This window comes from Pseudomonas poae, from assembly GCF_001439785.1.
Classification (GTDB): Bacteria; Pseudomonadota; Gammaproteobacteria; order Pseudomonadales; family Pseudomonadaceae; genus Aquipseudomonas; species Aquipseudomonas poae.
Genome location: NZ_JYLI01000009.1, coordinates 1 through 56,254 on the forward strand (window position 1 = coordinate 1; position 56,254 = coordinate 56,254).

General features: G+C 62.4%; 54 protein-coding genes and 2 pseudogenes (1 of these 56 cut by a window edge). 27 read left to right on the top strand and 29 right to left on the bottom strand.

Annotated elements, in window-relative coordinates:
• Positions 1–269 (top strand): hypothetical protein (locus tag TU75_RS27870; protein WP_211267968.1); only part of this gene is annotated, 269 nt, incomplete at its 5' end.
• Here TU75_RS27870 and TU75_RS12260 read toward each other — a convergent pair.
• Positions 260–499, bottom strand: a pseudogene (locus TU75_RS12260) (LbetaH domain-containing protein); the annotation flags it as partial. The gene TU75_RS27870 and the pseudogene TU75_RS12260 sit on opposite strands and share 10 nt — an antisense overlap.
• A 438-nt stretch (positions 500–937) precedes the next feature.
• Complete coding sequence (locus TU75_RS12265) at positions 938–2,164, bottom strand: MFS transporter (protein WP_060549077.1); 1,227 nt, start codon at positions 2,162–2,164, stop codon at positions 938–940.
• A 261-nt stretch (positions 2,165–2,425) separates the two neighbouring features.
• Between TU75_RS12265 and TU75_RS28545 the strand changes: the two are divergent.
• Together TU75_RS28545 and TU75_RS28550 are read left to right on the top strand one after the other, a co-directional pair.
• Positions 2,426–3,196: pseudogene (locus TU75_RS28545) on the top strand (MCP four helix bundle domain-containing protein); the annotation flags it as partial.
• Positions 3,188–4,051, top strand: coding sequence for a methyl-accepting chemotaxis protein (locus tag TU75_RS28550; RefSeq protein WP_413469468.1), 864 nt, complete (start codon positions 3,188–3,190; stop codon positions 4,049–4,051). The pseudogene TU75_RS28545 and the gene TU75_RS28550, both read left to right, overlap by 9 nt.
• An 18-nt stretch (positions 4,052–4,069) precedes the next feature.
• On the opposite strand, the gene TU75_RS12275 is transcribed toward TU75_RS28550, so the two are convergent.
• Genes TU75_RS12275 through TU75_RS12300 form a run of 6 tightly spaced genes read right to left on the bottom strand, consistent with a single transcriptional unit; the run spans position 4,070 to position 9,456 of the window.
• Entirely contained in the window at positions 4,070–5,995 is a 1,926-nt protein-coding gene (locus TU75_RS12275; protein ID WP_060549079.1) for a response regulator, read from the bottom strand.
• A complete protein-coding gene (locus TU75_RS12280; protein WP_003233967.1) occupies positions 5,985–6,848 on the bottom strand; it encodes a sensor histidine kinase in 864 nt (287 codons plus the stop codon). The genes TU75_RS12275 and TU75_RS12280 overlap by 11 nt, the downstream gene beginning before the upstream one ends.
• Positions 6,841–7,848: an ATP-binding protein gene (locus tag TU75_RS12285; protein WP_082630382.1), complete on the bottom strand. Its 1,008-nt coding sequence runs from the start codon at positions 7,846–7,848 to the stop codon at positions 6,841–6,843. The genes TU75_RS12280 and TU75_RS12285 overlap by 8 nt, the downstream gene beginning before the upstream one ends.
• Entirely contained in the window at positions 7,839–8,243 is a 405-nt protein-coding gene (locus tag TU75_RS12290; protein WP_003233971.1) for an anti-sigma regulatory factor, read from the bottom strand. Before TU75_RS12290 ends, TU75_RS12285 begins: the two co-directional genes overlap by 10 nt.
• Positions 8,240–8,602: an STAS domain-containing protein gene (locus tag TU75_RS12295; protein WP_003233973.1), complete on the bottom strand. Its 363-nt coding sequence runs from the start codon at positions 8,600–8,602 to the stop codon at positions 8,240–8,242. The genes TU75_RS12290 and TU75_RS12295 overlap by 4 nt, the downstream gene beginning before the upstream one ends.
• A 2-nt stretch (positions 8,603–8,604) precedes the next feature.
• The gene (locus tag TU75_RS12300) at positions 8,605–9,456 is read right to left on the bottom strand and encodes an STAS domain-containing protein (protein WP_003233975.1); all 852 of its coding nucleotides are present in this window, start codon (positions 9,454–9,456) and stop codon (positions 8,605–8,607) included.
• A 167-nt stretch (positions 9,457–9,623) separates the two neighbouring features.
• Between TU75_RS12300 and TU75_RS12305 the strand changes: the two genes are divergently transcribed.
• The gene (locus TU75_RS12305; RefSeq protein WP_015371496.1) at positions 9,624–10,526 is read left to right on the top strand and encodes a LysR family transcriptional regulator; all 903 of its coding nucleotides are present in this window, start codon (positions 9,624–9,626) and stop codon (positions 10,524–10,526) included.
• Here the strand turns inward: TU75_RS12305 and TU75_RS12310 are convergent.
• Positions 10,518–11,276 carry a substrate-binding domain-containing protein gene (locus TU75_RS12310; RefSeq protein WP_015371497.1) on the bottom strand — a complete coding sequence of 253 codons (759 nt, stop codon included), beginning with the start codon at positions 11,274–11,276 and terminating at the stop codon, positions 10,518–10,520. The genes TU75_RS12305 and TU75_RS12310 overlap by 9 nt on opposite strands.
• Positions 11,276–12,580, bottom strand: a complete 1,305-nt coding sequence (tcuC, locus tag TU75_RS12315; protein ID WP_060549080.1) for an MFS transporter — start codon at positions 12,578–12,580, stop codon at positions 11,276–11,278. The genes TU75_RS12310 and tcuC overlap by 1 nt, the downstream gene beginning before the upstream one ends.
• A 341-nt stretch (positions 12,581–12,921) precedes the next feature.
• On the opposite strand from tcuC, the gene TU75_RS12320 reads away from it, so the two are divergent.
• Entirely contained in the window at positions 12,922–13,845 is a 924-nt protein-coding gene (locus TU75_RS12320; protein ID WP_003233981.1) for a LysR family transcriptional regulator, read from the top strand.
• On the opposite strand, the gene TU75_RS12325 is transcribed toward TU75_RS12320, so the two are convergent.
• The 4 genes from TU75_RS12325 to TU75_RS12340 form a co-directional block, all read right to left on the bottom strand.
• Positions 13,842–14,777: a LysR family transcriptional regulator gene (locus TU75_RS12325; RefSeq protein WP_041931432.1), complete on the bottom strand. Its 936-nt coding sequence runs from the start codon at positions 14,775–14,777 to the stop codon at positions 13,842–13,844. The genes TU75_RS12320 and TU75_RS12325 overlap by 4 nt on opposite strands.
• A 137-nt stretch (positions 14,778–14,914) precedes the next feature.
• Positions 14,915–16,102, bottom strand: coding sequence for a cyanate transporter (locus TU75_RS12330; RefSeq protein WP_060549081.1), 1,188 nt, complete (start codon positions 16,100–16,102; stop codon positions 14,915–14,917).
• 158 nt (positions 16,103–16,260) lie between these two features.
• Complete coding sequence (locus TU75_RS12335) at positions 16,261–16,875, bottom strand: NAD(P)-dependent oxidoreductase (RefSeq protein ID WP_060549082.1); 615 nt, start codon at positions 16,873–16,875, stop codon at positions 16,261–16,263.
• Between the two features lie 34 nt (positions 16,876–16,909).
• Positions 16,910–17,776 (bottom strand): MBL fold metallo-hydrolase, encoded by an 867-nt coding sequence (locus tag TU75_RS12340; RefSeq protein WP_060549083.1) that lies wholly within the window; start codon positions 17,774–17,776, stop codon positions 16,910–16,912.
• A gap of 105 nt (positions 17,777–17,881) precedes the next feature.
• On the opposite strand from TU75_RS12340, the gene TU75_RS12345 reads away from it, so the two are divergent.
• The gene (locus tag TU75_RS12345; protein ID WP_015371502.1) at positions 17,882–18,787 is read left to right on the top strand and encodes a LysR family transcriptional regulator; all 906 of its coding nucleotides are present in this window, start codon (positions 17,882–17,884) and stop codon (positions 18,785–18,787) included.
• 88 nt (positions 18,788–18,875) lie between these two features.
• Complete coding sequence (locus tag TU75_RS27645) at positions 18,876–19,052, top strand: hypothetical protein (RefSeq protein ID WP_003233987.1); 177 nt, start codon at positions 18,876–18,878, stop codon at positions 19,050–19,052.
• A 69-nt stretch (positions 19,053–19,121) separates the two neighbouring features.
• Here TU75_RS27645 and TU75_RS12350 read toward each other — a convergent pair whose 3' ends face one another.
• Complete coding sequence (locus tag TU75_RS12350) at positions 19,122–19,988, bottom strand: helix-turn-helix domain-containing protein (RefSeq protein ID WP_060549084.1); 867 nt, start codon at positions 19,986–19,988, stop codon at positions 19,122–19,124.
• 190 nt (positions 19,989–20,178) lie between these two features.
• Between TU75_RS12350 and pobA the strand changes: the two genes are divergently transcribed.
• On the top strand, positions 20,179–21,363 hold the full coding sequence (pobA, locus tag TU75_RS12355) for a 4-hydroxybenzoate 3-monooxygenase (RefSeq protein ID WP_173664763.1): 1,185 nt from the start codon (positions 20,179–20,181) through the stop codon (positions 21,361–21,363).
• Positions 21,364–21,428: 65 nt separating this feature from the next.
• Positions 21,429–22,946 (top strand): MDR family MFS transporter, encoded by a 1,518-nt coding sequence (locus TU75_RS12360; protein WP_173664748.1) that lies wholly within the window; start codon positions 21,429–21,431, stop codon positions 22,944–22,946.
• 44 nt (positions 22,947–22,990) lie between these two features.
• Here TU75_RS12360 and TU75_RS12365 read toward each other — a convergent pair whose 3' ends face one another.
• Positions 22,991–23,830 (bottom strand): cache domain-containing protein, encoded by an 840-nt coding sequence (locus TU75_RS12365; protein ID WP_060549086.1) that lies wholly within the window; start codon positions 23,828–23,830, stop codon positions 22,991–22,993.
• A gap of 50 nt (positions 23,831–23,880) precedes the next feature.
• Complete coding sequence (locus TU75_RS12370; protein ID WP_060549087.1) at positions 23,881–24,654, bottom strand: transporter substrate-binding domain-containing protein; 774 nt, start codon at positions 24,652–24,654, stop codon at positions 23,881–23,883.
• Positions 24,655–24,794: 140 nt separating this feature from the next.
• On the opposite strand from TU75_RS12370, the gene TU75_RS12375 reads away from it, so the two are divergent.
• The 6 genes from TU75_RS12375 to TU75_RS12400 all read left to right on the top strand — a co-directional run bounded on the left by TU75_RS12375 (position 24,795) and on the right by TU75_RS12400 (position 29,757).
• The gene (locus tag TU75_RS12375; protein ID WP_015371505.1) at positions 24,795–25,394 is read left to right on the top strand and encodes a class I SAM-dependent methyltransferase; all 600 of its coding nucleotides are present in this window, start codon (positions 24,795–24,797) and stop codon (positions 25,392–25,394) included.
• A 122-nt stretch (positions 25,395–25,516) separates the two neighbouring features.
• Positions 25,517–26,650, top strand: a complete 1,134-nt coding sequence (gene rnd / locus TU75_RS12380) for a ribonuclease D (RefSeq protein WP_003233994.1) — start codon at positions 25,517–25,519, stop codon at positions 26,648–26,650.
• Entirely contained in the window at positions 26,647–26,940 is a 294-nt protein-coding gene (locus TU75_RS12385) for a YcgL domain-containing protein (RefSeq protein ID WP_003233996.1), read from the top strand. The genes rnd and TU75_RS12385 overlap by 4 nt, the downstream gene beginning before the upstream one ends.
• A 108-nt stretch (positions 26,941–27,048) precedes the next feature.
• On the top strand, positions 27,049–27,981 hold the full coding sequence (locus tag TU75_RS12390; RefSeq protein WP_060549088.1) for a D-2-hydroxyacid dehydrogenase: 933 nt from the start codon (positions 27,049–27,051) through the stop codon (positions 27,979–27,981).
• A 92-nt stretch (positions 27,982–28,073) separates the two neighbouring features.
• A complete protein-coding gene (locus TU75_RS12395) occupies positions 28,074–28,523 on the top strand; it encodes a YcgN family cysteine cluster protein (RefSeq protein ID WP_003233999.1) in 450 nt (149 codons plus the stop codon).
• A gap of 13 nt (positions 28,524–28,536) precedes the next feature.
• Positions 28,537–29,757, top strand: a complete 1,221-nt coding sequence (locus TU75_RS12400) for a hypothetical protein (protein ID WP_060549089.1) — start codon at positions 28,537–28,539, stop codon at positions 29,755–29,757.
• A gap of 76 nt (positions 29,758–29,833) precedes the next feature.
• Here the strand turns inward: TU75_RS12400 and TU75_RS12405 are convergent, their stop codons facing one another.
• The 3 genes from TU75_RS12405 to TU75_RS12415 all read right to left on the bottom strand — a co-directional run bounded on the left by TU75_RS12405 (position 29,834) and on the right by TU75_RS12415 (position 31,255).
• A complete protein-coding gene (locus TU75_RS12405; protein ID WP_003234003.1) occupies positions 29,834–30,184 on the bottom strand; it encodes a YgaP family membrane protein in 351 nt (116 codons plus the stop codon).
• A 67-nt stretch (positions 30,185–30,251) separates the two neighbouring features.
• Positions 30,252–30,719 carry an RNA methyltransferase gene (locus TU75_RS12410; protein ID WP_003189607.1) on the bottom strand — a complete coding sequence of 156 codons (468 nt, stop codon included), beginning with the start codon at positions 30,717–30,719 and terminating at the stop codon, positions 30,252–30,254.
• Positions 30,720–30,880: 161 nt separating this feature from the next.
• On the bottom strand, positions 30,881–31,255 hold the full coding sequence (locus TU75_RS12415; protein WP_003172528.1) for a YajD family HNH nuclease: 375 nt from the start codon (positions 31,253–31,255) through the stop codon (positions 30,881–30,883).
• A 97-nt stretch (positions 31,256–31,352) separates the two neighbouring features.
• On the opposite strand from TU75_RS12415, the gene TU75_RS12420 reads away from it, so the two are divergent.
• Positions 31,353–32,267, top strand: coding sequence for a ParB/Srx family N-terminal domain-containing protein (locus tag TU75_RS12420; RefSeq protein WP_060549090.1), 915 nt, complete (start codon positions 31,353–31,355; stop codon positions 32,265–32,267).
• Between the two features lie 225 nt (positions 32,268–32,492).
• On the opposite strand, the gene TU75_RS12425 is transcribed toward TU75_RS12420, so the two are convergent.
• The gene (locus tag TU75_RS12425) at positions 32,493–33,179 is read right to left on the bottom strand and encodes a spermidine synthase (RefSeq protein WP_003234007.1); all 687 of its coding nucleotides are present in this window, start codon (positions 33,177–33,179) and stop codon (positions 32,493–32,495) included.
• Between the two features lie 78 nt (positions 33,180–33,257).
• On the opposite strand from TU75_RS12425, the gene TU75_RS12430 reads away from it, so the two are divergent.
• On the top strand, positions 33,258–33,542 hold the full coding sequence (locus TU75_RS12430) for a hypothetical protein (protein ID WP_015371508.1): 285 nt from the start codon (positions 33,258–33,260) through the stop codon (positions 33,540–33,542).
• Here the strand turns inward: TU75_RS12430 and TU75_RS12435 are convergent.
• A complete protein-coding gene (locus tag TU75_RS12435; RefSeq protein WP_060549091.1) occupies positions 33,539–35,584 on the bottom strand; it encodes a S9 family peptidase in 2,046 nt (681 codons plus the stop codon). The genes TU75_RS12430 and TU75_RS12435 overlap by 4 nt on opposite strands.
• 24 nt (positions 35,585–35,608) lie before the next feature.
• Here TU75_RS12435 and TU75_RS12440 point away from each other — a divergent pair, with 24 nt between their 5' ends.
• From TU75_RS12440 to TU75_RS12450, 3 genes are read left to right on the top strand one after another with little or no spacing between them, the layout of a single operon-like run.
• A complete protein-coding gene (locus TU75_RS12440; protein WP_015371510.1) occupies positions 35,609–36,139 on the top strand; it encodes a hypothetical protein in 531 nt (176 codons plus the stop codon).
• 21 nt (positions 36,140–36,160) lie between these two features.
• Entirely contained in the window at positions 36,161–36,937 is a 777-nt protein-coding gene (locus TU75_RS12445) for a class II glutamine amidotransferase (protein WP_003234016.1), read from the top strand.
• An 11-nt stretch (positions 36,938–36,948) separates the two neighbouring features.
• Positions 36,949–37,491, top strand: coding sequence for a DUF2937 family protein (locus TU75_RS12450; protein ID WP_060549092.1), 543 nt, complete (start codon positions 36,949–36,951; stop codon positions 37,489–37,491).
• Between the two features lie 555 nt (positions 37,492–38,046).
• On the opposite strand, the gene TU75_RS12455 is transcribed toward TU75_RS12450, so the two are convergent.
• The 3 genes from TU75_RS12455 to TU75_RS12465 all read right to left on the bottom strand — a co-directional run bounded on the left by TU75_RS12455 (position 38,047) and on the right by TU75_RS12465 (position 41,258).
• Complete coding sequence (locus TU75_RS12455; protein ID WP_015371511.1) at positions 38,047–39,225, bottom strand: vWA domain-containing protein; 1,179 nt, start codon at positions 39,223–39,225, stop codon at positions 38,047–38,049.
• Positions 39,225–40,070 carry an AAA family ATPase gene (locus TU75_RS12460; protein ID WP_003234019.1) on the bottom strand — a complete coding sequence of 282 codons (846 nt, stop codon included), beginning with the start codon at positions 40,068–40,070 and terminating at the stop codon, positions 39,225–39,227. Before TU75_RS12460 ends, TU75_RS12455 begins: the two co-directional genes overlap by 1 nt.
• 111 nt (positions 40,071–40,181) lie before the next feature.
• A complete protein-coding gene (locus TU75_RS12465; protein WP_003234020.1) occupies positions 40,182–41,258 on the bottom strand; it encodes a DUF748 domain-containing protein in 1,077 nt (358 codons plus the stop codon).
• 124 nt (positions 41,259–41,382) lie between these two features.
• On the opposite strand from TU75_RS12465, the gene cysK reads away from it, so the two are divergent.
• Both cysK and TU75_RS12475 read left to right on the top strand, forming a co-directional pair.
• Positions 41,383–42,357 carry a cysteine synthase A gene (cysK, locus tag TU75_RS12470; protein WP_003234021.1) on the top strand — a complete coding sequence of 325 codons (975 nt, stop codon included), beginning with the start codon at positions 41,383–41,385 and terminating at the stop codon, positions 42,355–42,357.
• Between the two features lie 140 nt (positions 42,358–42,497).
• Complete coding sequence (locus TU75_RS12475; protein WP_060549093.1) at positions 42,498–43,436, top strand: aspartyl/asparaginyl beta-hydroxylase domain-containing protein; 939 nt, start codon at positions 42,498–42,500, stop codon at positions 43,434–43,436.
• Between the two features lie 66 nt (positions 43,437–43,502).
• Here TU75_RS12475 and acnA read toward each other — a convergent pair whose 3' ends face one another.
• A complete protein-coding gene (gene acnA, locus TU75_RS12480; RefSeq protein WP_060549094.1) occupies positions 43,503–46,244 on the bottom strand; it encodes an aconitate hydratase AcnA in 2,742 nt (913 codons plus the stop codon).
• Positions 46,245–46,433: 189 nt separating this feature from the next.
• Between acnA and rlmM the strand changes: the two genes are divergently transcribed.
• Together rlmM and tusA are read left to right on the top strand one after the other, a co-directional pair.
• A complete protein-coding gene (gene rlmM, locus TU75_RS12485; RefSeq protein WP_060549095.1) occupies positions 46,434–47,510 on the top strand; it encodes a 23S rRNA (cytidine(2498)-2'-O)-methyltransferase RlmM in 1,077 nt (358 codons plus the stop codon).
• Positions 47,511–47,634: 124 nt separating this feature from the next.
• Complete coding sequence (gene tusA / locus TU75_RS12490) at positions 47,635–47,877, top strand: sulfurtransferase TusA (protein WP_003234025.1); 243 nt, start codon at positions 47,635–47,637, stop codon at positions 47,875–47,877.
• Here tusA and TU75_RS12495 read toward each other — a convergent pair.
• Positions 47,874–49,268, bottom strand: a complete 1,395-nt coding sequence (locus TU75_RS12495; RefSeq protein WP_060549096.1) for an MATE family efflux transporter — start codon at positions 49,266–49,268, stop codon at positions 47,874–47,876. The genes tusA and TU75_RS12495 overlap by 4 nt on opposite strands.
• Positions 49,269–49,451: 183 nt before the next feature.
• Here TU75_RS12495 and pdxB point away from each other — a divergent pair, with 183 nt between their 5' ends.
• A complete protein-coding gene (gene pdxB / locus TU75_RS12500) occupies positions 49,452–50,594 on the top strand; it encodes a 4-phosphoerythronate dehydrogenase PdxB (protein ID WP_060549097.1) in 1,143 nt (380 codons plus the stop codon).
• Positions 50,595–50,651: 57 nt separating this feature from the next.
• Here the strand turns inward: pdxB and TU75_RS27650 are convergent, their stop codons facing one another.
• Complete coding sequence (locus tag TU75_RS27650) at positions 50,652–50,819, bottom strand: PA1571 family protein (RefSeq protein WP_003234031.1); 168 nt, start codon at positions 50,817–50,819, stop codon at positions 50,652–50,654.
• A gap of 243 nt (positions 50,820–51,062) precedes the next feature.
• On the opposite strand from TU75_RS27650, the gene TU75_RS12510 reads away from it, so the two are divergent.
• Positions 51,063–52,820 (top strand): ABC transporter transmembrane domain-containing protein, encoded by a 1,758-nt coding sequence (locus TU75_RS12510; protein ID WP_060549098.1) that lies wholly within the window; start codon positions 51,063–51,065, stop codon positions 52,818–52,820.
• 86 nt (positions 52,821–52,906) lie between these two features.
• On the opposite strand, the gene TU75_RS12515 is transcribed toward TU75_RS12510, so the two are convergent.
• A complete protein-coding gene (locus TU75_RS12515; RefSeq protein WP_060549099.1) occupies positions 52,907–54,835 on the bottom strand; it encodes a transglycosylase SLT domain-containing protein in 1,929 nt (642 codons plus the stop codon).
• A gap of 213 nt (positions 54,836–55,048) precedes the next feature.
• On the opposite strand from TU75_RS12515, the gene TU75_RS12520 reads away from it, so the two are divergent.
• A protein-coding gene (locus tag TU75_RS12520) for an ATP-binding cassette domain-containing protein (RefSeq protein ID WP_003234038.1) crosses the window boundary here: on the top strand, positions 55,049–56,254 show its 5' portion. The gene runs 717 nt beyond the window's last position; the window shows 1,206 of its 1,923 coding nt (coding positions 1–1,206); it begins with the start codon at positions 55,049–55,051; the stop codon falls past the right edge of the window.

A 56,254-nucleotide genomic window follows, 5' to 3' on the forward strand; every position in this document is an offset into this window, starting at 1 on the left:
AGCACGAGGTCGGCAGCCTCGCGTTTGAATTCAGGAGTAAAGGAGCGGCGTTGTTTGGTCATCTGACACCTCGATCTGGCGAGCATTCTCGCCTAAATGGGTGTCCGGTTTCATTAGACCACTACACAATAGGGTTAGTGAAGAATGGGTCGGTGCTTTGTATTGGAGTTGCCTGTAAACAGCAAAAGCCCCTGAAATGGTTGAACACTTCAGGGGCTTTTTCGTTCCTGCCGTTTGAATATGACCAGTGCCGAGGCGTTCAATCGTAAGCGAACTGGTCAATCAATCCCAAGCGAGGCACATGAGTATCGGGCCGCAACAGCGCGCCAGGGGCAATGACGGCGTTTGCACCAATCTTGCAACCGTCTCCCACCAGGGCGCCGAATGTGCTCACTCCCGTCTCGATCACCTTATCCAGATAACGGATTTTGATTTGCGCCCCGTTCAGTTCGTTGCGGTAATTGGCAATGATCGCACCGGCCTCGATATTTACGGCCTCAGCGGGCATCAGGCCCGGGGTGGGTCATCGTTCGATGAATGCATTGATTTCAAACAGCGTCATGGCGTGTTATTCCGAAAAAGGTAACCGCAGATCTGCACGGCCCGAGCTAAAACGATAACGCTACTTTTTACCCTTCGATTTTGTCGACGGTTTTTTATCCGTTTCCCTCACCGTCTCCCTTGGCCTTTTCTTCGCCTCAGCTTCCGTCACGTATTCCCCTGTAACTGCATCACGATAGCGTGTTGGCATATAAAGCTCCCTGACAGTAGGTCGCCACAGCGGCGACAGGTTTGAGGCTAGCTCGCAGCCTTGCGCGCGCAAGTTTCAGGGCGGGCATTCTCTTTATCAGGTTTTTCCAGATCGAATACGTCTGCGGCCAAAACAAAAAAGGCCCGCCAAACTCATCGCCTGGCAGGCCTCTGCAAAAGCTAACGGTCAGGCTGGCTGCGCGACCAGTCGGTTACTGACATTCCTCCCCAGCACCAGCACCGTTACAAACCCGAAGCCCACCAGTACCGTGGCAAGACTCAACAACACCGAGTTGCCCATCTGATCAACGATCTGCCCGCCAAAGAAAGAGCCCAGCGCAATGATCACCTGAAACAGCGCGACAAACAGTGGCATGCCGCGCTCCACATCCTTGGGCGCCACCACGAACATCCAGATGCTGGAGCACGCCGGGAACGCGCCGAACGCGAAGCCCCACAGTGCGATCAGTAGCGCGGCGCCGGTCATGCCGGTGGCGAAGTGGGGGAACAGCGCGGTGCTGGTGCCGATCATCAGCGCGACCAGCAGCAGGGTATTGCGCACGCTGCGGTTGGCGGCGAAGCCAGCGAACACATTGCCCGCCACCCCGGCCACACCAAACAGCAGCAGCAACGAGCTGATGGTCTGCCCATCAAAGCCGGCACTGTATTTGAAAAACGGCGCGACATAAGTGTAGGCAGCAAAGTGCGCCAGCCCGATCAGCAGTACCGCAATCAGGCCCACCCGCGCCTGCGGGTTGTAAAACAACGCCGGCAGGTCACTGACACGAATCGCTTTTTCCGGATTGAGCCGTGGCAGCAGAAGCACCTGCGCCAGCAGCACCGGTACGCCCATCAGTGCGGTCACCAGAAAGGTCATGCGCCAGCCCATCAGGCCGCTGAGCCAGGTGCCCACCGGCACGCCCAGCACGGTGGCCAGGGTCACGCCCATCATGATGATCGACGTAGCCTTCGCCACGTCGACGCCCTTGGGCGCCAGGCGGCCACTGAGGGCGATGGCCGTGGCCCAGAAGCCGCCGATGCTTATGCCCAGTAATACACGCCCAAACAACAGCACGTTGAAATCACTGGCAAACGCCACGATGCCGTTGGCGATGATCATGATCAGCGTCAGGCTGATCAGCAGATAGCGACGGTCCATCGCGCCGATGCTCACTGACAGAAACGGCGCGGCAAGGGCAGCCATGATGCCGGGCAGGGTCACCATCAGCCCGGCGTGGCCGGCCGTGATGCCCAGGTCGCTGGCGACGTCGTTGAGCACGCCCACCGGGAGAAACTCACTGGTCACCAGGGCGAATGCGCCCACGGCAACCGACAGAATCGCCAGCCACTGCTGTTTGACGCTCTGTTGATTATGTTCGGGAAGGCCGCTGGAGGCCTGGCTGGCACTTGGCATGGTGTCGGATTCCAAGGATGAATGTCGCCTTTAGTCAGGCGGGGGGAGGGCTGCGGGAGGGGATTATAGAGATGACCGCCGACAAATCGGCAGGCGCTCGTTTCGATAGTCATCATCAGTGTGATCGATGTGATGCTTTGAGCACGAATTCTACCTTGGATATCAGGACTCTTTATTTCCGTTTTTTTCCCTCAAGTCCAAGCCTGTCAGGCCGAAACGCTGTCATACGATGTCGTATCCCTCCCCATGAGAGCCCTCAAAATGTCCCTTCGCAGCCTGTCCATCGCCCGCCGTGCCGGTCTGGGTTTTGCCTTGATTGCCTTGCTTGTGGCCCTGCTGGGCTTTTTCGCGCTGTCGAACATGGCGAGTATTCGCGCCCGGGCGGTGCAGGTGGAGAGTGGGCTGGTGCCGAAGATGCGGCTGGTGGCCGATATTCGCGAAATCATGCTGCGTATCCGCACGATTTCGTTGCGCATGGCGTTGGACACCAACCCGGCGAACCTTGCGATGTACCGCGGTCAGATGGACACCCGCAGCCAGGACCTGACCAAGAAGCTGGCCGAGCTCGACGCGTTGGTCGACACGCCTGAAGTGCGCGCGCTTTACGATCAGTTCCAGGTCTCGCTGCGCCAGTACCAGCAAGGGCTGTCGCAGTCGTTCGTGCTGGCCGACAAGCAGCAGGGCGCTGAACTCAACAAGTTGCTGCTGGTGGACATGAAAACCGTGGTCGATGGCTCCGGGGCCCAGCTCAACGCACTCGGCGACTATTACAACAGCCAGATCAACCAGCTGGGCCAGGCGGCAGAGGCGCAATACAGCCGCTCGCTCACCATGGTGTTCGGTTTTGTGATCCTGGCGGGGGTGAGCACGGTGGCCCTGGCCTGGTTGTTGACGCGCAGTATTGTCGGCCCATTGGGACAGGCCATGCGTGCTGCGGAAAACGTTGCACGCGGCGATCTGACCCAGACCGTCGAAGTCAGTGGCGACGACGAGGTGACCCGCTTGCTCGTCGCGTTGCAATCGATGCAAGGCAACCTGCGCGATACCTTGCAGCTGATTCGCCAGTCTGCGGTACAAGTGTCCGCCTCGGCCACCGACCTCAATGGCATCACCGACCAGAGCAGCCGCAGCCTGCAACAGCAAACGGCAGAGATCGAGCAGGCAGCCACGGCGGTCAACGAGATGACCTCGGCCGCCGACGAGGTGGCGCGCAACGCGGTTTCTACTTCCGAATCCACCAGGCTCTCCAATGAAACCGCGCGCGAAGGCCAGCACCGCGTCGGCGAAACAGTCAGCGCGATTCAGGCCCTGAGCAGCAACATCGGCGAAACCTCGAACCTGGTGCAGAACCTGGCCGAACAATCGCGGGACATCGGCAAGGTGCTCGACGTAATTCGCTCCATCGCCGAGCAGACCAACCTGCTGGCCCTTAACGCCGCTATCGAGGCGGCGCGTGCCGGCGAGTCAGGGCGTGGCTTCGCGGTGGTGGCCGATGAAGTGCGGGCGCTGGCCCATCGCACCCAGCAATCGACCCTGGAGATCGACCAGATGGTGACCGCCATGCGCACTGGCTCCAATGATGCGCTGGCGTCGATGCAGTCAAGCACCCAGCGCGCCACCGAGACCTTGAGCCTGGCCGAGGGCGCCGGTGGTGCCTTGAGTCGGATCACTGATTCGATCGATGAGATTCACCAGCGCAACCTGGTGATCGCCAGTGCGGCCGAGGAGCAGGCCCAGGTGGCTAAAGAAGTCGACCGCAACATCGTGAATATCCGTGACCTGTCGGCGCAGTCGTCCTCGGGCGCCGGGCAGGTCAGCGGTTCGAGCCAGGAGCTGGCACGCTTGGCGGTAGCGCTCAACGACGCCGTGGCGCGGTTTCGCCTGTAGTGCCTGGGGAGCGTCGGCCTAGACCCGACGCTCCATCCCCTGGCGAATTTTCTCCAGCAGCTCATCGATGTGAAACGGCTTGGTGATCAAGTCCATGCGTTCGCCCAGAAAGCTCTGACGATTGGCCGCATTTTCCGCATAGCCGGTCATGAGCAAAATCGGCAAGTCAGTGCGCAGCACGCGCGCATGGTCGGCCAGTTCACGGCCGGTCATATACGGCAGGCCGTAATCGGTCAGCAACAGGTCGATGCTCGGGTCGGCCTGCAGGATCACCATGGCCTCGTCGCCGTCGGCGGCCAGACTGCACTGGTAGCCGGCATCCACCAGCACTTCGGCGACGAAGCTGCGCACCGACGGCATGTCCTCCACGATCAGAATGTGCTCCCCCTTGCTCACCCCAGGTACCGCCACCAGCTTTGTGGCCAGCGTGGCCGGGCCTTCGGCGGCGGGCAGCATGATGGTGACTTCGGTGCCCTGGCGGGTGACGCTGCGGATCTGCGCATCGCCGCCGGACTGGCGTGCGAAACCGTAGATGGTCGACAGACCCAAGCCTGTGCCCTGGCCCACCGGCTTGGTGGTGAAGAAGGGGTCGAACACCTTGTCGATCACGCTGTGGTCGATACCCACGCCGTTGTCGCGTACCGACAGCGCAATATAGGGACCGTTTTCCAGCTTGAGGTTGCCATTGGAATACGCCGGGTAAGTGGTGACCCAGATGATGCCGCCCTGGGGCAGGGCATCGCGGGCATTGATCACCAGGTTGAGCACCGCGCTCTCCAGCTGGATCGGGTCCACCAGCGCCACCGCCGGGTTGCTGGTCAGCTCCAGCTTCAGGGCGATGTGTTCGCCAATGGTGCGCACCAGCAGCTCTTCGAGTGACCGGATGTGCGCATTGATATCGATAGGGCGCGTGTCCAACGGCTGCTGGCGGGCAAAGGCCAGCAGTCGATTGGTCAAGCCGGCCGCGCTGAGGGCCGAACTCAGCGCTGCATCGGCGTAGCCCAGGACCTTCTCGGTGCGCTGGCTCTCGATGCGTTTTTTGATCAGCTCCAGGCTGGTGATGATCCCGGTGAGCAGGTTGTTGAAGTCGTGGGCGATGCCCCCGGTGAGCTTGCCCAGGGCGTCCATCTTCTGCGCCTGCAACAGTTGCGCCTCGGTGCGCGCCAGTTGGCGCGCGGCATTGGCCAGTTCGGCCTGCTGATGGCGCTCGCGGTGGCGGTGCTCGGTCACGTCCTCCACGAACACCAGGCTCAGCTCGACACGGTTGTACGGCGAAATCTGCCACTCGGTCTCGCGCAATTCGCCATTCACGTTCAACTGCAGGGTGCCTTTCCAGCGCTCGCCGGCTGACAGGCGCTGGCACAGTTCGCCGATGACGGCACGCTGGCCGTCGGCAAAGCATTCGAGCAGGGCGTCGGGGTTGAGGTTGTCGTGAATCAACTGCGCAAAGGCGTGGTTGCATTCGTGGACTTTGAGCTGCGCATCCATTACTGCAATCGGCGCGCTGATATTGAAGAAAATCTCGCGAAAGCGCGCCTCGCTTTCGCGCAGCGCATATTCGGTGTCACGCACCCGCAGCAGGGTGCGCAGGGTCGCCAGCAGCACATCCGGGTCCACCGGGTGGATGAGGTAGGCATCGGCCCCCGCGTCCAGGCCGGTGATGATGTCGCCGGTCTCGATGGACGCCGCCGACACATGCACCACCGGCAGCAACGCGGTGGAGGGGTCGGCGCGCAGGCGGCGCACGATATCGAAGCCACTCATGTCCGGCAGGTTGACGTCCAGAATCAGCGCGTCGATTTTTTCGCGGGCGATAAGGTCCAGCCCGTCCTGGCCAGTGCCGGCTTCCAGCACCTGGCCATAGTGACGCTCCAGGCGGCGGCGCAGGGCATAGCGCGTGGCGGCGTTGTCGTCGACGATCAGTAATCGAATGTCACGCTTCATCGACAGTCTCGTTTTCGATGGACAGAGGAATGATCACGTAGAACAGCGAGCCCACGCCGGGCGTACTTTCCACGCCCACGCGTCCGCCCAGCAATTCAGCGAAACGCTTGCACAGCGACAGGCCCAGGCCGGTGCCGCGCAGGCGTTTTTGCAGCGGCGAGTCGATCTGCGAAAAGTCTTCGAACAGGTTGTTGTGCAGCTCGGCGGGAATGCCCAGGCCCGTGTCCAGCACCGCAAAGCGCATCTCGCGGTCGTTCTCCATGCGAGCCGACACCCGCACCTCGCCTTGCAGGGTGAATTTGAGCGCGTTGGAGATGAAGTTGCGCAGGATCTGCGCCAGCTTCTTGTCATCGGTATACAGCTTGGGCAAGCCGGCGGGCTCTTCAAAGATCAGGTCCACCGACGAGGCATCGACGATGGGCCGGAACATTCCGCGCAGCGCCGAGAACAGATCGAACATGTCGAACCAGGCCGGCGAGATGGAAATACGCCCGGCCTCGATCTTGGCCAGGTCCAGCAGGTCATCGACCATTTCCCGCAGCTCGCTGGCGGAGCTGCGAATGAACCCGACCTGAGTGTGTTGCTCAGGGCTCAGCGGGCCATCGAGTTCATCCACCAGCAGGCTGGTGATGCTCAGGATCGAACCCAGGGGTGTGCGAAATTCATGGCTCATATACGACAGGAAGCGGCTCTTGAGGTCCGATGCCTGGCGCAGTTGGTCGGCCTGCATGTCCAGCTCGGCATACAGCGCCAGCACGCCCTGGTTGGTCTCTTCCAGTTCGGCGCGCAGGGCGTCGCCTTCCAGGCGCAGGCGTTTGACTTCATCGGCGAGGGAGGCAGTGGTTTCAGCCATTGATGGCCTCCAGGGCAATCACGAACACGGTAACGTCATCCCGGCCGCGACAGAAATCACGGTGCAGAATGGCGGCGATCAGGGCCGGATGGCGGTGCACCAGGCCCGGGTAATCGGCAAGGTTCCAGCGTGACTGCAAGCCGTCGCTGTACAGAATCAGCAACTGTCCGGTCACTTGAGCGTAGTCGAAGGGCTGGGCCTTGCGAAATTGCACGCCGACGATCCCAGGGTGCGAGGCCAGCCCCCGAGGCTTGCCATGGCCGATCAGGCTGGCGCCGATGTTGCCGATGCCGGTGAAGCGCAGGGTGTCGGCCGAGGCATCGTATTGAGCAATCGCCATGGCGCCGCCGCGGGTGCCGCTCATGCCCACATGCAGGTCGTTCATCAGCACGGTCGGGTCGAGAAACGCATCCTGCGCGAACACCGCCTCACCGGCCTGCGAGGCGCGCTCGGCATCAATGCCATGGCCCAGGCCATCAGCCACCATCACGCTGAAGCGTCCCGGCTCGACCATCAGGTGCCAGGCATCGCCGCAATGCGGGTCGTCGTGCAACGAATGCTGGCTGACCCCGTAACGGATGTCGCGAGCCGTCGAGGCTCGCGGATACAGGCGCGCGAGCATCGCCGTGCCACGCGAATCGGCATGTACATCGAACACCTGGGCCAGGCGCGAAATCGCGCCCATGCCGATGCCCTGGGTGCCGCTGGTGGAAAAACCGTCCACCAGGCAGTTATCCAGGTCGAAGCCCTGACCGCGGTCCACGGCGATCATCTCCACGCCGCCGTTGCCGGTGGCGCGCAGGTGCAACTGGCCGTGATTGGCATGCTTGAGGATATTGCTGGCAAGCTCGGTGGCCACCAGCGCCACGCGCCCGGCGTCGGTTTCGTCAAAGCCCAGTTGCTCGGCCAGCAGCTGCGCCGTGCGGCGCGCGTAGCCCACCTGACTGACGTCCTCGACCCCTAGCACCTGGGTCAGTGCACTGTGGATATTCAGGACCATCGGGTGATCGTCACGCGGGTGCCTTTACCCGGCGCGGTCTCCAGTTCGAATTCATCCACCAGGCGCTTGGCACCGGTCAGCCCCAGGCCCAGACCGCCACCGGAGGTCCAGCCATCGGTCATCGCCAGCTTGAGGTCGGGAATGCCCGGGCCTTCGTCACGAAAGGTCAGCCGCACGCCGGGGCGCAGGTCTTTTTCCAGCACCTCCCAATCCATATAGCCGCCACCGCCGTACACCACGGTGTTACGCGCCAGCTCGCTGACGGCCGTGACCAGCTTGGTCAGATCGATCAGGCGCATGCCGCATTCCTGGGCCAGCTTGCGTACCAATTGTCGCGCCAGCACAACGTCCTGTTCGATCAGCACGGGATGCGTGCCGCTGCTGGCTTCGGTCATGAGTGTTCAACCCGGTCGCGCAGCAATTTCATGCCGCGCTCCACATTCAATGCGGTGGCCACGCCCGGCAGGTTCATGCCCAGTTCCACCAGGGTGATGGCCACGGCCGGCTGCATGCCCACCAGCACCGTCTGGGCGTCCATGATGCGCGACAGGCCCGAGATGGTGCCGATCATGCGGCCGATGAACGAGTCGACCATGTCCAGCGCCGAAATATCGATCAACACACCGCGCGCCGAGGTGCGGCTGATGCGTTCCGACAGGTCGTCCTGCAGGGTCAGCGCGAGTTGGTCGTGCATGTCCACCTGGATGGTCACGAGCAGAAACTCGCCCATCTGCAAAATAGGGATGCGTTCCATGCTCAGACTGCCTTGCTGATGTTGACGCCCAGACGCTTGAGGGCCAGCGCCAGAGCGTCGGCCAGGTTGGCCTTGGTGACGACGCCTTGCAGGTCGAGCCCCAGGTGCACGATGGTCTGGGCAATTTGCGGACGCACGCCGCTGATGATGCAGTCGGCGCCCATCAGGCGGATCGCGGTAACGGTCTTGAGCAGGTGCTGGGCCACCAGGGTGTCCACGGTCGGCACGCCAGTGATGTCGATAATGGCGATTTCCGAACCGGTGTCGACGATGCGCTGCAGCAGCGATTCCATCACCACCTGGGTGCGTTGCGAATCCAGGGTGCCGATCATCGGCAGGGCCAGCACGCCGTCCCACAACTTGACCACCGGAGTGGACAGCTCGAGCAGTTCTTCCTGCTGGCGCTTGATCACCGCCTCACGGGATTTCTGGAAGGTGCGGATGGTGTGCATGCCCAGGCCGTCGAGCAGTTCGGACACTTCCCATAATTGCTCGGCCAGTTGCGCGCCGTCGTTGGCGTATTCGCGCTGCAGCAGGGCGAACACCGGGCCCTTGAGGGCGAAAATGAAGCTGGCGGTCTGCTGGGAATCCTGGCCGACCAGTGCGCGGCTGTGGGACAGTTTCTCCAGGAACAGCCGGGTCTGTGCCCAGTTTTCGTGATTGATGTTTTGCGAGCCGCCGTTATGCAGGGCGTCGGCGAGCAGGTTGAGGAAGTCGCCCGTCTGTTGCTTGACGTCGTCCCCTTTGAGGTTGCGTGTGGCGCCCGTGGCCTCCAGGCTGTGCGTCCATTCGTTGAGCAGGTCAATGCGATTGTCTTGCAATGCCTGGACTGTTTTTGCCTGCAGAGTTGCCACGGGTAATCTCCTTTAAGCCATGAATAAAGTGATGGCAATTTATACTAAATTGCATCGCTCGGAACCTTTTTCAGCGAATCTGACAGCAACGCCCCGGCCGGGCTGACTGCGCGTGAACCGTGCCTGTAAGGTAGTATCGCGGTTCACTTTGAACCAGCAGCCGACCCGTGATCATCAACTTCGACCTCAACGACCTCCAAGCCTTCCGCGCCGTGGTGGACAAGGGCAGCTTTCGCGGCGCCGCCGAGGCCATCCGTATCTCGCAACCGGCCCTCAGCCGGCGCATCGAAAAACTCGAGTCGGCGCTGGCGGTCAAGCTGTTCGAGCGCACCACGCGCCGCGTCAGCCTGACCATGGTCGGTCGCGCGTTCCTGCCGCAGGTCGAGCGCATGCTCGACGACCTCGACATCGCGCTCATGGGCATCAGTAATGTGGCCTCCACCCGCATGGGCAACGTGACCATCGCCTGCGTGCCGTCCACGGCGTACTACTTCATGCCTCACGTGATCTCCGAATTCCACAAGCTGTACCCCAAGATTCGCCTGCGTGTGCTCGATGCCAGTGCCGGCGAGGTGTGCAATGCGGTGGAAAGCGGCGAGGCGGATTTTGGCGTGAGTTTCAGCGGCAGCCTGGCCGATGAGGTGGAGTTCGAGCTGTTGCTGCAGGAGCGCTATGTGCTGGCCTGCCGGCGTGATCACCCGTTGGCCGAGCGCGACAGCGTAAGCTGGGCCGAAGCCTACGAGCACGACTACATCACGGTGGACAAGACCTCGGGCAACCGCTTCCTGCTGGACCAGGCCCTGCGTGGAGTGCGGGTGAAAAAACCGAGCATCTGCGAGACCCACCACGTGACCACGATGATCGGGCTGGTGGAGGCGGGGTTGGGCGTTGCGATGGTGCCATCGATTGCGATGCCGGCGTGCGAGCACCCGATTCTGGTGAGCGTGCCGCTGGTGGAGCCGCAGGTGATGCGCAACGTGGGCTTGATAAAACGCCGCGGGCGGACATTGCCGCCAGCGGCGCTGGAGTTGGAACGGTTGGTGCGGGAGATGCCGTTTCGGTCAGCGTGACACCGAGTCCAGGCCGGTGGATTGCACCACCGGTTGCGCCTCGGGGGAGGCGAGGAATTTGAGCAGCGCCTTGGCCTCGTCCTTGTGTTCGGCGTTGACCGGAATGCCAGCGGCAAAGCGCGTGACCGACTGCACGTCTTCCGGCAGCTTGCCGACAAAGGTCACGCCCTTGACTGGCAACAATTCCGCCACCTGCTGCAAGCCCACTTCGTAATCACCCTTGGCCACCTGTTCAGCCACTGGCGCGCGTTCGATCATCGTGCCCTTGGCCGGCATGCCGAGTTTCTTGAACAGCTCTTTCTCGACATACACGCCGCTGGCGCTGTCCGAGTAGGCCACGGACTTGGCCTTGCTCAGCACGGCCTTCAGGTCTGCATCGGTGTTGATCACCGGCTTGGCCGCGCCTTCCTTGACCACCAGGCCGATGCGCGAGTCCGCCAGCTCCACGCGGGAGGCCGGGTCAACCTTGCCCTGTTTGATCAGCTCATCGAGCGCGTAGCCGACCATGATCACCACGTCGGCGTGTTCGCCACGGGCCAGGCGGTTGGGAATCGCTTCCGGCGCCTTGCCCATGGACGGGCCGAGGATGGTGTCGAGGGTGTCGCCGCTTTGCTTGGCGTATTGCGGGCCGAGCAATTTGTAGGCGGCGGTGAAGCCGCCGGAGGTCATCACCTTGAGTTGTTCGGCCTGGGCCGTCAGCGCCAGGGCACTGAGGGCCAGGGCGGTCAGGGTTTTAGAGAGAAACGTCATTACACCGCTCCCTGCATCACTTGCCCGCGGGCATTGGCGCGACGATAGAGCGCCAGGGTCGAGCACAGCGCACACAGCGCGGCAAACATCATCCAGTAGGCCGGCGAGGCCTTGTCACCAGTGATATGGATGAACCAGGTGGAAATCGCCGGGGTGAACCCGCCGAAGATCGCGGTCGCCAGGCTATAGGCCAGGGAGAAGCCCGCCACGCGCACTTCCACCGGCATGATTTCGGTCAGCGCCGGAATCATCGCGCCGTTGTACATGCCGTAGAGGAAGGAGAACCACAGCAGGGTTTCCAGCATGTGCGCAAAGCTCGGTGCGTTGACCACGTAGGACAGCGCCGGGTAAGCGGTAAGCACGGTCAACAACGTCATGGCCAGCAGCACCGGCTTGCGGCCGAAGCGGTCGCTCAAGGTGCCGCCGATCGGCAGCCAGATAAAGTTGGAGATCGCCACCAGCAAGGTCACCAGCAGGGCGTCCGAGGTGCTCAGTTGCAACACGGTCTTGCCGAACGTTGGCGCGTACACCGTGATCAGGTAGAACGCAGTGGTGGTCATGGCCACCATCAGCATGCCGCCGATAACCACGGTCCAGTTCTTCACCAGGGTCGCCATCACTTCACGCATGGTCGGACGATGCGTGCGGTTGGCGAACTCTTCGGTTTCCTGCAGGTTGCGACGCAGGATGAAGATGAACGGGATGATCACGCAGCCCACGGCGAACGGAATGCGCCAGCCCCAATCGGCCACCACTGCAGGTTCCATCCACACATTAAGGCCGTAACCCAATGCAGCGGCGACCACGATGGAGATCTGTTGGCTGCCCGACTGCCAGCTGGTGTAGAAACCCTTGCGGCCCGGCGTTGCCATTTCCGACAGGTAAACCGACACGCCGCCCAGTTCCGCACCGGCCGAAAAGCCTTGCAGCAGACGACCCAACAGCACCAGCAGCGGCGCCCACAGACCGATGGTCTGGTAACCCGGTACCAGCACGATCAACAGCGTGCCGCTGGCCATGATCGAGAGGGTCAGGATCAAGCCTTTGCGGCGACCCACATCATCGATATAAGCACCCAAAATAATCGCACCGAGCGGGCGCATCAGGAAGCCGGCGCCGAATACGGCGAAGGTCATCATTAATGAGGCGAACTCATTGGCGGAGGGGAAGAACGCGGCAGCGATGTAGGTGGCGTAGAAGCCGAACAGAAAGAAGTCGAACTGTTCGAGGAAGTTACCCGAAGTAACGCGAAAAACCGCGCCAACTTTCGAGGAGGCAGAGGCGGGCCGGGAAGGGCTTGTCATGGTTTTGTGTCTCCAGCGTTCTTTTTAAAGTGCTTGTTTCGCTTAAGACCCGAGATAGTGGCTGACACATTTAGAAATGATAAGTGACAAATTTGGATAGATTGATGTGTGCTTGCTATCAATCCGCAGCGCCATCCCATTACAACTATGAGAGCGAACGGGCCCGCTCCCCTATAAAGTTCGTTCCTGCCTTGGTGGGAGCTTTCGGCGCGTTCTACTTTGCCAACACCTCACCCTGATCATCGGCGACACTTGATCCGGGCTGAATGCGCCGCTTACATAGACGCCGGCCCCCGCGCTTTCTACACTGCGGCTTGTCGTGGGGAAGGGGGCAGGCGCCGATGAATCGCAATGAATTACGCAAGGCCGATATCAACCTGATGGTGGTCTTCGAAGCGTTGATGCTCGAACGCAACGTGACACGGGTGGCCGAGAAACTGTTTCTCGGCCAGCCGACCATCAGTTCGGCGCTCAACCGCTTGCGCACCTTGTTCAACGACCCACTGTTCATTCGCGTGGGCCACCGCATGGAGCCCACTGCCCGTGCCGAAGAAATCATCCAGCACCTTTCGCCAGCCCTGGATTCCTTGTCGTCGGCCTTGAGCCTGACCCACGATTTCGACCCGTCCATCAGCACCATGACCTTTCGCATCGGCCTGTCCGATGACGTCGAGTTCGGCCTGTTGCCGCCATTGCTGCGCAGCCTGCGCCAGGAGGCACCGCAGGTGGTGTTTGTGGTGCAGCACGTCGACTACTGGCGCATTCCCGACCTGCTCGCGTCCGGCGACATCACCGTCGGCATCACCCAGACCCGTGGCCTGCCGGCCAACGCCAAGCGCAAGCTGCTGCGCCATATCCACCCGCGCATCCTGCGTGCCGATGCCTCACAAACACCGCTGACCCTCGATGAATATTGCGCGCGTCCCCACGTGCTGGTGTCCCATACCGCCAACGTGGCCGGGTTTGCCGATGAGTGGCTGGCGGAAATCGGCCGCAAGCGCCAGGTGGTGTTGTCGGTACCGCAATACAGCGCACTGCCGGCGCTGCTGGCGGGCACCGACCTGATCGCCAGCCTGCCGGACTACACCGCAGAAGCCATGGCGGTGTCGGGCAAGTTGTTCTGCGAACCGTTTCCGTTCCAGACGCCAACCCTGGACCTGTCCATGGTCTGGCTCAGCCACGTGGACACCGATCCGGCCGAGCGTTGGGTGCGTTCGCGGCTGGAGGCGTTCATGAGCGATCGCGGGCTGGCCGCGCCGCTCTAGAGCAAGCCCTGATCGGCGCAGGCCTTGACCACTTGCTCGCGAAACCAACTGTTGGCGCTGTCCTGCGCGCCGGCTTCCTTCCATTGCATATCCAGGGTGAACCCCGGCAAACCGCTCGGCGCCTCGCAGTGGCCGAACACCGTGGCGGGAGCCAGCAGCTTCTGCACGCGGCGTGGCAGGGTGACGATGAAGTCGGTGCCGGTGATCATTTTCAACGCGGCGCTGTAACTGTTGGCGCGCGCGACCACCTGGCGCTTGTGGGCCTGGCGCGCGAGCCAGCCGTCGATCATGTTGGTGGCCGAGGTCCACGGCGTGGGGAACACGTGGCGCCGGGCCACGAAGGCGTGCAGGTTGAACACAGGCTCTGGCGGCGCCGCGCGTTTGTCGAAGACGCACACCAGGTCGTCTTCCAACAGCATTTGCGTTTTGAAGTCCTTGTGCGCGCGGTGAAAGTGCGGGCCGAAGCAGATCACCAGGTCCAGGCGCCCATCACGCAGGTCGTCGGCGGGGATGTCGGTTTCAAGCCGCTGTACGTTGACGATGACCGGCAGGTCGGCACGGTCGAAATTCTTGAGCAGGTGCGGCAGGATCAATTGCTCGAAGTATTCCGGGGCGCACACGTTGAACGTCACGGCCTTCTGCGCAGGGTCGAACGGCTGGTCGCCGGCGTGGCACAGGTTGATGCTTTCGAGGATCCTCTGCACATGGCCGTACATGGTCGTGGCCTTGGACGTAGGACGCATACCCGCGCGGGTGTTGATAAACAGCTCATCTTCAAAACTGGTGCGCAGTTTCTTCAGGCTGTAGCTCACGGTGGACTGGCTGACGAACAGCGTTTCAGACACGTCGGTAACGCTGCTCTGGTCGTAGACGGCGATAAACACCATCAGGTCCTGCATATCGAGTTTTCTGAGCAAGTTACTGTTTAGCATCGGTTCCGTCCGCAAACCTTCGGTACCGAACTCAGTACACGACAGTGCAAAAGCTTAACGGAACGGTCGTGCCAATAGAAAGTTCTGTAGGGCATTTCTATGTTTGTCGTGGGACAAATAATGTCCACAACACGACCTCAGCGAATATGCCGGGCGTAGTGCCGTGGATTGAAACGCGTGACTATCAGCAGCATCACCACCACCACTGCCGTCAGCGACCACCAGGCCCCTGTGAAGCTGCCCGAGCGTTCGCGGATCATCCCCGCGAGCAGCGGCGACAGGCCGGCGATCAGGTAGCCGATGCCCTGCACGAAGGCGGTGAGGCTGCCGGCACGACGCGGGTGGTCGAGGTGGTCCATGGCGAGGATCAGGCTCATCGGGAACAGTCCGCCGATGCCCAGACCGAGCAGGCAAGGCCATAACAGACTCAGGTGCTGGGGCGTGAGGGTCAGGCCGCAGAAACCGAGGAGGATCAGCACCAGCAACACGGCGACCACGCCACGTTTATCATTGCGACGATTGGCGATGGCCGGGGTGATCAGACCGGACACCACTTCCATGGCAGTCAGCCAACCCAGGATCAGCCCGGCGTGCTGTTCGCTCCAGCCCTGCTCGACGTAGTAAGGCGCGAGCCACGCCAGCACACAGGTGTAGGACGCGGTGCCGAGGCCGAAAAACAGCGCCAGCAGCCAGGCGCGGGCGTTGCCGAAAAAACCTCGCTGCGTGTCGGCACCTGCCTGGGGCAGTGCGGGTAATGTCGCGCGTTGTGTACACCAAGCCAGCACTGCCAGCAGCGCGAGAACCGCCCAGACTGCCAGGCCCGCGCGCCAGCTGCCGGTGTGCAGTTGCACGAAGGGCGAAAGCGACGCCGCCAGCGCCGCGCCGCCCATGATGGCGGTGACGTACAAGCCCATGAACAGCGAGACATTTGCGCTGAACTGCGACTTGATCAGCACCGGCATCAGCGCCTGGATCAGCGCAATCCCGATACCGGCGGCCATCGCACTCACAATCAGCTCCAGCGCCGAGTCGAGGACCAGCCGCGACAGCGTCGCCAGGCCAATCAGCAGCAACGACGCGATAACGCTGCGGTGCTCGCCAACGCGCCTGACCAGGCCCATGCCCACGAACATCGCCAGGCCCATGGTCATCACCGGCAGCAGGGTCAGTAGCGCCGCGCTGCTGAAGCCCAATGGCACATCGGCGCGAATCGACGCCAGCAACGGGCCCACGGCGGCCATCGACGGGCGCAGGTTGAGGGCGACCAGGACCACACTGATCATCAGCCATACGGCGCTTGAGGGTTTTGTCTGAGTGTTTTGCATGAGCCTGCCTTGAATGAACCAGGGCGAATCAGGCCACGCGCGGGGGAGGGCGGCAAATCAGAAAATCGCTGGAGCTATTGAAAAACTACGGCCTGACACACAGCCAATCACAGTGTGGGAGAGAGCAAGCCCCTCCCACATTTTTTGACGGTGGTGTATCAGTAGCCGACGGTGAAGCGTTGGCGCGAGTGCCTTGGGGTTTGCACTTCATCGAGCAAGGCGATGGCGTAGTCGGCGAAGCTGATCCAACTGCGCCCTTCGGCACTGACCAGCAACTCATCCTGACCCAGGCGGAATGTACCTGTGCGCTCGGTCTCGACGAATTCCGCCGACGGCGACAAAAAGGTCCAGTCCAGTTCCTTCTCCTGACGCAGCGCTTCCAGAAACTCAGCACCTGCGCTGGCTTCGGCGCGGTATTCGTCAGGGAAACCGGCGCTATCGATCACCCGGCCACCGCCTGGCAGCAGCAGCGATCCGGCGCCGCCGACCACCAGCAGGCGTTGCACCCCAGCCTGTTTCACCGGCCCGATCACGGCGCTGGCGGGCAGGGTGGCGAAGTGCGCGGCGCTGATCACCATGTCGCTGCCGCTGACGGCTTGTTGCAAGGCGTGCGCGTCGAGTGCGTCCACTTGCTTCACGGTGACGCCTGCCCGGGGGACGAGTTTCTCGGTGTTGCGCGCAATGGCCACCACGCTGTGCCCGCGCCGCAACGCCTCTTCCAGCAATTGACTGCCCGCACGGCCCGTGGCCCCGATGATTGCGATCTTGCTCATGATGTTCTCCAGTTCGGTTAAGGGTAGAAACGCTTCACCACTTCATTTCGCCCTTGGCGACTTTGGCGCTCAGTTCCAGCGAGCTTTCGTCGGCAAGGTCGGGGTAACGTTTTTTCATGGCTGCGATCAGCGCGGCAGCGTCCTTGGCCTTGGCGGTTTCGAGGTCGAATGCCTTGATGTAGTCAGCGGTAAACGCCACGGAGGCCAGCGATGGCGCACCCAGGTAATGACCCGGGACCACGGTGTTCGGCTTCAGAGCCTGAATGCGCTGCAGGGTGGTCAGCCAATCCTTGTGGGACTGCGCGCCCTGGGTGTCGGCCATCCACAGGTGAATGTTTTCGGAGACGACCACACCGCCCACCACGGCCTTGATCGAAGGAATCCACACAAAGCTGCGGTCCGGCTGCGGGCCGTCGAGGCCGATCACCTGCAGCGGCTGGCCCTCAAGCGTCAGGCTATTGCCCTCAAGCACCTGCGGCACGAGGGTCTTGCCCGGCTTGTCGGCGCCCATTTTCGGACCCCAGAACGCCAGCTTGCCGTCCACGGTCGCCTTGATATGGTCGACCACCGGCTGCGGCGCCAGCACCTTGGCATCGGGGAAAGCGGCGGTGAGGGTATCGAGGCCGAAGTAGTAATCCGGGTCACCGTGGCTGATGTAGATGGTGGTCAGGTGCTTGCCGCTGGCGCGGATCTTCTGCACCAACTGTTCGGCCTGGCGTTTGCCGAATTGGGCGTCTATCAGGATTGCGTCCTTGGCGCCGCTGACCAGCACCGAGCTCACCGGGAAAATCGCCGCTTCACCGGGGTTGTATACGTCGAGTTTCAGCTCGGCCGCTGCGGCATGGGCGGTGAAGGCCAGGGCGGCGGTCATCAGGGTCAAGCGCTTGAAGGTCGAGAACATTGGGCAGCTCCTGCATTCGATAGGGAATGCGCACAGCTTAGTTGCCTGAAACGTCACAAAAAATGCCATGCTGGGACATAGTTTGTTTCTAAAAGCGGGCAGATCGTGGATCGTCTTCAAGCAATGCGGGTGTTTGTGAGCGTGGTGGAGCTGGGCAGCCAGTCGGCGGCCGCCGATCACCTGGACCTGTCGCGCCCGGTGGTGTCGCGCTACCTGGCAGAACTCGAAGACTTCGTCGGCGCGCGTCTGCTGCACCGCACCACGCGCAAGCTCAGCCTCACCGCCGCCGGCAGCGAAACCCTGCCGCGTTGCCGGCAATTGCTGGAGCTGTGCAGCGACATGCAGGCCGCCGTCGGCACGCCGGATGACGCCCCGCGCGGGCTGCTGCGCCTGAGCGTGAGCACCTCGTTCGGCCAGGCGCAATTGGCCGACGCCATCGCCGCCTACGTCAAGCGCTACCCCCTGGTGACCGTCGACCTGCAAATGCTCGACCGCACGGTGAACCTGGTGGACGAACGCATCGACCTGGCCATTCGCACCAGCAATGACCTGGACCCCAACCTGATCGCCCGGCGCCTCACCGTCTGCCGCTCGGTGGTGTGTGCCACGCCGGCCTACCTGCGTGAGCACCCGGCACCGCAGAAAGTCGAAGACCTGGCCCGGCACAACTGCCTGACCCATTCCTACTTCGGCAAAAGCCTGTGGCATTTCGAGGAAGGCGGGGAGCACGTCTCGGTGCCCATCACCGGCACGATCACTTCCAACGAGGCCAGCACCCTGCTGCGCGTGACGCTGGCCGGCGCCGGCGTGGCGATGCTGCCCAGCTACCAGGCCGGCGACTGCATTCGTCGCGGTGAACTGGTGCGCCTGCTGCCCGACGCCGAGCCCCGCCAAATGAACATTTACGCGGTGTATGCCTCGCGCAAACACATGCCGTCGGCACTGCGCAGCCTGCTGGATTTTCTGGTGGAACGGTTTCCGGCGGAGCCGATCTGGGACATCGGTCTGTAAGTCGACATAAACGGTTTGAATATCGCCCAATAATGGCAACTCGCCCTGGCTGACCTATGCTTCAAACAGTCATCCAGAGGTCTGCGCCATGACCCTCAAAACCAGAAAGTACCTGACGATTTTCGCCCTTTGCGCCCTGGCCAGTGCGCTGTACGGCACGGCGGCCTACCGTGTCGAGCAAACGCGCATGCAGCCAAGCTTCGCGATCACCTGCCACCAGGATCAATGCGTGCCGCACACCGGCAGTTTCAGTGCCTTGCGCTGATAGCCAGACACCGAAGATGCAACCTGTGGGAGGAGGTGTGCCCCCTTCCACATGTGATGCAGTGGCAAGTCAATCTGACTTGAGTTGCTCGCGAAACGCCTTCGGTGAAAACCCCACCCGCCGACGAAACAGCCGCGAGAAGTTTGTCGGGTCGGAAAACCCCAGCACCTCCGACATTTCGTTGATCGTCATGCTGGTATAGGTCAGCAGGCGCTTGGCTTCCAGCAACTGACGGTCGTGCATGATCTGCAGCGCCGGCTGCCCGCCCAGTTCGCGGCAGGTGCCGTTCAGGTGTGACACCGAGATCCCCAGCTTGTGGGCCAGGTCCTCGATTCTGGGATGCTCGCGATAATGTTGCTCGACCAACTGGGTAAAACGCCGAAAATACTCGCGCCCACGGGGCGCACGCGGGTGGCGACGCTGGATGGCCTGGCGGCTGACCCACACCAGCAGCACGCTGACCACGGCGTGCATCATCATGTCGCGAGCCGGCTGCTCGCTCACGTATTCATCTTGCAGGCGTACGAACAGGCTATTGAGGTAGTCGCTGTCCTTGCCGGCCGGATAGCTGCCCAGGGTCTGCAAGCCGTCGACCGTCGCGCCCAATTGTCCCTGCAAATGGCTGATCAGCGGCGCGGACAAGGTCACGACGTAACCTTCCACATCCTCGGCAAACCGAAACCCGTGCACACACAACGGCGTCAGCACCTGCAGGGTCGCTTCGCTGAGGGTGGTGCGCTGCCCTTCAATTTCCAGATGCGCCTGGCCTTTGTGCACGTAGAGCAACTGGCACAGGTCCGCGTGCCGGTGGGGCGAGATCTCCCACTGGTATTCCCGACTGCGCCGGGAAATGGTTTCGCAGTGCAGCAAATCGGGGGTCGGCCATTGCTGGCTTTCCCCGTACAGCTTGAAGACTGGAATCGCGGTTTGGCTCATGGTTTCAATCCGATACTCAGGATAGTGGTGCGGTAATCGCCCCGATTGGCAAAAAGCGCAGACTTTGGCGCAGTTTTCACCTTCTTGTTGCGGCCACTCAAGTGAAAAATGTCAGCAGCACGATCAATGACAACGCTTTCACCCGATCCGTTCGTGGTGGAACTTGCAGGCGATAAAAACAATGAAGACGCTGAAAACCCAAGTCGCCATCATTGGCGCCGGTCCTTCGGGGCTGCTGCTCGGCCAATTGCTGCACAACGCCGGCATCCAGACCCTGATTCTTGAGCGCCAGAGCGCCGATTACGTGCAGGGCCGCATCCGTGCCGGGGTGCTGGAACAGGGCATGGTCGACCTGCTGCGCCAGGCCGGCGTGAGCCAGCGCATGGACGCCGAAGGCCTGGTGCATGATGGCTTCGAACTCGCACTCAATGGCCGACTGACCCATATCGACCTCAAGGACCTCACCGGCGGCCAGTCGGTGATGGTCTACGGCCAGACCGAAGTCACCCGCGACCTCATGGCTGCCCGCGCCGCCGTCGGCGCCACCACGCTGTACGAGGCGCGCGAGGTGCAGCCCCATGACCTGAAAACCGAGCGACCCTGGCTGAGCTTCGAGCATAAGGGCGAAACGTATCGTCTGGACTGCGACTACATCGCCGGCTGCGACGGTTTCCACGGGGTGGCACGACAGTCGATCCCGGCCGAATCGCTGCAAGTATTCGAACGGGTGTATCCGTTCGGCTGGCTGGGCATGCTCTGCGACACGCCGCCGGTGCATCCGGAGCTGGTGTACGCCCGGCACCCGCGCGGTTTTGCGCTGTGCAGCATGCGTTCAGCAACGCGCAGCCGTTATTACCTGCAAGTACCCGCCGACGAGCCGGTCAGCGACTGGTCGGACGAACGCTTCTGGGCGGAATTGAAAAAACGCCTGCCCACTGAACTGGCCGAAACGTTGGTCACCGGTCCTTCCCTCGAAAAAAGCGTCGCGCCGCTGCGCAGCTTCGTGGTGGAACCGATGCAGTACGGCCGCCTGTTTCTGCTGGGTGACGCCGCGCATATCGTCCCGCCTACCGGGGCCAAGGGCCTGAACCTGGCGGCCAGCGATGTGAGCACGCTGTATCGCATTCTGCTCAAGGTGTATGGCGAGGGGCGCGTGGACTTGCTGGAGCAGTATTCGGCTATCTGTTTGCGCCGGGTCTGGAAGGCCGAGCGGTTTTCCTGGTGGATGACCTCGATGCTGCACCAGTTTCCCGAGGCTGACCGCTTCACTCAACGTATCGCCGAGAGTGAGCTGGAGTACTTCATTCACTCCCGCGCGGGCCGCCAGACCATCGCGGAAAATTACGTCGGACTTCCTTACGAGGCTATCGAATAGCCTGCTATCGTATCGAGCATTCCCGCAGGCCGTTCTTCCTGCGGGCCCTGCTCGAAGGTTCTGCCGTGACTCAGCTCAATCAGCCCGTTCCACCGGTACCCGCCGTGCGCAGCATCCTCATCGCGCTGATGCTGGCGATCTTTCTCGGCGCGCTCGACCAGACCATTGTCGCGGTATCCATGCCGGCCATTTCCGCGCGGTTCCACGACGTCGACCTGCTGGCCTGGGTGATCTCCGGCTACATGGTGGCGATGACGGTGGCGGTGCCGATCTACGGCAAGCTCGGCGACCTGTACGGGCGCCGGCCGATGATGCTGATCGGCATGGGCCTGTTCACCGTGGCGTCGCTGTTCTGTGGCATGGCGCAAAGCATGGAACAACTGGTGCTGGCGCGGATTCTCCAGGGCATCGGCGCCGGCGGCATGATCTCGGTGAGCCAGGCGATCATCGGCGACATCATTGCGCCGCGCGAGCGTGGGCGCTACCAGGGCTATTTCAGCAGCATGTATGCGGTGGCCAGCGTGGCCGGCCCGGTGCTGGGCGGTGTGATGACCGAGTACCTGTCGTGGCGCTGGGTGTTCCTGATCAACCTGCCATTGGGCGCCGGCGCCTGGTACGTGGCCCATCGCACCCTGCGCGGGCTGCCGGCGCCGCAGCGCAAGCCGATCATCGATTACCTGGGTACCGTGTTGATGATCATCGGTCTCACCGCGTTGCTGCTGGGCATCACCGAAATCGGCCAGGGCCATGCCTGGCGTGACCCCGAGGTGCTGGGCCTGCTGGCCTGTGCGCTGGTGGCGCTGTCGGTGTTCGTGTGGCACGAGCGCCGTGCCCGCGAGCCGTTGCTGCCGATGCACCTGTTTGCCAACCGCAGCGCGGTGCTGTGCTGGTGCACGATTTTCATCACCAGCTTCCAGGCGATTTCCCTGACCGTGCTGATGCCCCTGCGTTACCAGACCGTGACTGGCTCGGGTGCCGACAGCGCGGCTCTGCACCTGCTGCCGCTGGCGATGGGCCTGCCGATGGGCGCTTATTGTGCCGGGCGCTTGACCTCGGTGACCGGCCGCTACAAGCCGATGATCCTCGGCGGCGCGCTGTTGAGCCCCTTTGCGATCCTGGGCATGGCCTTGAGCGCGCCGCAGGCGGTCGGGCTGACGGCGCTGTTCATGGTGCTGTGCGGGATCGCCGCCGGCATGCAGTTTCCGACCTCGCTGGTGGGCACGCAGAATTCGGTGGCGCAACGCGACATTGGCGTGGCCACCAGCACCACCAACCTGTTCCGCTCCCTCGGCGGAGCGGTGGGGGTGGCGTGCATGTCGGCGCTGCTGCTGGCGCTGTTGCAGGATTCCAGCTTCGCCCATCTGGCCAGTGGCGCACTGGCGGCTGAAGGCCGTTCCGGCAGCGTGCTGCTCGACGGCCTCAACGCCGCCCCCGGCCCCGCGCAGGATGCCCTGCGCGCGGAGCTGGCGGTGACCTTCCGGCATTTGCTGATGGTGAGTGCGGCGGTGTCGTTGCTGGGCCTGGCGGCGGCCATTGCGATGCCTAACGCTGTGCTGCGTGGCCGTGAAGACAAAGCCGGCTGACTGACCCGCGAAGGTCCAAATGGGGAGAGCCCTTCAAATTCGGATCACGGGCTGTAATAACCCACCGCCACCATGAAATGCCCGCTCTTGCGCACGTAGGCATGCTTGTTCTCGACCTTGCCGGTCACCGGGTTCTGCCAGCGGTATTTGTATTCGCCCTGGTCCTGCTCGGTCATCATTTTGAGGATCGGCTCGCCCACGGGTCTGCCATCCGGGTCTTTGACCTTGCTGAAGTCGGTGTTGATCATCCGCAGCGTGGTGCCATGGGCCACGTAGCGCCGGGTGTCGAGGTCGACCACGAACACGTAGAGGTCGTCCTGCAGGAACCCGCCTTGCAACGAGTTGATTGACTTGAGCGTGCCCGCCTCATCCTTCACCAGTGCGTTCACCGCCTTATTGCGCAACGCTCGCGCCTGCTCCGGGGTGGCCCGTGGCAGGTAATAGCCGACCGCCAGAATGCGCTCGCCGACCCGCTGATAAAACACATGCTTGTGCTCGACCTTGCCATCGTTCCAGTTCTGCCAACGGTAGTCGGCCTGCTGCATCCCCTGGTTTTCCGGCACTTTGAGCGCGTCCTTGAACGACTGGCGCAACTCCGTGCCCAGCACTTCGGATACATCACGGCCAATCAAGGCCGAGGACGGGCCGCCACTGGCCAGCAGCACACCCTGGGTGTCGACCACGAACACGTAGCGGTCATGGTCGACAAACTCCCCTTGGCGGCTGAATGCCGCGAGGGCCTTGTCACCATTGCTCTGATAGTAGGCCAGGGCTTTTTGCAGCAACGCCTTGGCCGCCTCGGCGTCTTCTTCCTGCGCCGTCGCGGCATGCACCTGGCTGGCGCACACCAGCAGCAGCCAGGTGATTCGCAGCAATGCCTTCATGGTTCATCCCTCATTATTATTGATATGGCAGGAGCGTAGTCGGACTTGGCTCAGGGCGCCGCCAGCCATTGGTTGACGATGCCGTCGTAGACCCCGGTTGCCACGCTCAGGTGCAGCCATTGGTCGACATAGCTTTTCCACGCCACGTCATCGCGCGGCAGCAGGAAGGCTTTCTGGCTGTATTGCATCTGCCGCTCGGGGTTGACCGCGCACAGCCCGGGCTTGAGCTTTTGCTGGTAGCGCGCCTCACTGGCGTCGGTGATCATCACGTCGGCCTTGCCTGCGAGCAGTTCGTCAAAAATCGTCACGTTGTCATGCAGGCGGATCTGCGCCTGGGCCAGGTGAGCGCGGGCAAACACCTCGTTGGTGCCGCCTGCCGGTTCGATCACCCGCACTTGCGGCTGGTTGATCTGCTCCACGGTCTGGTAGCGCTGTACATCGGCGCACCGCACCAGCGGGATCTTGCCGTCAACGCCGAGGGATTCGCTGAAGAAGGCTTTTTTCTGGCGCTCCAGCGATACCGAAATACCGCCCACGGCGATGTCGCAGCGTTGCGCGAGAAAGTCCGGCATCAGGGTTTTCCAGGTGGTGGGTACCCAGGTGATCTTCGCGTTGAGGCTCTTTGCCAGGGACTCGGCCATGGCGATGTCGATGCCTTCATAGCTGCCATCGGCACGCAATGAGCTGTAGGGCTTGTAGTCGCCGGTGGTGCACACGCTGAGCGTGCCGCGTTGGATCACCTCATCGAGGCGTGACGGGGCGGGGTCGGCGAGGGCGGCGGTGGCCGAGCACGCCAGTACACACAGGGCCAGGGAAACTTTCATGGGGTCGGGTCCTTGGGGCAGTTTTTTTGTAGGCGCGAGCATTGACGCGCCGCCTGCGGCTTTCAACCTTTTTTTCACGTTGCGCGGGTTAAGCTGCCCATCAAGGTCGTTCACTCCCGTTCCACCCTGATGAGCCCATGATGTCGCCACAACCTCCATCCTCTATCGAGATTGACTTCGCCCAGCGCTATGACCGGGAACACGCGCGGGTCTGCGGCGACCCGCGTCCGCCCAGACTGCGGCGGCGCCTGGCGATGTGGCGCGACGAATGGCTGGTGCGCCAGGCGCTGAAAGTGGCCGGCGAGCCGGGGCTGATCCTGGATCTGGCCTGCGGTTCGGGGCGTTTCTGGCCGGTGCTGGGCGAACACATCAACCGCGTGATCCTCGCCTCGGACAACTCCCAGGACATGCTCGATCACGCGCTCACCCACCACCCGGCGGCGTTGCTCAAGCGGGTCAAGACCTTCCAGGGATCAGCGTTTTCCATCGGCTTGTCGGCGAATGCGGTGGACTGCATTTTCTGCCTGGAGTTGTTTCGCCACGTGCCCAGCGCAGAAGGCCGGCTGGCGCTGCTGCGCGAGTTTCACCGGGTCAGCCGCGACACCGTGATTGTCTCCGTGCCCTCACGTACCGCTGTCGAAGGCGAATTTCGCCAGGCGGGCTTCAAGGTCCTGAATCATCAGGAATTCATGCCGGGCTCCCGGCTCTGGCGGGTTTACGTGCTGCGTAAGAGGGGATAACTCCCGCCTGTCGGACTATTCTTCAGTGCCTGTCCGAGTTTTCATGATTGCCTGTGCACTGCGAATGCTCGCAAGGCCCTTTCGCGATATATACTGCGCGCCATTCTTCAAGGGAGAGCCGTGTGGCCATCGATATTCACTGGATCTGCGACAACGATAGCCTCGGCCAGCATTGCGCCGAATGGCAGCAGTTGCCATTCGTCGCCCTCGACACCGAATTCATGCGGGTCGACACCTTTTATCCCATCGCCGGGCTGATCCAGATCGGTGATGGCGTGCGCGCTTACCTGATCGACCCCCTGACCATCGACAACTGGCAACCCCTGGCCGCTCTGCTGGAAAATCCGGCGGTGATCAAGGTGGTGCACGCCTGCAGCGAAGACCTGGAAGTATTGCTGCGCCTGACCGGCAGCCTGCCGGTGCCGTTGTTCGACACCCAGTTGGCGGCCGCCTACCTGAACCTCGGCTTCTCCATGGGCTATTCGCGCCTGGTGCAGGCCGTGCTCGATATCGAACTGCCCAAGGGCGAGACCCGCTCGGACTGGCTGCAGCGGCCGTTGTCCGACACCCAGGTGAGCTACGCCGCCGAAGATGCGGTGCACCTGGCCGAGGTCTACATCCGCCTGCGGCCGCAGCTGTCCGACGATAAATACGCCTGGGTGCTGGAAGACGGCGCTGAACTGGTGGCCAACCTGCGCCGCGAGATCGACCCCTACGAGTTGTACCGTGACGCCAAGCTGGCGTGGAAACTGTCCCGCGCGCAACTGGCGGTGCTGCGTGAACTGTGCGCCTGGCGCGAGCAGCAGGCCCGGGCGCGCGATTTGCCGCGCAACCGCATCATCCGCGAACACTCGCTGTGGCCGTTGGCCAAATCCCAGCCGGACAACCTGGTTGCCCTGGGCAAGATCGAAGACATGCACCCGCGCACCGTGCGCCAGGACGGCCCGTTCCTGCTCGACCTGATCAAGCGCGCCGCCAGTGTGCCCATGGACCAATGGCCACCGGCCGTGGCCGAGCCGCTGCCGGTAGACGCCGCCACGCTGATCAAGCAGTTGCGCGCCCTCGGTCAGGCCGAAGCCGAGCGCCTGGACATGGCGCCGGAGCTGATGCTGCGCAAGAAAACCCTCGAAGCCCTGGTCAAAAGTGGCTACCCCGATGGGCCCTATACATTGCCCGACTCGCTGCGTGGCTGGCGCCGCGCGTTGATGGGCCAGGCGCTGCTCGACAGCCTGGCCTCTGCCGGAGAACAGCCTTGAAACGTATTTGCTCCATCTACCGCAGCCTGAAAAAAGACGGCATGTACCTCTACGTGCTCAAAAGCGATGCCCTTGAGCGCGTGCCCGAGCCCCTGATGGCTGCCTTCGGCAAGCCGCACCACGCCTTCGACATGGTGCTGACCCCGGAGCGCAAGCTGTCGCGCGAAGACATCCTGGTGGTGCTGGAAAACCTCGATTCTCAGGGTTACCACCTGCAAATGCCGCCGGCCGAGGACGAGTACATCGAACACTTGCCCGAAGAGCTGCTGCGCCGCAACGACCCGATGTAATCGGTGGGTGCCCTGCCTGGGGCACTTTCTTCAACGCAATCGTAATGAGTGGGCGGTGGCCGCAAGGACGCGGGCGGCCGTCTGCACTGTTTTTGAAAGGTTTTAAGCATGCGTGTTCTGATTGCTGAACAGGATCACCCGCTCTACGCCCAACTGCTGCGCGACGCCGCGCCGGACCTTGAGGTGCTGACCAGCGGCGACTCGGCCGAACTCTCGCGCCTGGCCGCCGATTGCCCGGTGTGGCTGGGCCAGCCGGACCTGCTGGCGACCCTGCTGCGCCAGGGCCATCAACCGCAGTGGCTGCAATCGACCTGGGCCGGCATCACGCCGCTGCTGGCCGACGGCCTGCCGCGCGGCTATCGCCTGACCCGGGCGGTGGGCATTTTTGGCCAGGTCATGGCCGAGTTCGTGCTCACCTACATGCTGGGCCACGAGCGTGAAGTGCTGGCGCGTCTGGTCAGCCAAGTGGAGCGCAAGTGGGACAACCGCACCGGCCAGAGCCTGGCGGGGCGCACGGCGCTGATCGTAGGTACCGGCGATATCGGCCAGCGTGTTGCCGAGTTCCTGGTGCCGTTTGGCGTGAAGCTGTACGGCATCGCCAGCACCGCGCGGGAACAGGCGCCGTTCGTTGAAGTGGCCGCGCTCGATCAACTGGAGCGGCTGGTGGGGGAGGCGGACTACGTGATCAACCTGCTGCCCAACACGGCGGAAACCCACGACCTCTACAACGCGGCGCTGTTCAAGCAATTCAAGGCCACGGGCGTATTCATGAACGTCGGGCGCGGTGTGGCGGTGGTCGACGCCGATCTGGTCGAGGCGCTCAAAGAAGGGCACCTGGCCGGCGCGGTGATCGATGTGTGCCGTCAGGAACCGTTGCCGCAGCGCCATCCGTTCTGGACCGCCTGGGGCCTGCTGCTGACCGGTCACAGCTCGGCACCGACCTCGCCGTCGATGATGGTGGATTTGTTCGTGCAGAACCTGCGCGCGTATCAGGCTCGGGAAGCCCTGCGCGGTGAAGTGGACTTCGAACGCGGTTATTAGTCTTGTAGCACCGCCAGTCGCCAGCGCTTGGTTCCGGGCGGCTTGGGCACTAGACTGGCGGCCTTTTCACCTACCGATACCGATGCAGAGCCATGGCCGCCAAAGTCGAACCCTTCTGGATACGCAAAACCCTCGAACACCTCGACCAGGAGGAATGGGAGTCGTTGTGCGACGGTTGCGGCCTGTGCTGCCTGCAAAAGCTTGAAGATGAAGACGACAACAGCGTCTATTACACGCGCATCGCCTGCAAACTGCTCGACCTGAACACCTGCCAGTGCACCGATTACCCCAACCGCCGGGCTTCGGTGCCCGATTGCATCCAGCTCACACCGGGCCAGGCTGACCAGTTCAAATGGCTGCCGCCCACCTGCGGCTACCGGCTGGTCAGCGAGCGCAAGGACCTGCCGCTGTGGCACCACCTGGTCTGTGGCGACCGCGATGCTGTGCACCACGAACGCATTTCCCAGTCCGGGCGCATGCTCAGCGAAGGCAGCGTGCCCGAGGACGACTGGGAGGATCACCTGATTTTCCGCGCGGGCTGAACCAGGAGTGGGTATGAGGGAAGTGATCAAGCTGACGGCCACCCTGGCGCTGCTGGCAATAAGCAGCTCGGCCTGGTGTGCGAAAAAGGTCGACCTGGACTATCACGTCAAGCTGCTGCCCCAGAGCGATCAAGCCGAAGTGCGCGTGAGCCTGTCCCATGGTGCGGCGGTGCGCAGCCTGAATTTCGACCTGGGCCATGCGGGTGACTACAGCGACTTCAAGGCCGACGGCCAGTGGAAGATCACTGGCGGCCGTGGCCTGTGGCAACCCGACGCCGACAAGGCGAGCCTCACCTACCGCGTGCGCCTGAGCCATGCGCGCAAGCCGGGCACCTATGAGGCGCGGATGACACCGAGCTGGGCGCTGTTTCGCGGTGAAGACCTGGTGCCGACTGCGCACCTGGACCAGCAGGACGGTGTCGAACTGGTCTCGCGCCTGGTGTTCGAGCTGCCGCCCGGCTGGAAAAGCGTCGAGACCGCGTGGCCGCGTATCGGCAAGCACAAGTTCCGCATCGACAACGTGTCGCGCCTGTTCGACCGACCCACTGGCTGGATGCTCGCCGGCACCCTCGGCAGTCGCCGCGTGCGCCTGGGCGATACCGACGTCACCGTGGCCTCGCCCAAGGGCCAGGCCATGCGCCGGATGGATGTGCTGACCTTGCTGACCTTCGTCTGGCCCCAGGTGGAAGCCGCGTTCCCGCGTCACCCGGCCAAGCTGCTGGTGGTGGGCGCCAGCGACCCGATGCGCCGCGGCGCGTTTGCGGCGCGCGACTCGATCTACCTCAACAGCCGCACGCCGCTGGTGAGCGAGAGCGGCAGCAGCCCGTTGCTGCGTGAAGTGGTGCAGGCCATCGGGCGCTTCAATGACCACGACACCAGCGACTGGATCAGCGAAGGGTTCGGCGAATTTTATGCCATTGAACTGATGCGCCGCGCCGGCGGCATTACCGATGAGCGCTACGCAGCGATACAGGCGCGGCTGGGCAAGCAAGGCAAGGACGTGACCAGCCTGCGCGGCGAGCACGTCAGCGGCGCCACGGTGGCGCGGGCGGTGCTGGTGCTGCAGGAGCTGGACCGCGAGATCCGCGTGAAGACCCATAACAAGCGGTCCCTGGATGATCTGGCGCAGGCTGTGATGCGGGCTGACAGCGTCAATACCGCGCAGTTTGTGCAACTGGCCGAGAGCATTATGGGTGAGCCATCAACGGTGCTCGATTCCAAGCTGCTGCACTGATCTGGACGCACACACAAATGTGGGAGGGAGCAAGCCCCCTCCCACATTTGGATGTTCAACAGCCTTGCAAGCTTGATCAGCCGGTGGTTTTTACCGCTTTCTCGGCCGCCACTTCGGCTTTGGTCTTAAGGTTATTCAGCTCTTCGCCGGCGCGCTCGATCTTGGTCCGCAGGCTGTTCATCTCCTGGCGACCCTGCTCAAGTTTGTCCTTGAGCGAACTGTGGCCGGTAAAGCCGCGCTTGAGCGCCACGCCGCCGATTGCCACCTGGATCAGACCGAGAAAACCGCCACGGCGCAGGCCTTTGCCCAGCATGATGAAACCACCGGCCACCGAGCCGATGCGTTCCCAGCCGTGCACGTTTTGCTCGTGCTGCGGGGCGGGCTGCAGGTGCTCGATGATAGGTCGCAGGTGTGTGCTGTCGCTCATGATCCGTCTCCAACAAGGGCTAGTGTAACTAGCTGACTGCTGGCCGGCGCCGGATGTTCCCGAAAAATCAGTACTTGGGCCCCGAGCGGGTGTTGTTGCCCTTGGCCAGGCGGTCGTAGAGCACCACGTTGACGGTGGCGGCAAGGTTCATGCAGCCAGTGGTCGGGATGTACACCACGTCTTCGCACCAATCGCGAATCTCTTTATCCAGCGAGCCGTCTTCCGGGCCGAAGATATACAGCGCGCGGTCGGGATGGGTGTATTCGGGCAGCGGGCGAGCGCCTTCCACCAGCTCCACGGCAACCGGGATGCAGCCCAGCGGCAGGATTTTCTTCAAGTCATCGATGCCGATCAGCGGGATGTCGTGGTGGACCTTCTTGGTGTCGGTGATGAAATCCCGCGCGCGCTCGTAACGCACGCCGGTGTAGAACACCGAGGCCACGCCGTAGCAACCGGCGGCGCGCATCACCGAGCCGACGTTTTCGGGGGATTTGGGGTTATACAGACCGATGCAGCTGTAGCGTTTATTGCCCACGGGGAAGGGTGCCTTGACGAAAAAGCGCGATTATACGGCCTTGAAGTGATGCGGTGCTTGCACGATCGCTATTGGGAGCAAGCCCCTCCCACCGTTGGAACGCATTGCAGTGTGGGAGGGGGGCTTGCCCCCGATGGGGCCGGTACAGGCGATGACGATGTTCAGCTGTCTTTCTTCATCAGCCCCGCCAACGCCGCAAACGGGTTGTGCGTGGCCTTGGCAATCGTCGGGCTGCTGGTGGAGCCTTCGCCGAAATACTGCTGGTCGGTATAGCGCGAGTGCTCGTTGTCATGGCAATACAGGCACAGCAACTCCCAGTTGGAGCCATCCTGGGGATTGTCATCATGGTTGTGGTTGCGGTGGTGTACGGTCAGTTCGCTCAGGCGCTTGCCGGCAAACTCACGGGCGCAGCGGCCGCACACGTGGGGGTACATTTTCAGGGCTTTGTCGCGATAGCCCATTTCCCGGTCGCGCTGGGCATCGGCGAGAATGCGGTCCAGCTTGGCGGTGTGGGAGGGCGGGTTGGTCGAGCTCATCATGGCTCCTGGCTATTTGAGGGTTCACGGATACCGTGGATTCTAGCCGCTCGCGCGCTAAATAACCGCTTCACTTTAGCCATAAGGATTGAACTTCATGCGTCTGCATTCATGGATCGTTGCATTGCTGCTGTGTGGGGTGACTGCCCACGCCTTTTCAGCGCCCAGGCCCGGGCAAGTTATCGAAGTGGCCCTCGAACAACTGCATCCTACCCAGGCCGTGGTGGGGTTTGACCAGATCTATTACAGCCTCGGCTTGTTCTCCGACAAACCGGCCAGGGTGTTCGACGAGTACTGTGAAACCAACGGCCAGGGCGAAGCGAAAAAGGTACCGAAGCAGGCCGATCTGCAGCACCCCGAAAGCTTTACCTGCCAGCACCCGGTAGGCGCCCACCCGGAAGAGATGAAAACCGTGGTGATTGGCCCCGGTGGCCAGTTGTACCTGACCGACGGTCACCACAGCTTCACCACCCTGTGGGAAGTCCCCGGCGGCGGTGCCCGGCTGAAAATGTGGGTTCGGGTGACTGACGATTTCAGCAGCAGCCCGGACATGACCACCTTCTGGCAACGCATGGCGGCGGCGCGCAAGGTCTGGCTCAAGGACAGTCAAGGCCGCACCCTGGCGCCTGAGCAGTTGCCAGCGCAGTTGGGCTTCAAGCACCTGCAGAACGACACCTTTCGCAGCCTGGTGTATTTCACCCGCAAGGCCGCCTATGGCAAGCCGGACGCTGGCGAGATTGCGCCGGAATTTCTGGAGTTTTACTGGGGCGACTGGCTGCGCACCCAGGTTGATCTGGGCCAGTACGACCTGGACAGCAAGGGCGGCTACAAGGATGCAATCGAAGCCGTGGCCAAACGCATGGTCAGCCTGGCGCCGGGCTCGAAGGTGGGTGACAGCGGGTTTACCGCCCATCAGTTGGGCGGCAAGACGGCGCTGGACCGCAAGGCGCTGGAGAAGACGTTCGACAACAAGGTGCCGTATGTTTTTGACTACCGTAAATCCCTGCGCTGAAACAGATCAGACAGGGACTTTTGTGGCGAGCGGGCTTGCCCCGCGTTGGGGTGCGAAGCGCCCCCAATTAAGGCGCATGCGGTATACCTGATACGGCTCAGCGCCTGGTATGGGGCTGCTGCGCAGCCCAACGCAGGGCAAGCCTGCTCGCCACAGGGATAGGGTTGCCTGAAATAGCTCATGCACAACCCATACTTTTGATAAGAGAAGCTTGTGTGCCTGGCGTCAGGCTTTCAGTTTTTCGGCGATCCAGATGGTGTGCCGGGTGCCTTTGTTGCCATGGGCAAATACCTGCACCTCCTCGGCCTTGAAACCGGCCTTGCGCAGTTTGTCGCTGAACAGTCTGTCGGCGCTGGCCGACCACACGGCCAGCACGCCCTTGGGTCGCAGGGCCTTGGCACACGCGGCCAGGCCGCCGGCGGAGTAGAGCCAGCTGTTGGCTTTTTGCGTGAGGCCTTCGGGGCCATTGTCGACGTCGAGCATGATCGCGTCAAAGCCCTGGGGTTCGGCCTGCAGCACTTTGGCCACGTCTTCCTGGCGGATCACGGTGCGCGGGTCCAGCAGCGGGCGGCCGGATTTTTCGCCCAGCGGCCCGCGGTTCCACTCCACCACGCCCGGCACCAGCTCGGCCACCACCACTTCGGCGGTCTTGCCCAGGTGCTTGAGCGCCGAGGCCAGGGTGAACCCCATGCCCAGACCGCCGATCAATACCCGCGAACCGGGACGACCGGCCACCTTGCGGCAGGGAATCTCCGCCAGGGCGTCCTCGGAGCCGTGCATGCGGGTGTTCATCAGCTGGCCGCCGTCACCGCCCTGGATCTTGATGACAAAATCCTCGCCGTATTCGAACAGGCACAAAGCGCCGCCGTTGTCAGGGATCGGGGTGGTGTCGAGCAGAATGAAACGTTTCATGGAAATCTCATTGGGAAGGGCATTCTTGCGCGGTTGGGAGTAGCCTTGAGGCATTCCGGTCAGGCCATGGAGCCATCGATGAAGTGCAGCATTCTAACGGTCATTGTGCTCGGTGCGCTCACATTGGGTGCCGCGCAGGCGCAAGAGGCGCAAAGCGTACCGGCCGCCCCCGCGTCAACCCCAGGCGCGCCGGGCACTCCGACGCCGACGCTGTACCCGCAGGTGACGCCACCGGCGTTGCCCAAGGCCAACGCCGACGGCTCGCCGGCGCTGGTGCCGATCGTGTTGCCGACGCCGCCCAAGGACCAGACAGTGCCTGGCCTGCAGCAAAACGACAGCAAACCAAAGACCCCCGGTGGTTAAGCGTCGAGTGCCAGCGCCTTGAACACAAACGCGTATTCCAGCGCCACATCGCGTAGCCCCTGGTAGCGACCGCTCATCCCGCCGTGGCCGGCGCCCAGTTCGGTCTTGAGCAGCAGCAGGTTGTCATCAGTCTTGGTGTCGCGCAGTTTGGCCACCCATTTGGCCGCTTCCCAATACTGCACGCGACTGTCGTTGTAGCCGGCGATCACCAGCAGCGCCGGGTAGGCCTGGGCGCTGACGTTTTCGTAGGGCGCATACGCCTTGATGCGCGCATACACCTCGGGCTCTTCGGGGTTGCCCCATTCGTCGTACTCGGTGATGGTCAGCGGCAGCTCCGGGTCGAGCATGGTGTTGAGCACATCCACAAACGGCACTTCTGCAATCGCCGCCTGGAACAGCTCCGGGCGCTGGTTGAGCACCGCGCCAATCAACAGACCGCCGGCACTGCCGCCGCTGATCGCCAGTTGCCGTGAGGTGGTCAGGCCCTCGGCAATCAGGTGTTCGGCGCAGGCGATAAAGTCGCTGAAGGTGTTCTGCTTGTGTGCCTGCTTGCCGTTGCGGTACCAGGCCTCCCCCAGCTCGCCGCCGCCGCGCACGTGGGCAATGGCAAACGCCACGCCACGGTCCAGCAGGCTCAGGCGCGCGTGGGAGAACCACGGGTCGAGGCTCTGGCCGTAGGCGCCGTAACCGTAGAGATACAGCGGGGTCGGCTTGCCCAGTTGGTCGCGCTTGACCACCAGGCTGATCGGCACCTGGGTGCCATCGGCCGAGGTGGCCCACAGGCGCTGGCTGACGTAGTCGTCGGCATTGAACACACCGAGTACCGGGGTTTCCTTGAGTACCTGTTGCGCGCCGCCGGCCAGTTCCAGCTGACGCACCTGGGCCGGGCGGTTGAGGGCTTCATAGCGCAGGCGGATCCTGTCGCTGGGGAATTCCAGGCTGTTCTGTACGTAGAGGCTGTAGGCGGCGTCGGGTAATTCCACGCGATAGGCGGGTAGGCCCTGCGGGTGCACTTCGATCACCGGCAGGCCGCCGATGCGCAGGCTCAGGGTCATGGCACTGGCATTCAAGCTCACGCCGTCGAGCATCACCTCATCGCTGTGGGGGATCAGGTTCTGCCACTCGCTTTCGGTCGGCACGTCGCCAATGTCGGTCGCCACGAACAGTGCGTAGTTGATGCCGTCACGGTTGCTGCGGATAAACCAGGTCCACGCGCCATTCAGTTGGCCGTGATCGACATCGTATTCATGGTCCTCGACCCGTGGCGCCAGGCAGGTGAAATCCAGGTGTGGCTGGTCGGCGTCCAGCGCCCAGATTTCGCTGGTGGTCTTGCTGCCCAAGGCCAGCAGCAACTGGCGTTCAGAGCTGGAACGGTAGCAATGCAGGAAGAATCGGCCGTCAGGCTCGTGGAACACTTCCTGCGCCGCCGTGCCATCCAGGCGATAGCGATAGAGTTTGTGCGGGCGGTGAGTGTCGTCCAGTTCGCCGAAGAACAGGGTCAGGCTGTCATTGGCCCAGGTCATGCTGCCGTCGCAGTCCTGGAATTCCAGTTCGCTGACCTTGCCTGAGGACAATTCCTTCACGAACAGGGTGTAGACCTCTTCGCCACTGGTGTCGAGGCTGTAGGCCAGGCGCTGATGGTCGGGGCTGATGCTGAAGGCGCCCAACGAGAAAAAGCCGCCACCGGCCAGCGCGTTCGGGTCCAGCAGCAGTTCTTCGCTGCTTTCATCCACCTGATGGCTGTCGTCGACGGGACGGCGGCAGCGGTAGTGGCGGGCGTATTCGTCGCCGGCGGTGGTGCGCGTGTAATACAGATACGGGCCCCACGGGGAGGGCAGCGACAGGTCGGTCTCGAGGATGCGGCCCTTGATTTCCTCGAACAGCGTGTCGCGCAGCGCCTGCTGGTCGGCGAGCTGGGTTTCCTGCCAGGCGTTTTCGGCCTTGAGGTAGTCGAGGACGTCTGCGTTGTCGCGTTCCTGCAACCAGGCGTACGGGTCTGGACCTGGGGCCTTGCGGGCGATCGGAGCGTTGGATAGGGACATGGATCACTCTCTGTCTGGCGGACGGTGGCAGGCATTGCAGCCGCGACACGCAAAAGCCGTTATCATAGCCGCCTCTTTGCCAGCCTTGCCATGGACACCATGACCGAGAACGATTATCTGATTGCCTGGGGCCTTTACGCCTTCGCCGCATTGGGCTGCCTGTTGGTGTGGTGGCGCATGACCCGCTGGATCTGGCGCTGGCTGCGCGAGCCGCTGCAATTGCTGATGGCGGTGCTGCTGTTCAGCCCGACCATCGTCGACCCGGTCAAGACCCAGTTCGCGCCAGCCGTGGCCATCACCGCCCTGGACCTGGTGCTCAAGGTCGGCAACAACGCCTGGCGGGCGATTTCCGATCTGTTCATGTACACGATGATCGTCTTTGCCGTGTATATCGTGATCGTGTTGATCCGCTGGCCCATGGAGCGCGCCGCCAACGCGCGTCGCGAGCGCAAGGCCGCGTTCGATGCGGCGCTGGCGCAGGAGCCGGCTGAAGACGACGAGCCTTTCCACCGTCCGGCACCCGCCAGCGGCACGCGGGTCGAACCGCGCCTTTAACGTTGCAGCGAGAGCCCTGGCATGTGTGAATTATTGGGCATGAGTGCCAACGTCCCCACCGATATCGTGTTCAGCTTTACCGGGCTGATGCAGCGCGGCGGGCGCACCGGCCCGCACCGCGACGGTTGGGGCATCGCCTTTTACGAAGGCCGTGGCCTGCGCCTGTTCCAGGACCCGGCGGCGAGCAGCGAGTCGGAAGTCGCACTGCTGGTGCAGCGTTATCCCATCAAGAGCGAAGTGGTGATCGGGCATATCCGCCAGGCCAATGTCGGCAAGGTCAGCCTGGCCAATACCCACCCGTTCGTGCGCGAACTGTGGGGACGCAACTGGTGTTTCGCTCACAACGGTCAACTGGCGCAGTTCAACCCGCGCGCCACCTTTTACCGCCCGGTGGGCGACACCGACAGCGAAGCGGCCTTCTGTGATCTGCTCAACCGTGTGCGCGAAGCCTTCCCGGAGCCTGTGGACATCGAGCAGGTGTTGCCCGACCTGATTGCCGCCTGCACCGAATACCGCAGCAAGGGTGTGTTCAACTGCCTGCTCAGCGACGGCGACTGGCTGTTTTGCTATTGCACGACTAAATTGGCGCAGATCACCCGACGCGCACCCTTTGGCCCTGCACGTTTGAAGGATGTCGACGTGATTGTCGATTTTCAGGCCGAAACCACCCCCAATGATGTGGTGACGGTGATCGCCACCGAACCCTTGACCGACAATGAAAACTGGACCCGCTACGAACCGGGCCAATGGAGCCTGTGGCGACGCGGTGAATGCGTCAGCCAGGGCGTTACCGAGTAAGGATATCGACCATGTTGCTCAGCTATCTGCGGTTGGTGCTGTTTGCCATTGGCCTGTTGGTCGGTGTGCAGGTGCCCGGGTTCATCAACGACTATGCCAAGCGCGTTGAGGCCCACCTGATCGAAGCCCAGACCGGCCTGCGCGGGTTCGAGACCACCGCGCAGCAGTTTTTCAAGGGCGACTTGCAGGCGCTGGTGGCCCATTACCGGGCCAGTGATGACCCGGTGTTCCAGAGCGATGCCAACAGCCTGGGCGCCATGCTTGACCGCCAGCTTGCGTTGGACAATCAGTTCCAGGCCATGCAAGGCCCTTGGTACATCCGCGCCTTGCAAGTGGCGGTAGCCGCCGACCCGGACATTCGCCAGGAGACCTGGAATGGCTACAGTTATCAAATCCTGCTGACGCCCGAAGCGATGGGCTGGGGGTTGGGTGGGGCGATGCTGTTGTCGTTCGGCATCGAATGCCTGTTTCGCCTGATCGACTGGGTGGTGCTGGGCGGCAAGCGTTTGCGCCAGAGCCGGCCGATTGAAGAGCGTGACCTCAAAGGCCTTTAAATAGCGGCTCGGCCCACTGTGGGAGCAAGCCCCCTCTTATCAAATACAAAATAACTTTTGGATTTAAAACCTGAAATTTCAGGCATCCAGTTTCCTGTGGCGAGAAGGCTTGTCCTGCGTTGGGCTGCGCAGCAGCCCCAAAACCGTGCTCCGGGCAGGGTCAGGTACACCGCGTTTTCCTTGATCGGGGGCGCTGCGCGCCCCAGCGCGGCTAACCCGGCGTCCTGCCGGGTTACCCACGCTCCAAAGCCTGCGTTCGGCCAGCGTGTTTGACGGGGCGTCTAAGATCAAGATCAAGAGCGCGGCGGCCTGAGATCCGACCGAAATGGTTTGCCGAACGCTGTACAAAATGTGGGAGCTGGCTTGCCTGCGAAGGCGGTAGTCCAGCAAATATTGAGGCTAACTGACCCAGCGCTTTCGCCGGCAAGTCGCAGCGCCGCTCCCACAGGGGGTTTACGCTTAACTGAACGGCATTGGGGCAAGCCCGCTCGCCACAAAGGCCCCAGTTTGCTGCGCGACAGCGCTACGTCGAAGAGGTAGTGGGGACTCCCACCGTTATTTGGATAGAAAGCGCATGCCTTCTTCCAACCCGCGCAGCGTCAGCGGGTACATCTGGTCTTCCACCAACTCTCGCACAATCGCCGTCGACGCCGTATAGCCCCAGGTGTCCTTTGGGTACGGGTTGATCCAGATCAGCTTCTTGTACTTGGCCATGAAGCGCTGCATCCACACATAGCCCGGCTCCTCGTTCCAGTGTTCGACGCTGCCGCCGGCCTGGGTGATTTCATAGGGCGCCATCGACGCATCGCCGATAAAGATCACTTTGTAGTCGGCGCCGTACTTGTGCAGCAGGTCTTGGGTGGCGGTGCGCTCCGAAGTGCGGCGCTGGTTGTTCTTCCACACCGACTCGTACACGAAGTTGTGGAAGTAGAAGTACTCCAGGTGCTTGAACTCGGTCTTGCACGCGGAGAACAGCTCTTCGCAGATCTTCACATGGGCGTCCATCGAGCCGCCGATATCGAACAGCAGCAACAGCTTGATGGTGTTGCGCCGCTCCGGGCGCATCTGGATGTTCAGCAGGCCTGCGTCGCGGGCGGTGTGGTCGATGGTGCCGTCGATGTCCAGCTCTTCGGCCGCACCCTGGCGCGCGAACTTGCGCAGGCGGCGCAGGGCAACCTTGATGTTGCGCGTGCCCAACTCCACCTGATCGTCGAGGTTCTTGTACTCGCGCTGGTCCCACACTTTCACGGCCTTGCCCTTGCGCTCGCCGGCATCGCCCACGCGAATGCCTTCCGGGTTATAGCCGCCGGAACCGAACGGGCTGGTACCACCGGTGCCGATCCACTTGTTGCCGCCGGCGTGGCGTTCTTTCTGTTCTTCCAGGCGTTTCTTGAATTCCTCGATGAGTTTGTCGAGGCCGCCGAGGGACTGGATCTGCGCGCGCTCCTCATCGCTCAACGAACGTTCGAATTCCTTGCGCAGCCACTCTTCAGGGATCAGCGCCTGCAAGTGGTCGTCAAGCTTTTCCAGACCGTTGAAATAGGCGCCGAAGGCACGGTCGAACTTGTCGAAATGCCGCTCGTCCTTGACCAGAATCGCCCGCGCCAGGTAGTAGAACTCGTCCATGTCGGCGAAGGTCACGCGCTGTTTGAGTGCGTTGATCAGGTCGAGCAGCTCGCGCACCGACACCGGCACCTTGGCGGCGCGCATTTCATTGAACAGGTTGAGCAGCATCAGCGATTACCGCGACGGCTCATGAAAGCCAGCCGTTCCAGCAACTGCACGTCCTGCTCGTTCTTGACCAGCGCGCCGGCCAGGGGCGGAATGGCCTTGGTCGGATCACGCTCGCGCAGCACCGCTTCGCCGATATTGTCGGCCATCAACAGCTTGAGCCAGTCGACCAGTTCGGAAGTGGAGGGCTTCTTCTTCAGCCCGGGCACTTTGCGCACGTCGAAGAACACGTCCAGCGCTTCGCTGACCAGGTCCTTCTTGATGTCGGGGTAGTGCACATCGACGATTTTCTGCAGGGTGGTACGGTCGGGGAAGGCGATGTAATGGAAGAAGCAGCGGCGCAGAAACGCGTCCGGCAGCTCTTTTTCATTGTTGGACGTAATGATGATGATCGGGCGTTTCTTCGCCTTGATGGTCTCGTCGATTTCGTAGACGTAGAACTCCATCTTGTCGAGTTCCTGCAACAGGTCGTTGGGGAATTCGATGTCGGCCTTGTCGATTTCATCGATCAGCAGGATCACCCGCTCTTCGGCCTCGAAGGCCTCCCACAGCTTGCCCTTCTTCAGGTAGTTGCGTACGTCATGCACCTTGTCCACGCCTAGCTGCGAGTCGCGCAGGCGGCTGACCGCGTCGTACTCGTACAGGCCCTGGTGGGCCTTGGTGGTGGACTTGATGTGCCAGGTGATCAGCTTGGCACCGAAGGATTCGGCCAGTTGTTCGGCGAGCATGGTTTTGCCGGTGCCCGGTTCGCCCTTGACCAGCAGCGGCCGCTCCAGGGTGATCGCGGCGTTGACGGCCAGTTTCAGGTCATCGGTAGCCACATAGGCCTGGGTGCCTTCGAACTTCATCGGTGTGTCCTCGGATTCATCAATGCCCGGACTATACCGCGCGGCCCCGGCGACTGTGAACGCAGACGGGTTATTCAGTCTCTGAATGGGCGGTCACACCTCCTGCCTTTTTCAATCTGCGCTGGGCTTGGGTTGTTCGTAACGTGCATTGAAGGCCTGGATGAAGCCGTTGCGCAGAATCGCGATGACTGCGCCAAACGCGCTGATATTCTGCTGATGCACGCTGCCGCTCAATTCCACACGGGTGGCGAACTGATTTTTACGCTGGTTCTTGAGCACCGTCTCGCTGGCGCCGACCACGGCTTCCCAGATCGAACGGAAGATATTCTTGTCCTTGTTTTCGACATCCTGCTGCCAGTCGAACACTTCCACATCGCGCAGCAGCGGCTTTATATAGCCGCGCAACTGGCCTTTTTCGGCCTGGGCTTCGATCACCACATCGCCGGTGCCGGCCTTGAAGTCGAACTTGCCATAGGCCGAGGCGAAGTCATTCATGCGCGTCAGTTGCAGGTCGCGGGCGCGGAAGCGGAACTCGAACTCCTCGAAGTCGCTGAGCGGGTCGAAGGTGGCGTTGGCTTCCAGTGGGGCCTGGCCTTGCAGCAGCGCCTTGCCTTCAAACCGTGCGTCGCGTTTGCCTTCCACGTCGACGACGTTGGTCAGGTTGTAGAAGCTGGCGTTGACCCCGGTGGCATTGATATTGACCTGTGGTTTGGACGTGAAGTTATGGAACGCGATCTTGCCGTCTTCGATGCGCATTTCGTTGAGGGTGATCGGCAGCAGCTTGCTCAGCTGTTCCTGCCAGTCGGTGCCCTTACCGGTCTGGGACGCGGCCTTGTTGGCGCCACCGTCGACGAAGTTGATTTGCGGACGCACAAAATGCCCCTCGGCGACCACCGCATGGTCGTACCACAGCGAATGCCAGCTCACCGCGAACTCGATCAGCGGCGCCTTGACGAAGGGCACCGGCACCTTGCCGTCCACCTTGACGATCTGCAGGCCGTTGATCCGGTAGGCGCCGCGCCACAGGGCCAGGTCCACGTCGGCAATCTCGCCACGGTAATCACCCATATTGGCGAGCTTTTCGTTCAGGTAGTTGCGCACCAGGTAGGGCAGGGCAATGTTCACGGCCACCAGGAAAACCACCAGGGCGGCGATGGTCCAAAGCGGCCAGCTGTAGCGACGTTTCATGAAAGGTTCCTCCGTGCAGATAGGGTGTGGACTGCCGCAGCAGGCGCAACGTTCCGCCGACTGGACGCCTCAAAGCCTGGGGCATACCCTTGTGGCCTTGTTCACATTGCCCAAAGGACCCGTCATGAGCCGCATTTTTGCAGACAACGCGCACTCCATCGGTAACACGCCTCTTGTTCAGATCAATCGCATTGCGCCGCGTGGCGTGACCATCCTGGCGAAGATCGAGGGGCGCAACCCAGGCTATTCGGTGAAGTGCCGCATTGGCGCGAACATGATCTGGGACGCTGAAGGCAGCGGCAAGCTCAAGGCAGGCATGACCATTGTCGAACCCACGTCCGGTAATACCGGTATCGGCCTGGCCTTTGTCGCCGCCGCCCGTGGCTACAAGCTGCTGCTGACCATGCCGGCGTCCATGAGCATCGAGCGGCGCAAGGTGCTCAAGGCCCTGGGCGCCGAACTGGTGCTGACCGAACCGGCCAAAGGCATGAAAGGCGCCATCGACAAGGCCGCTGACATCGTCGCCAGCGACCCGGCCACTTACTTCATGCCGGCCCAGTTCGAAAACCCGGCCAACCCTGCCATCCACGAGAAAACCACCGGCCCGGAAATCTGGAACGACACCGACGGCGCGGTAGATGTGCTGGTGGCGGGCGTGGGCACCGGTGGCACCCTCACTGGGGTGTCGCGCTACATCAAACACACGGCGGGCAAGCCGATTCTGTCGGTGGCGGTCGAACCGATGGCGTCGCCAGTGATCACCCAGGCGCTGGCCGGTGAGGAGATCAAGCCGAGCCCGCACAAGATCCAGGGGATCGGCGCCGGTTTCGTGCCCAAAAACCTCGACCTGTCGATGGTCGACCGCGTTGAGCTGGTGACCGACGAGGAATCCAAGGCCATGGCCCGGCGCCTGATGCAGGAGGAGGGCATTCTGTGCGGTATCTCCTGCGGCGCGGCGATGGCCGTGGCCGTGCGTCTGGCCGAGAAACCGGAGATGCAGGGCAAGACCATCGTGGTGATCCTGCCGGACTCCGGTGAGCGTTACCTGTCGAGCATGTTGTTCAGTGATTTGTTTACCGACCAGGAAAACCAGGCTTGATGTTCACCTGTCCCAATTATCACCGGGTTTGATTTGTGTCAGCCGGTCAGCCGGGGCCTTCTGCATACTGGCCCAACTGTTTATCATGGCCGGCTGCTACGTCTGCTGTTGGCCAGGCGCTTATTTTCAGGAGTTGCTGCATGACCTTTTCTTTGGCCGCCAAGCTGTCGGTGTTGCTGCTGTTTATCGGCAGTACGCTGTATGTGCACCTGCGCGGCAAGGCCCGTTTGCCCATGTTGCGCCAGTTCGTCAACCATTCGGCGCTGTTCGCCCCCTATAACGCTTTGATGTACCTGTTCTCCGCAGTGCCGTCCAAACCTTACCTGGACCGCAGCAAGTTCCCGGAGCTGGACGTGCTCAAGGACAACTGGGAAGTCATCCGCGAAGAGGCCATGCACCTGTTCGACGAGGGGTATATCCGCGCCGCCGAAAAGAACAACGACGCCGGTTTCGGTTCGTTCTTCAAGAAGGGCTGGAAGCGTTTCTACCTCAAGTGGTACGACAAACCGCTGCCGTCGGCCGAGGCCCTGTGCCCGAAGACTGTGGCGCTGGTAAGCAGCATTCCCAACGTCAAGGGCGCGATGTTCGCGCTGTTGCCGGGCGGCAGCCACCTCAACCCGCACCGCGACCCGTTTGCCGGGTCCCTGCGTTATCACCTGGGGCTGTCCACGCCCAACTCTGACGACTGCCGCATCTTCGTCGACGGCCAGGTCTACGCCTGGCGCGATGGGGAAGACGTGATGTTTGACGAAACCTACGTGCACTGGGTCAAGAACGAAACCGAGCAGACCCGAGTCATTCTGTTCTGCGACATTGAACGCCCACTGAGCAACCGCCTGATGACCCGTCTCAATCGCTGGGTCAGCAAGCAACTTGGGCGTGCCACTGCGCCGCAGAACCTGGATGACGAGCGGGTGGGCGGGATTAACCAGGCTTACGCGTGGAGCAAGACGTTCAGCGACAGGTTCAGCGGTCGGGTCAAACAGTTCAAGCGCAAGCATCCCCAGGCGTACCGCATTGCGCGGCCGGTGTTGGCGGTGGGGGTTCTGGTACTGCTCTGGAAGTGGTTGTTCGGCTGATTGGGAATACGGTCAAACCTGTGGGAGGGAGCAAGCCCCCTCCCACATTTGGATCTCCAGTGTTGCTTATGAGGCGATCAACTGGCGCAGCACGTAGTGCAGAATCCCGCCCGCCTTGAAGTATTCCACTTCATTGAGCGTATCGATCCGGCACAGCACTTCCACTTTCTCGCTGCTGCCATCCTCCCGCGTAATCACCAGCGTCAGGGTCATGCGCGGCACGATCTCCACGTGGGTGAGGCCGAGGATATCGATTGTCTCCTTGCCGGTGAGCTTGAGCGACTTGCGGTTCTGATCCAGCTTGAACTGCAACGGCAACACACCCATGCCCACCAGGTTGGAGCGGTGAATCCGCTCGAAACTTTCGGCGATCACTGCCTTGACGCCCAACAGGTTGGTGCCCTTGGCCGCCCAGTCGCGGCTGGAGCCGGTGCCGTATTCCTGGCCCGCAATCACCACCAGCGGCGTGCCCGCAGCCTGGTATTTCATCGCCGCGTCATAGATCGCCATGCGTTCGCCGGTGGGGATGTACAGCGTATTGCCGCCTTCCTCGCCGCCGAGCATTTCATTGCGGATGCGGATATTGGCGAAGGTGCCGCGCATCATCACTTCATGGTTGCCCCGGCGTGAACCATAGGAATTGAAGTCGCGCGGTTCCACGCCTTGTTCTTGCAGGTAACGCCCGGCAGGGCTGTCGATCTTGATATTGCCGGCGGGGGAGATATGGTCGGTGGTCACCGAGTCGCCCAGCAGCGCCAGCACGTTGGCGCCTGTGACGTCCTTGATCACCGGCAACGGGCCGGCAATGTCGTCGAAGAATGGCGGGTGCTGAATATAGGTGGAGTCCTGCTGCCACACATAGGTGGCGGCCTGGGGCACTTCAATCGCCTGCCATTGCTCGTCACCCGCGAACACCTCGGCGTATTCCTTGTGGAACATGCCCGTGGTGACTTGCGCAACGGCGTCGGCAATTTCTTTGCTGCTTGGCCAGATGTCTTTCAGGTACACCGGCTTGCCGTCTTTATCGTTACCCAGCGGCTCGCTGCTGATATCGATACGCACGGTGCCGGCCAGCGCATACGCCACCACCAGGGGCGGCGAGGCCAGCCAGTTGGTTTTGACCAGCGGGTGCACGCGGCCTTCGAAGTTGCGGTTGCCCGACAGCACTGAGGCCACGGCGAGGTCGGCGCTCTGGATGGCTTTTTCAATCGGCTCGGGCAGCGGCCCGGAGTTGCCGATGCAGGTGGTGCAGCCGTAGCCCACCAGGTCGAAACCGAGTGTGTCCAGGTACTGGGTGAGGCCTGCGGCGTGGTAATAGTCGGTGACCACCTTGGAGCCCGGCGCCAGGGAGGTCTTGACCCACGGCTTGCGGGTCAGGCCCTTTTCCACGGCCTTTTTCGCCACCAGTCCGGCGGCCATCATCACGCTGGGGTTGGACGTGTTGGTGCAGGACGTGATGGCGGCAATCACCACCGCGCCGTTTTTCAGGCGATAGGTATTGCCTTCGTATTCGTAGTCGGCTTCGCCCACCAGGTCTGCGTTGCCCACGGCCACACCACCGCCGCCTTCGCTTTCCAGGCGGCCTTCTTCCTTGTTGGTCGGCTTGAATTGCAGGTCGAGAAAATCACTGAACGCCTGGCCCACATTCGGCAGCGCCACGCGGTCCTGCGGGCGTTTCGGCCCGGCCAGGCTGGCTTCGACGCTGCCCATGTCCAGCGCCAGGCTGTCGGTGAACACAGGCTCTTGCCCCGCATTGCGCCACAGGCCCTGCGCTTTGGTATAGGCCTCCACCAGTTTCACGGTTTCGGTGGGGCGACCGGACAGGCGCAGGTAGTCCAGCGTCACCTCGTCCACCGGGAAAAACCCGCAGGTGGCGCCGTATTCCGGGGCCATGTTGGCGATAGTGGCGCGGTCGGCCAGCGGCAAGTCGGCCAGGCCGTCGCCGTAGAACTCGACGAACTTGCCCACCACGCCTTTTTTGCGCAGCATCTGGGTGACGGTCAGCACCAGGTCGGTGGCGGTGATGCCTTCTTTCAATTTGCCGGTGAGCTTGAAGCCGATCACTTCCGGGATCAGCATCGACACCGGCTGGCCGAGCATCGCTGCTTCCGCTTCGATACCGCCCACGCCCCAGCCGAGTACGCCCAGGCCGTTGATCATGGTGGTGTGGGAGTCGGTGCCCACCAGGGTGTCGGGGAAGGCGTAGGTGCGGCCGTCTTCGTCTTTGGTCCACACGGTGCGGCCCAGGTATTCGAGGTTGACCTGGTGGCAGATGCCGGTGCCCGGCGGCACCACGCTGAAGTTGTCAAAGGCGCTCTGGCCCCAACGCAGGAAGGCATAGCGTTCGCCGTTGCGTTGCATCTCGATATCGACGTTCTGCTCGAAGGCGTCGGCGTTGCCGAATTTGTCGACCATTACCGAGTGGTCGATCACCAGGTCCACGGGGGACAGCGGGTTGATGCGCTGCGGGTCGCCACCGGCCTTGGCCACGGCGGCGCGCATGGCGGCGAGGTCGACCACAGCGGGCACGCCGGTAAAGTCCTGCATCAGCACGCGGGCGGGGCGGTACTGGATCTCGCGATCGGACTGCCGTTCTTTGAGCCAGGCGGCGATGGCTTTGAGGTCTGTGCCGGTGACGGTCTTGTCGTCTTCCCAGCGCAGCAGGTTTTCCAGCAGCACCTTGAGCGACATCGGCAGCTTGTCCAAGTCGCCCAGGCTCTTGGCGGCTTCGGGCAGGCTGAAATAGTGGTAGGTCTTGTTGTCGATTTCCAGGGTCTTGAGGGTTCTCAGGCTATCAAGGGATGACATGACACAACTCCTTTTGGTCCGCACGGCTACGGACCTGGCGGGACAAACAGAGCCTTAAATTTAGCGCTGTTTTGATTGGCAGGCTAATAACTGGACTGCCGGGGTAAGTCCAAGGTTCCGAACTCGGCTATCATGCGCGCGTTTTCATGACAGGCCTTGCACGACAGCAAGCCGGTGCCAGGAGATTCAATGAACACCCTTTTTATGCACTGCCGTCCGGGTTTCGAGGGCGAAGTCTGCTCCGAGATCGCCGAGCACGCCGCGCGCCTGAACGTTTCCGGTTACGCCAAGGCCAAGACCGGCAGCGCCTGCGCCGAATTCGTCTGCACCGAGGAAGACGGCGCCCAGCGCCTGATGCAGGGGCAGCGTTTCGCCCAATTGATCTTCCCCCGGCAGTGGGCGCGCGGGGTGTTCATCGACCTGCCGGAAACCGACCGCATCAGCGTGATTCTTGCGCACCTGCGTGAATTTCCGCTGTGCGGCAGCCTGTGGCTGGAGATGGTTGACACCAACGACGGCAAGGAGCTGTCGAACTTCTGCAAGAAATTCGAAGTGCACCTGCGCAAGGCCCTGCTCAATGCCGGCAAGCTGGTGGACGACCCGAGCAAGCCGCGTCTGCTGCTGACCTTCAAGAGCGGCCGCGAAGTGTTCATGGGCCTGGCCGAGCCGAACAACTCGGCAATGTGGCCGATGGGCATCCCCCGCCTGAAATTCCCGCGTGACGCGCCCAGCCGTTCGACTCTGAAACTGGAGGAGGCCTGGCACCACTTCATCCCCCGCGACCAGTGGGACGAGCGCCTGCACGGCGACATGACCGGCGTCGACCTCGGCGCCGCGCCCGGCGGCTGGACCTGGCAACTGGTCAACCGGGGCATGCTGGTGACCGCCATCGACAACGGCCCCATGGCCGAAAGCCTGATGGACACCGGCCTGGTGCAACACTTGATGGCCGACGGTTTCACCTTCGTGCCAAAACAGCCGGTGGACTGGATGGTGTGTGACATCGTCGAGAAACCGGCACGCAATGCCGCGCTGCTGGAAACCTGGATCGGCGAGGGGCATTGTCGCGAAGCCGTGGTGAACCTGAAATTGCCGATGAAGCAGCGCTACGCCGAAGTGAAGCGCCTGCTGGAACGGATCGAAGAAGGCTTCAAGGCGCGCGGTATTCGGGTGGAGATTGGCTGCAAACAGCTGTACCACGACCGTGAAGAGGTAACGTGCCACCTGCGTCGGCTGGAGTCTGCAAAGAAACCCAAGAGACACTGACCGCCCTGTGGGAGCGGGCTTGCCTGCGATAGCGGTATAACTGTCGAAATTATGTTGAATGTGCCCCCGTCATCGCGGGCAAGCCCGCTCCCACACTGGAGCGGGTGTGTTTCAGGAGTGATGTATGAGTGAATTACCCATTGACGGCACCCTCGACGCCACCGGCCTTAACTGCCCGGAGCCGGTGATGATGCTGCATCAGCACATCCGGGACCTGGCGCCTGGCGGCCTGCTCAAGGTGATCGCGACCGACCCTTCCACCCGTCGCGATATTCCCAAGTTCTGTGTGTTTCTGGACCACGAACTGGTTGAACAGAAAGAAGAGGCCGGCACCTACCTGTACTGGATTCGCAAGAAAGCCGATTAAACCCGCGGCTTACCTGTGTGAATACGCCGGCGTGCACTGCGCGCCAGGCGCACCAGCAACATGCCTGCCGCGCAACTCAAGCCGACGATCAGCCCCTGCCACAAGCCGCTCGGGCCGCTGGCTGCGCCCAGCCAGTCGGTCAGCCCGAGGGCATAGCCCACCGGCAGGCCCACGCCCCAGTAGGCGACCAAGGTCAGTACCATGGTCACCCGGGTGTCCTGATAACCGCGCAGCGCGCCGGCGGCGGTGACCTGGATCGAGTCCGAAAACTGGAACAGCGCGGAAAACACGATCAGCGTGGAGGCGAGGTGGATCACCACCGGGTCCGGCGTGTAGATCGCCGCTATCTGCTCGCGAAACAGCAGCATCAGGCTGCAGGACAGACAGGCATAGGCCAGCGCGGTGCCCATGCCGACCCCGGCGGCAAAGCGCGCCTCACGGGGTTCGCCACGGCCCAGGGCCTGGCCGACGCGCACGGTCACGGCCATGCTCAGGGAATAGGGAATCATGAACACCAGCGAGCTGACATTCAGCGCGATCTGATGGCCTGACACCACCGTGGCGCCGAGACTGCCGAGCAACAGGGCGATCACCGCAAAAATGCTCGACTCGGCAAAGATCGCCACGCCAATCGGCAGGCCAATGTCCAGCACGCGCTTGATCACTGCCCATTGCGGCCAGTCGAAACGCTTGAACAGTTCACTGCTCTGGTAGGCCGGGCCCCAGCGGGTCCATACGGCCAGCCCGAGCATCATCACCCACATCGCAATCGCCGTGGCCCAGCCGCAGCCCACGCCGCCCATGGCCGGCACGCCGAAGTGGCCGTAAATGAAGATGTAGTTCAGCGGAATGTTCAGCGCCAGGCCGCACAGGCCCATGACCATGCTCGGCCGGGTGCGGCCCAGGCCATCGCTGAAACAGCGCAGCACGTAATACAGCGCCACCGCCGGCATGCCGGCGGCGATCCCCTGCAGATAGCCCATGGACGGCGCGATCAGGTCGGGCTCGACCTTCATCGCCCACAGCACCGGCTCGGCGCACAGCAGCAACAGCGCACCGCACAGACCGACCACCACCGCCAGCCACAATGCCTGACGCACCAGCGGCCCGATCTCGCTGAACTGGCCCGCGCCGTAGCGCTGGGCGACTTTGGGCGTGGTGGCCAGCAGGGTCCCGGTCATCAGCAGGTACACCGGGATCCAGATCGAGTTGCCCAGGCCCACCGCCGCCAGGTCCTGAGGGCTGACCCGCCCGGCCATCACCGCATCGACGAAGCTCATCGCGGTGGTGGCCAGTTGACCGATCATGATCGGCAGGGCAAGTGTCAGCAGGCTGCGCACTTCCCGACGGATGCGGGCAGGGCGGGTGAGGGGAGCGGTGGCAGTGTTCACGTACAGATGTCCAATCAAAGCAAGGCACAAGGACCGCGAATTCTACGCGTTGACGCCATGGTCAGGAAAAAACCTGTGTTGGCGATTTGTAAACAGTTCCCAGACACCGTGTCCCACAGGGTTCTTCCGTGTTAGTCGGATCGCAAGGCTGTACACTGCCGGTCCGCCAAAGGAGCCCCCGCCATGCTGATTGTTGCCGACGAGAATATTCCGCTGCTCGATGAATTTTTCCAGGGATTCGGTGAGATCCGCCGCGTGCCCGGTCGCGCCATCGACCGCGCTACCGTCGAACAGGCCGACGTGCTGCTGGTGCGCTCGGTGACTAACGTCAATCGGGCTTTGCTTGAGGGCAGCAGCGTCAAGTTCGTCGGCACTTGCACCATCGGCACCGATCACCTGGACCTCGACTACCTCCAGCAGGCCGGCATTCACTGGTCCAGCGCCCCCGGCTGCAACGCACGCGGGGTGGTGGACTATGTGCTCGGCAGCCTACACACCTTGGCTGAAATCGAAGGCGCCGACCTCGCCCAGCGCACCTATGGCATCGTCGGTGCCGGTGAAGTGGGTGGCCGGTTGCTCAAGGTGCTCAAGGGCCTGGGTTGGAAGGTGCTGGTGTGCGACCCGCCACGGCAGATCGCCGAAGACGCAGACTATGTGAGCCTGGCGCAGATCATCGAGCAGTGCGACGTGATCAGCCTGCACACGCCGCTGATCAAGTCCGGCAATGGCGCCACCTGGCGCCTGTTCGATCGCGAGCGTCTGCAGCAGCTCAAGCCCGGCACCTGGCTGATCAATGCCAGCCGCGGCCCGGTGGTGCATAACGCCGCCCTGCGCGAAGTGCTGCTGGAACGGGAAGACCTGCAGGCGGTGCTGGACGTGTGGGAGGGCGAGCCTGAAGTGGACGTCGACCTGGCCGACCTGTGTGTACTGGCCACGCCGCATATCGCCGGCTACAGCCTGGACGGCAAGCAGCGCGGCACGGCGCAGATCTATCAGGCATTGTGCGCGCATTTGGGCCAGGCGCCTGGCATTGCCCTGAGTGACTTGCTGCCGCGGCCGTGGCTGGCCGAGATGCAGTTGAATGCATCCACAGACCCGGCCTGGGCACTGGCGACGCTGTGCCGCAGCGTGTACGACCCGCGCCGCGACGATGCGGATTTCCGCCGCAGCCTGGTGGGCACCGTGCAAGCGCAGCGCAAGGCGTTCGACCTGCTGCGCAAGCATTACCCCGAGCGTCGTGAAATCGATGGCTTGAAGGTGCGGATCAATGGGGAGTCGCCGGCGTTGTCGGCCATCGTGTGCGCATTGGGCGCCGAGGTCGTTTAAACGCCCACAAAAAACCCGGCCATCCAGGCCGGGTTTACAAGAGCGCTGGCGCTCGCCTCACTGGGCGGGCTTGACCAATCGCTGCTCCAGTTCGCTGCAGGCTTGCTGGATCATCTCTTCGGTAATCTGTACTTCGCGGCCCTTGGCGTCGATATACGAGCAAGGCAACTGCTGCGGTTGGCGGATCACTTCAATCTTGGCATCGCTGCTGTTTTGCAAGGTCATGGCCTGTCTCCTCATCAGGTTGTGTCCCTATTCTAAGACCCCCGCGTGACCACGCTGTGACAACTCCCTGCAGGGCCACCGGTTCGAACGCCAAGTGCACCAGAAACCACCCAGGATTTCCAGTCGCGCGTTAGACCGATAGCCTCTAGGAGTCTGGGTCGGTGGGCATAATTAACCTGACTCATTGTTATTTGCCCAAGTTCCCCCAATGTTGAGTACAGGTTCCCCATCGGTAATGCCTGCATGTTCTCAGTCCGTCAACGTCGCGCAATTCGCCTGGCCAGCCGCTTTATCGCGCCCTATCGCTGGCAGGCGCTCGGTGCCTTGCTGGCACTGATCGTCACCGCCGGCATCACCTTGTCCATGGGGCAGGGCATTCGGCTGCTGGTGGACCAGGGCTTCATGACTCAGTCCCCGCACCTGCTCAATCAGTCCATCGGCCTGTTCATGCTGCTGGTGCTGGGCCTGGCGGTGGGCACCTTTGCGCGGTTCTACCTGGTGTCGTGGATCGGCGAGCGGGTGGTGGCGGACATTCGCCGGCAGGTGTTCAACCACCTGATCTACCTGCACCCGGGCTTCTATGAGAACAACCGCAGCTCGGAAATCCAGTCGCGGCTGACCACCGATACCACCTTGCTACAGTCGGTGATCGGCTCGTCGCTCTCGCTGTTTTTGCGCAATGCGCTGATGGTCATCGGCGGCATCGTGCTGCTGTTTGTCACCAACCCCAAGCTCACCAGCATCGTGGTGGTGGCGCTGCCGCTGGTGCTGGCGCCGATCCTGATTTTCGGGCGACGGGTGCGCAGCCTCTCGCGCCAGAGCCAGGATCGCATTGCCGATGTGGGCAGCTACGTGTCCGAGACTCTTGGCCAGATCAAGACCGTGCAGGCCTACAACCACCAGTTGCAGGACGAGCAGCGCTTCGCCGTGACCGTGGAAGAGGCCTTCGCCACCGCACGCAAACGCATCGCCCAGCGTGCCTGGCTGATTACCCTGGTGATCATGCTGGTGCTCGGCGCCGTGGGCGTCATGCTGTGGGTGGGCGGCATGGACGTGATCAACGGGCGTATTTCCGGGGGCGAGCTGGCGGCGTTCGTGTTTTACAGCCTGATTGTCGGCAGCGCGGTCGGCACCTTGAGCGAAGTGCTCGGTGAGCTGCAGCGCGCCGCCGGCGCGGCCGAGCGCATCGGTGAGTTGCTGCAGTCGAGCAACGAGATCCAGGCTCCGTTGGCGGGCACGGTGCGCTTGCCGCCGCGCGTCAGCGGGCGCATGGAGCTGCAGTACCTGCGCTTTGCCTATCCGTCGCGGCCGGACACTTACGCCATAGACGGCTTGAGCCTGACCATCAATCCCGGCGAAACCCTGGCGCTGGTCGGCCCCTCCGGCGCAGGCAAGTCGACGCTGTTCGACCTGCTGCTGCGTTTCTACGACCCGCAGCACGGTCGTATTTCGCTTGAAGGTCATGCGCTGACCGAACTCGACCCCCAGGACCTGCGCCGCCACTTCGCGCTTGTCTCACAGAACCCGGCGCTGTTTTTCGGCAGCGTCGAAGACAACATCCGCTACGGCAACCCGTCCGCCACCCGCGAACAGGTCGAAGCCGCAGCGCGTATCGCCCATGCCCACGACTTCATCCTGCAGATGCCCGGCGGCTATCAGACACCTCTGGGCGAAAGCGGCCTGGGCCTGTCCGGCGGACAACGCCAACGCCTGGCCATCGCCCGCGCGCTGCTGGTGGATGCACCGATCCTGCTGCTGGACGAAGCCACCAGCGCCCTCGACGCCCAGAGCGAGCATCTGATCCAGCAAGCCCTGCCACAACTGATGCACGGGCGCACCACCCTGGTGATCGCCCATCGGCTGGCGACAGTGAAGAATGCAGACCGGATTGCGGTGATGGACCAGGGCAAGCTGGTAGCTGTGGGCACGCATCAGCAGTTGATTGCGAGCAATGCGCTGTATGCACGGTTGGCGGCGTTGCAATTCAGTGCGGACAAGTAGCGCCACGCTTGTGGATACACTGAAAATCCAGTGTGAAAGCCTGAAGTTCCAGGCAGCCACAATAAGCCCGCACTCACATTTGGCTATTACTGATCGTCGAAATAGCGCTCATGCCAATCCACCAGCGGCTGTGGTGAATTGAGTTTCTGTCCGTAGATCACCGAATAAGACAGCACGTTCTGCACATACTGGCGGGTTTCGTCGAAGGGGATACTTTCCACCCACACGTCGAAGCTCAAGTGGTCGGCGCCGCGCAGCCACTGGCGTACGCGGCCGGGGCCGGCGTTGTAGGCGGCGGAGGCGAGTACGCGGTTGCCGTTGAACTGGCTGTGCACCTGGCTCAGGTAGGCGGCGCCGAGCTGGATGTTCTTGTCCGGGTCCAGCACCTGAGCCGGGGAGGCCAGGGGGATGCTGAATTTGCGCGCGGTCTCCTTGGCGGTGCCCGGCATCAGTTGCATCAGGCCGCTGGCGCCGACGCCTGAACGCGCATCGTCCATGAACGCGCTTTCCTGGCGGGTGATGGCGAACACCCAACTCGAATGCAACCCACGCACCTTGGCTTCGCGCACCAGGGTGTCGCGGTGAGCCATGGGGAAGCGGATGTCCAGGTCATCCCAGTACTGCGCCTGGCTGATGGTGCGGATCGCCGGGAAGTACCACTTCATGTCGTAGGCCAGCCTGGCCTGGGCGACCATTTCATCGCGATTGAAGTGACGGCTGACGTGATACCACTCGCGGCGCCCGTCGACGATCTGGCCACGGGCATAGAACTCCATTGCACGGCGCACGCCCGGCGTGTTGCGCACCTTGTTCATCAGCGCCTGGCTCATGACCAGCGGTTTGTTGGTGAGCTGGTACGGCGACTTCGAGCGATCGGCGGCGAGAAAGCCGTAGAAATCCCGTTCCTTGGCGACGTTTTTGTACAGCACCATGGCTTGCGGATTTTTCGGTTCGGCCAGTTCCAGGCTGCGAGCCTGCCAGTAGCGCCAGCGGTTGGTGGTGGCCAAATCCTGTGGCAGTTTGCGCGTGAGCTGGTAGGCATCTTCCCAGCGTGCCAGGCGCAGCAGCAGACGCAGGCGCCACTCCGACACCGTGTTGTCGCGCAGTTCGGGGTCGTACTGGGTCATCACGTCGAGCGCGCGCGGGTCGTAGCGGCGGGCCAGGGTCAGGCCGATTTCGCGGGCGATCGACACTTTTTCGTCACGGGAGAAGTGCATGCTGCTGGCGTAGCCGTCAAGCAGGGCCATGGCCTTGTCCGGGTCCTGGCGCGCCAGACGACGCAGGCCCAGGCCTACGGCATCGGACATGGCCTCGTTGGCCGGCAGGAAGCGTGACGGGTCGCTGAGCATGTCGGGCTTTTGCGCCACATCCACCATCAGGCGGCCCTGGACACCGAGTGTGGGCAGGGTTTTCACCAGGCTGTTGGCCAGTGCGTAGTTGCGCGCTTCGGCGGCGAGCTTGGTGCGGTCCCAGATTTTCTGTTCGGTGAGCTGCCCGGCAGCCGCCCACTGGCCGAACGTGACATCACAGGCGGTGGGCTGGGATTTGCCGGTCATCCACAGCGTTTCGGCGGTCTTGTAACCTTCGGCCTTCAAGTTGTGGGTGAGCTGGTATTGGCCGTGCAGACAGTCCAGCTCAACGAAATTGAGCTTGGTGTCGTAGTACTTTTCAAACGTCTGCCAGTCGCCACGCTCGGCCAGCCAGCGCAACCAGCGCAGTTTCATCCAGTTGGCCTGGGGCAGGTCGCCGTTTTTGGCGAGGAATTGCTCGATTTCCTCGTTGCTCGCGCTCTTGAGGCGCGCGGTCAGTTCGTCATAGGCCAGGTAGGGCGTCAGCGGATAGTCGGCCAGCGCCTGGCTGTATTGCATGTACGGGCCGGTATCGCCCTTGGCCAGCGCACGTTTGGCTTCATCGTAGTATTGACGTTGGGTGGTGAGGTCCACGGCCTGGGCGGATTGGGCGGCGGTGGCGGAAAGAAGCAGACAGGATAAAAAGTTGAAAAGGCGACTGCGCATGAGACGTCCGTGCAGAGAAATCACGACTAGCACCGGCACCGCCGACACTGATTGCCCCTAGCTTAGCCTTTTGCCAGCGACCGGCGAAAGCTTTGCCGGGAGGTTCGTTCAAGTTCGACGGAAATGTCCTACAGAACGTGTCCGCATCGAAAAAGCCGGCCGCATCCCACCCTCAACTCAGGTAGAATGCGCGCCCGGTTTTTGGAGAAGTGTATGACCCTGCTCAAATTCAGCGATGTGTCCCTTGCTTTCGGCGCTATGCCGTTGTTGGACAAGGTGTCCTGGCAGATCGCCCGTGGTGAGCGGGTGTGCATCATCGGCCGCAATGGCACCGGCAAGTCCAGCATGATGAAGCTGGTAAAAGGCGATCAGAAGCCCGATGACGGCTCTGTCTGGCGCGCTCCGGGCCTCAAGATCGGCGAATTGCCGCAGGAATTGCCGGTGGCCGACGGACGGACAGTGTTCGACGTGGTCGCCGAAGGCCTCGATGGCGTGGGCGAGCTGCTCGCGCAATACCATCACCTGGCGCAAAACTGCGTCACCGAAGAAGACCTGGACAAGCTGATGCACGTGCAGCAGGCGCTGGAAGCCCGTGACGGCTGGCGCTTGCAGCAACTGGTCGACAGCACCCTCAGCCGCCTGCAACTGCCGGCCGACAAGACCCTCGCCGAATTGTCCGGCGGCTGGCGTCGTCGGGTGCTGCTGGCCCAGGCGCTGGTGTCCGAGCCGGACCTGCTGCTGCTCGACGAACCGACCAACCACCTGGACATCGGCGCTATCGCCTGGCTTGAAGAAGCCATCAAGGACTTCCAGGGCGCCGTGCTGTTCATCACGCACGACCGGGCGTTCCTGCAGAGCCTGGCCACGCGCATCCTCGAGCTGGACCGTGGTGGTCTGATCGACTGGAACGGCGACTACGCCAGCTTCCTGGTGCACAAAGAGGCTGCGCTGGCTGCTGAAGAAACCGCCAACGCGCTGTTCGACAAGAAACTGGCTCAGGAAGAAGTCTGGATCCGCCAGGGTATCAAGGCGCGCCGCACCCGTAACGAGGGCCGTGTACGCGCACTCAAAGCCTTGCGCGTTGAGCGCAGCGAGCGTCGCGAGCGCACCGGCAAGGCGAATATCCAGCTGGACACCGCCGACAAGTCGGGCAAGCAGGTCATGGTGCTGGAGAACGTCAGTTTCCATCACCCGGACGGTCCGCTGCTGATCAAGGACTTCTCCATGGTACTGGCACGCGGCGACCGCATTGGTCTGCTGGGCGCCAACGGTACCGGCAAAACCACCCTGCTCAAGCTGATGCTCAATGGCCTGCAGCCGACCAGCGGCAAGGTGGAAGAGGGCACGCGTATCGACGTGGCCTACTTCGATCAGTTGCGCCACCAGTTGGACCTGGAAAAAACCGTGATCGACAACGTT

Coding starts and splice junctions, on each gene's coding strand:
- acnA (WP_060549094.1), bottom strand. CDS start 46,244: ATGTCATCCCTTGATAGCCTGAGAACCCTCAAGACCCTGGAAATCGAC.
- TU75_RS12415 (WP_003172528.1), bottom strand. CDS start 31,255: ATGAGCTCGACCAACCCGCCCTCCCACACCGCCAAGCTGGACCGCATT.
- TU75_RS27645 (WP_003233987.1), top strand. CDS start 18,876: ATGACCCTCAAAACCAGAAAGTACCTGACGATTTTCGCCCTTTGCGCC.
- TU75_RS12395 (WP_003233999.1), top strand. CDS start 28,074: ATGGCCGCCAAAGTCGAACCCTTCTGGATACGCAAAACCCTCGAACAC.
- TU75_RS27650 (WP_003234031.1), bottom strand. CDS start 50,819: ATGACCTTGCAAAACAGCAGCGATGCCAAGATTGAAGTGATCCGCCAA.
- TU75_RS12335 (WP_060549082.1), bottom strand. CDS start 16,875: ATGAGCAAGATCGCAATCATCGGGGCCACGGGCCGTGCGGGCAGTCAA.
- TU75_RS12390 (WP_060549088.1), top strand. CDS start 27,049: ATGCGTGTTCTGATTGCTGAACAGGATCACCCGCTCTACGCCCAACTG.
- TU75_RS12400 (WP_060549089.1), top strand. CDS start 28,537: ATGAGGGAAGTGATCAAGCTGACGGCCACCCTGGCGCTGCTGGCAATA.
- TU75_RS28550 (WP_413469468.1), top strand. CDS start 3,188: ATGCAAGGCAACCTGCGCGATACCTTGCAGCTGATTCGCCAGTCTGCG.
- TU75_RS12280 (WP_003233967.1), bottom strand. CDS start 6,848: ATGGCTGAAACCACTGCCTCCCTCGCCGATGAAGTCAAACGCCTGCGC.
- tcuC (WP_060549080.1), bottom strand. CDS start 12,580: ATGACAAGCCCTTCCCGGCCCGCCTCTGCCTCCTCGAAAGTTGGCGCG.
- TU75_RS12405 (WP_003234003.1), bottom strand. CDS start 30,184: ATGAGCGACAGCACACACCTGCGACCTATCATCGAGCACCTGCAGCCC.
- TU75_RS12365 (WP_060549086.1), bottom strand. CDS start 23,830: ATGAAGGCATTGCTGCGAATCACCTGGCTGCTGCTGGTGTGCGCCAGC.
- TU75_RS12515 (WP_060549099.1), bottom strand. CDS start 54,835: ATGCGCAGTCGCCTTTTCAACTTTTTATCCTGTCTGCTTCTTTCCGCC.
- TU75_RS12425 (WP_003234007.1), bottom strand. CDS start 33,179: ATGAAACGTTTCATTCTGCTCGACACCACCCCGATCCCTGACAACGGC.
- TU75_RS12430 (WP_015371508.1), top strand. CDS start 33,258: ATGAAGTGCAGCATTCTAACGGTCATTGTGCTCGGTGCGCTCACATTG.
- TU75_RS12420 (WP_060549090.1), top strand. CDS start 31,353: ATGCGTCTGCATTCATGGATCGTTGCATTGCTGCTGTGTGGGGTGACT.
- TU75_RS12325 (WP_041931432.1), bottom strand. CDS start 14,777: ATGCTAAACAGTAACTTGCTCAGAAAACTCGATATGCAGGACCTGATG.
- TU75_RS12445 (WP_003234016.1), top strand. CDS start 36,161: ATGTGTGAATTATTGGGCATGAGTGCCAACGTCCCCACCGATATCGTG.
- tusA (WP_003234025.1), top strand. CDS start 47,635: ATGAGTGAATTACCCATTGACGGCACCCTCGACGCCACCGGCCTTAAC.
- cysK (WP_003234021.1), top strand. CDS start 41,383: ATGAGCCGCATTTTTGCAGACAACGCGCACTCCATCGGTAACACGCCT.
- TU75_RS12465 (WP_003234020.1), bottom strand. CDS start 41,258: ATGAAACGTCGCTACAGCTGGCCGCTTTGGACCATCGCCGCCCTGGTG.
- TU75_RS12295 (WP_003233973.1), bottom strand. CDS start 8,602: ATGGAACGCATCCCTATTTTGCAGATGGGCGAGTTTCTGCTCGTGACC.
- TU75_RS12460 (WP_003234019.1), bottom strand. CDS start 40,070: ATGAAGTTCGAAGGCACCCAGGCCTATGTGGCTACCGATGACCTGAAA.
- rlmM (WP_060549095.1), top strand. CDS start 46,434: ATGAACACCCTTTTTATGCACTGCCGTCCGGGTTTCGAGGGCGAAGTC.
- TU75_RS12275 (WP_060549079.1), bottom strand. CDS start 5,995: ATGAAGCGTGACATTCGATTACTGATCGTCGACGACAACGCCGCCACG.
- TU75_RS12265 (WP_060549077.1), bottom strand. CDS start 2,164: ATGCCAAGTGCCAGCCAGGCCTCCAGCGGCCTTCCCGAACATAATCAA.
- TU75_RS12310 (WP_015371497.1), bottom strand. CDS start 11,276: ATGACGTTTCTCTCTAAAACCCTGACCGCCCTGGCCCTCAGTGCCCTG.
- pdxB (WP_060549097.1), top strand. CDS start 49,452: ATGCTGATTGTTGCCGACGAGAATATTCCGCTGCTCGATGAATTTTTC.
- TU75_RS12455 (WP_015371511.1), bottom strand. CDS start 39,225: ATGCTGCTCAACCTGTTCAATGAAATGCGCGCCGCCAAGGTGCCGGTG.
- TU75_RS12330 (WP_060549081.1), bottom strand. CDS start 16,102: ATGCAAAACACTCAGACAAAACCCTCAAGCGCCGTATGGCTGATGATC.
- TU75_RS12290 (WP_003233971.1), bottom strand. CDS start 8,243: ATGACCGAAGCCAGCAGCGGCACGCATCCCGTGCTGATCGAACAGGAC.
- TU75_RS12475 (WP_060549093.1), top strand. CDS start 42,498: ATGACCTTTTCTTTGGCCGCCAAGCTGTCGGTGTTGCTGCTGTTTATC.
- TU75_RS12320 (WP_003233981.1), top strand. CDS start 12,922: ATGAATCGCAATGAATTACGCAAGGCCGATATCAACCTGATGGTGGTC.
- TU75_RS12350 (WP_060549084.1), bottom strand. CDS start 19,988: ATGAGCCAAACCGCGATTCCAGTCTTCAAGCTGTACGGGGAAAGCCAG.
- TU75_RS12340 (WP_060549083.1), bottom strand. CDS start 17,776: ATGTTCTCGACCTTCAAGCGCTTGACCCTGATGACCGCCGCCCTGGCC.
- TU75_RS12435 (WP_060549091.1), bottom strand. CDS start 35,584: ATGTCCCTATCCAACGCTCCGATCGCCCGCAAGGCCCCAGGTCCAGAC.
- TU75_RS12450 (WP_060549092.1), top strand. CDS start 36,949: ATGTTGCTCAGCTATCTGCGGTTGGTGCTGTTTGCCATTGGCCTGTTG.
- TU75_RS12370 (WP_060549087.1), bottom strand. CDS start 24,654: ATGAAAGTTTCCCTGGCCCTGTGTGTACTGGCGTGCTCGGCCACCGCC.
- TU75_RS12375 (WP_015371505.1), top strand. CDS start 24,795: ATGTCGCCACAACCTCCATCCTCTATCGAGATTGACTTCGCCCAGCGC.
- TU75_RS12285 (WP_082630382.1), bottom strand. CDS start 7,848: ATGGTCCTGAATATCCACAGTGCACTGACCCAGGTGCTAGGGGTCGAG.
- TU75_RS12510 (WP_060549098.1), top strand. CDS start 51,063: ATGTTCTCAGTCCGTCAACGTCGCGCAATTCGCCTGGCCAGCCGCTTT.